General features: G+C 63.2%; 56 protein-coding genes and 1 riboswitch (1 of these 57 only partly in view). Of the genes, 28 read left to right on the forward strand and 28 right to left on the reverse strand.

Annotation, left to right across the window (positions count from 1 at the left end):
- Positions 1-245, forward strand: a 245-nt coding sequence (locus tag AAHB08_RS10705; RefSeq protein WP_342058912.1) for a hypothetical protein, incomplete at its 5' end; no start/stop codon positions are given.
- 62 nt (positions 246-307) lie between these two features.
- Complete coding sequence (locus AAHB08_RS10710; RefSeq protein WP_342058913.1) at positions 308-1501, forward strand: NnrS family protein; 1194 nt, start codon at positions 308-310, stop codon at positions 1499-1501.
- Between the two features lie 3 nt (positions 1502-1504).
- Here the strand turns inward: AAHB08_RS10710 and AAHB08_RS10715 are convergent, their stop codons facing one another.
- Positions 1505-2074 carry a helix-turn-helix domain-containing protein gene (locus AAHB08_RS10715; protein ID WP_342058914.1) on the reverse strand — a complete coding sequence of 190 codons (570 nt, stop codon included), beginning with the start codon at positions 2072-2074 and terminating at the stop codon, positions 1505-1507.
- 116 nt (positions 2075-2190) lie between these two features.
- Between AAHB08_RS10715 and AAHB08_RS10720 the strand changes: the two genes are divergently transcribed.
- Both AAHB08_RS10720 and AAHB08_RS10725 read left to right on the forward strand, forming a co-directional pair.
- Positions 2191-3342, forward strand: coding sequence for a benzoate/H(+) symporter BenE family transporter (locus tag AAHB08_RS10720; RefSeq protein ID WP_342058915.1), 1152 nt, complete (start codon positions 2191-2193; stop codon positions 3340-3342).
- A gap of 147 nt (positions 3343-3489) precedes the next feature.
- The gene (locus tag AAHB08_RS10725) at positions 3490-4554 is read left to right on the forward strand and encodes a DUF3103 family protein (RefSeq protein WP_342058916.1); all 1065 of its coding nucleotides are present in this window, start codon (positions 3490-3492) and stop codon (positions 4552-4554) included.
- Positions 4555-4672: 118 nt separating this feature from the next.
- Here AAHB08_RS10725 and AAHB08_RS10730 read toward each other — a convergent pair whose 3' ends face one another.
- Positions 4673-5143: an Lrp/AsnC family transcriptional regulator gene (locus AAHB08_RS10730; protein WP_025325515.1), complete on the reverse strand. Its 471-nt coding sequence runs from the start codon at positions 5141-5143 to the stop codon at positions 4673-4675.
- A gap of 160 nt (positions 5144-5303) precedes the next feature.
- On the opposite strand from AAHB08_RS10730, the gene AAHB08_RS10735 reads away from it, so the two are divergent.
- On the forward strand, positions 5304-5822 hold the full coding sequence (locus AAHB08_RS10735; RefSeq protein ID WP_342058917.1) for a phosphatase domain-containing protein: 519 nt from the start codon (positions 5304-5306) through the stop codon (positions 5820-5822).
- Between the two features lie 76 nt (positions 5823-5898).
- Here the strand turns inward: AAHB08_RS10735 and metA are convergent, their stop codons facing one another.
- Entirely contained in the window at positions 5899-6852 is a 954-nt protein-coding gene (gene metA / locus AAHB08_RS10740) for a homoserine O-acetyltransferase MetA (protein ID WP_202047714.1), read from the reverse strand.
- Between the two features lie 144 nt (positions 6853-6996).
- Between metA and AAHB08_RS10745 the strand changes: the two genes are divergently transcribed.
- Positions 6997-8235 carry an HD-GYP domain-containing protein gene (locus AAHB08_RS10745; RefSeq protein ID WP_202047715.1) on the forward strand — a complete coding sequence of 413 codons (1239 nt, stop codon included), beginning with the start codon at positions 6997-6999 and terminating at the stop codon, positions 8233-8235.
- A gap of 27 nt (positions 8236-8262) precedes the next feature.
- On the forward strand, positions 8263-9426 hold the full coding sequence (locus tag AAHB08_RS10750; protein WP_342058918.1) for a molybdopterin-binding protein: 1164 nt from the start codon (positions 8263-8265) through the stop codon (positions 9424-9426).
- Between the two features lie 7 nt (positions 9427-9433).
- Here AAHB08_RS10750 and AAHB08_RS10755 read toward each other — a convergent pair whose 3' ends face one another.
- The gene (locus tag AAHB08_RS10755; protein ID WP_342058919.1) at positions 9434-9949 is read right to left on the reverse strand and encodes a metal-dependent hydrolase; all 516 of its coding nucleotides are present in this window, start codon (positions 9947-9949) and stop codon (positions 9434-9436) included.
- A 419-nt stretch (positions 9950-10368) separates the two neighbouring features.
- Between AAHB08_RS10755 and AAHB08_RS10760 the strand changes: the two genes are divergently transcribed.
- The 3 genes from AAHB08_RS10760 to AAHB08_RS10770 all read left to right on the forward strand — a co-directional run bounded on the left by AAHB08_RS10760 (position 10369) and on the right by AAHB08_RS10770 (position 14094).
- Positions 10369-12033, forward strand: coding sequence for a DUF342 domain-containing protein (locus tag AAHB08_RS10760; RefSeq protein WP_342058920.1), 1665 nt, complete (start codon positions 10369-10371; stop codon positions 12031-12033).
- 115 nt (positions 12034-12148) lie between these two features.
- A complete protein-coding gene (gene yidA, locus AAHB08_RS10765; RefSeq protein ID WP_202047718.1) occupies positions 12149-12958 on the forward strand; it encodes a sugar-phosphatase in 810 nt (269 codons plus the stop codon).
- A 365-nt stretch (positions 12959-13323) separates the two neighbouring features.
- The gene (locus tag AAHB08_RS10770) at positions 13324-14094 is read left to right on the forward strand and encodes a gamma-glutamyl-gamma-aminobutyrate hydrolase family protein (RefSeq protein WP_342058921.1); all 771 of its coding nucleotides are present in this window, start codon (positions 13324-13326) and stop codon (positions 14092-14094) included.
- Here AAHB08_RS10770 and AAHB08_RS10775 read toward each other — a convergent pair.
- The 7 genes from AAHB08_RS10775 to lptM form a co-directional block, all read right to left on the reverse strand.
- Complete coding sequence (locus AAHB08_RS10775) at positions 14091-14495, reverse strand: hypothetical protein (protein ID WP_025325506.1); 405 nt, start codon at positions 14493-14495, stop codon at positions 14091-14093. The genes AAHB08_RS10770 and AAHB08_RS10775 overlap by 4 nt on opposite strands.
- A 92-nt stretch (positions 14496-14587) precedes the next feature.
- On the reverse strand, positions 14588-15298 hold the full coding sequence (locus AAHB08_RS10780) for an HAD-IA family hydrolase (RefSeq protein WP_342058922.1): 711 nt from the start codon (positions 15296-15298) through the stop codon (positions 14588-14590).
- Between the two features lie 145 nt (positions 15299-15443).
- The gene (xerC, locus tag AAHB08_RS10785) at positions 15444-16400 is read right to left on the reverse strand and encodes a tyrosine recombinase XerC (RefSeq protein ID WP_342058923.1); all 957 of its coding nucleotides are present in this window, start codon (positions 16398-16400) and stop codon (positions 15444-15446) included.
- Entirely contained in the window at positions 16393-17073 is a 681-nt protein-coding gene (locus tag AAHB08_RS10790; protein ID WP_202047721.1) for a DUF484 family protein, read from the reverse strand. Before AAHB08_RS10790 ends, xerC begins: the two co-directional genes overlap by 8 nt.
- Positions 17074-17154: 81 nt before the next feature.
- A complete protein-coding gene (dapF, locus tag AAHB08_RS10795; protein WP_025325502.1) occupies positions 17155-17985 on the reverse strand; it encodes a diaminopimelate epimerase in 831 nt (276 codons plus the stop codon).
- Between the two features lie 62 nt (positions 17986-18047).
- The gene (gene lysA, locus AAHB08_RS10800) at positions 18048-19298 is read right to left on the reverse strand and encodes a diaminopimelate decarboxylase (protein WP_342058924.1); all 1251 of its coding nucleotides are present in this window, start codon (positions 19296-19298) and stop codon (positions 18048-18050) included.
- 20 nt (positions 19299-19318) lie between these two features.
- A complete protein-coding gene (gene lptM, locus AAHB08_RS10805) occupies positions 19319-19525 on the reverse strand; it encodes an LPS translocon maturation chaperone LptM (protein ID WP_265437424.1) in 207 nt (68 codons plus the stop codon).
- A 73-nt stretch (positions 19526-19598) separates the two neighbouring features.
- Between lptM and cyaY the strand changes: the two genes are divergently transcribed.
- Both cyaY and AAHB08_RS10815 read left to right on the forward strand, forming a co-directional pair.
- Positions 19599-19913: an iron donor protein CyaY gene (gene cyaY / locus AAHB08_RS10810; RefSeq protein WP_005330957.1), complete on the forward strand. Its 315-nt coding sequence runs from the start codon at positions 19599-19601 to the stop codon at positions 19911-19913.
- 14 nt (positions 19914-19927) lie between these two features.
- Positions 19928-20581, forward strand: coding sequence for an alpha/beta hydrolase (locus AAHB08_RS10815; RefSeq protein ID WP_342058925.1), 654 nt, complete (start codon positions 19928-19930; stop codon positions 20579-20581).
- A 92-nt stretch (positions 20582-20673) separates the two neighbouring features.
- Here the strand turns inward: AAHB08_RS10815 and AAHB08_RS10820 are convergent, their stop codons facing one another.
- Entirely contained in the window at positions 20674-23193 is a 2520-nt protein-coding gene (locus tag AAHB08_RS10820; RefSeq protein ID WP_139435501.1) for a class I adenylate cyclase, read from the reverse strand.
- Between the two features lie 322 nt (positions 23194-23515).
- Here AAHB08_RS10820 and hemC point away from each other — a divergent pair, with 322 nt between their 5' ends.
- The 4 genes from hemC to AAHB08_RS10840 are packed head-to-tail and all read left to right on the forward strand — an operon-like array spanning position 23516 to position 27473.
- Complete coding sequence (gene hemC, locus AAHB08_RS10825; protein WP_319912287.1) at positions 23516-24445, forward strand: hydroxymethylbilane synthase; 930 nt, start codon at positions 23516-23518, stop codon at positions 24443-24445.
- Positions 24446-24491: 46 nt separating this feature from the next.
- Positions 24492-25226, forward strand: a complete 735-nt coding sequence (locus AAHB08_RS10830) for a uroporphyrinogen-III synthase (RefSeq protein WP_342058974.1) — start codon at positions 24492-24494, stop codon at positions 25224-25226.
- Positions 25223-26299: a uroporphyrinogen-III C-methyltransferase gene (locus AAHB08_RS10835; RefSeq protein WP_342058926.1), complete on the forward strand. Its 1077-nt coding sequence runs from the start codon at positions 25223-25225 to the stop codon at positions 26297-26299. The genes AAHB08_RS10830 and AAHB08_RS10835 overlap by 4 nt, the downstream gene beginning before the upstream one ends.
- Before the next feature lie 10 nt (positions 26300-26309).
- Positions 26310-27473 carry a heme biosynthesis HemY N-terminal domain-containing protein gene (locus tag AAHB08_RS10840; protein WP_139435507.1) on the forward strand — a complete coding sequence of 388 codons (1164 nt, stop codon included), beginning with the start codon at positions 26310-26312 and terminating at the stop codon, positions 27471-27473.
- Positions 27474-27705: 232 nt separating this feature from the next.
- On the opposite strand, the gene AAHB08_RS10845 is transcribed toward AAHB08_RS10840, so the two are convergent.
- A complete protein-coding gene (locus AAHB08_RS10845; RefSeq protein WP_025325492.1) occupies positions 27706-27957 on the reverse strand; it encodes a YkgJ family cysteine cluster protein in 252 nt (83 codons plus the stop codon).
- A gap of 169 nt (positions 27958-28126) precedes the next feature.
- A complete protein-coding gene (gene glpX / locus AAHB08_RS10850) occupies positions 28127-29137 on the reverse strand; it encodes a class II fructose-bisphosphatase (RefSeq protein ID WP_041206766.1) in 1011 nt (336 codons plus the stop codon).
- Between the two features lie 218 nt (positions 29138-29355).
- On the opposite strand from glpX, the gene AAHB08_RS10855 reads away from it, so the two are divergent.
- Complete coding sequence (locus AAHB08_RS10855; RefSeq protein ID WP_139435509.1) at positions 29356-30414, forward strand: porin; 1059 nt, start codon at positions 29356-29358, stop codon at positions 30412-30414.
- Positions 30415-30500: 86 nt separating this feature from the next.
- On the opposite strand, the gene AAHB08_RS10860 is transcribed toward AAHB08_RS10855, so the two are convergent.
- Positions 30501-30980 carry a GNAT family N-acetyltransferase gene (locus AAHB08_RS10860; protein WP_202047726.1) on the reverse strand — a complete coding sequence of 160 codons (480 nt, stop codon included), beginning with the start codon at positions 30978-30980 and terminating at the stop codon, positions 30501-30503.
- Between the two features lie 279 nt (positions 30981-31259).
- Here AAHB08_RS10860 and AAHB08_RS10865 point away from each other — a divergent pair, with 279 nt between their 5' ends.
- The 3 genes from AAHB08_RS10865 (at position 31260) to AAHB08_RS10875 (ending at position 35196) form a co-directional block, all read left to right on the forward strand.
- Positions 31260-33302: a TonB-dependent receptor gene (locus AAHB08_RS10865; protein WP_342058927.1), complete on the forward strand. Its 2043-nt coding sequence runs from the start codon at positions 31260-31262 to the stop codon at positions 33300-33302.
- Between the two features lie 65 nt (positions 33303-33367).
- Positions 33368-33988: a PepSY-associated TM helix domain-containing protein gene (locus AAHB08_RS10870; RefSeq protein WP_342058975.1), complete on the forward strand. Its 621-nt coding sequence runs from the start codon at positions 33368-33370 to the stop codon at positions 33986-33988.
- 173 nt (positions 33989-34161) lie between these two features.
- Entirely contained in the window at positions 34162-35196 is a 1035-nt protein-coding gene (locus tag AAHB08_RS10875; protein WP_139439195.1) for an acyltransferase family protein, read from the forward strand.
- Between the two features lie 159 nt (positions 35197-35355).
- Here the strand turns inward: AAHB08_RS10875 and AAHB08_RS10880 are convergent, their stop codons facing one another.
- Positions 35356-35952 (reverse strand): outer membrane beta-barrel protein, encoded by a 597-nt coding sequence (locus AAHB08_RS10880; protein ID WP_406569503.1) that lies wholly within the window; start codon positions 35950-35952, stop codon positions 35356-35358.
- A 239-nt stretch (positions 35953-36191) separates the two neighbouring features.
- Here AAHB08_RS10880 and AAHB08_RS10885 point away from each other — a divergent pair, with 239 nt between their 5' ends.
- On the forward strand, positions 36192-36830 hold the full coding sequence (locus tag AAHB08_RS10885; RefSeq protein WP_202047730.1) for an exopolysaccharide biosynthesis protein: 639 nt from the start codon (positions 36192-36194) through the stop codon (positions 36828-36830).
- Between the two features lie 74 nt (positions 36831-36904).
- On the opposite strand, the gene AAHB08_RS10890 is transcribed toward AAHB08_RS10885, so the two are convergent.
- A complete protein-coding gene (locus AAHB08_RS10890) occupies positions 36905-37795 on the reverse strand; it encodes a sensor domain-containing diguanylate cyclase (protein WP_202047731.1) in 891 nt (296 codons plus the stop codon).
- Positions 37796-38060: 265 nt separating this feature from the next.
- Positions 38061-38648: a penicillin-binding protein activator LpoB gene (locus AAHB08_RS10895; RefSeq protein ID WP_202047732.1), complete on the reverse strand. Its 588-nt coding sequence runs from the start codon at positions 38646-38648 to the stop codon at positions 38061-38063.
- Between the two features lie 223 nt (positions 38649-38871).
- Between AAHB08_RS10895 and AAHB08_RS10900 the strand changes: the two genes are divergently transcribed.
- From AAHB08_RS10900 to AAHB08_RS10920, 5 genes are all read left to right on the forward strand, one after another.
- Positions 38872-39507 (forward strand): Vat family streptogramin A O-acetyltransferase, encoded by a 636-nt coding sequence (locus tag AAHB08_RS10900; protein WP_342058928.1) that lies wholly within the window; start codon positions 38872-38874, stop codon positions 39505-39507.
- A 123-nt stretch (positions 39508-39630) separates the two neighbouring features.
- Positions 39631-40062, forward strand: coding sequence for a GNAT family N-acetyltransferase (locus AAHB08_RS10905; RefSeq protein ID WP_342058929.1), 432 nt, complete (start codon positions 39631-39633; stop codon positions 40060-40062).
- A gap of 167 nt (positions 40063-40229) precedes the next feature.
- On the forward strand, positions 40230-40646 hold the full coding sequence (locus tag AAHB08_RS10910; RefSeq protein WP_342058930.1) for a GNAT family N-acetyltransferase: 417 nt from the start codon (positions 40230-40232) through the stop codon (positions 40644-40646).
- Complete coding sequence (locus tag AAHB08_RS10915; protein WP_342058931.1) at positions 40646-41188, forward strand: GNAT family N-acetyltransferase; 543 nt, start codon at positions 40646-40648, stop codon at positions 41186-41188. Before AAHB08_RS10910 ends, AAHB08_RS10915 begins: the two co-directional genes overlap by 1 nt.
- Positions 41189-41424: 236 nt before the next feature.
- A complete protein-coding gene (locus AAHB08_RS10920; protein WP_342058932.1) occupies positions 41425-43098 on the forward strand; it encodes a hypothetical protein in 1674 nt (557 codons plus the stop codon).
- A gap of 617 nt (positions 43099-43715) precedes the next feature.
- Here the strand turns inward: AAHB08_RS10920 and thiH are convergent.
- The 9 genes from thiH to AAHB08_RS10965 form a co-directional block, all read right to left on the reverse strand.
- Complete coding sequence (gene thiH / locus AAHB08_RS10925) at positions 43716-44855, reverse strand: 2-iminoacetate synthase ThiH (protein ID WP_342058933.1); 1140 nt, start codon at positions 44853-44855, stop codon at positions 43716-43718.
- Positions 44856-44935: 80 nt separating this feature from the next.
- Positions 44936-45703 (reverse strand): thiazole synthase, encoded by a 768-nt coding sequence (locus AAHB08_RS10930; protein ID WP_342058934.1) that lies wholly within the window; start codon positions 45701-45703, stop codon positions 44936-44938.
- Between the two features lies 1 nt (position 45704).
- Positions 45705-45905, reverse strand: a complete 201-nt coding sequence (gene thiS, locus AAHB08_RS10935) for a sulfur carrier protein ThiS (protein WP_005331003.1) — start codon at positions 45903-45905, stop codon at positions 45705-45707.
- A gap of 2 nt (positions 45906-45907) precedes the next feature.
- On the reverse strand, positions 45908-46687 hold the full coding sequence (locus AAHB08_RS10940; RefSeq protein WP_342058935.1) for a HesA/MoeB/ThiF family protein: 780 nt from the start codon (positions 46685-46687) through the stop codon (positions 45908-45910).
- Positions 46677-48236: a thiamine phosphate synthase gene (thiE, locus tag AAHB08_RS10945; protein ID WP_342058936.1), complete on the reverse strand. Its 1560-nt coding sequence runs from the start codon at positions 48234-48236 to the stop codon at positions 46677-46679. Before thiE ends, AAHB08_RS10940 begins: the two co-directional genes overlap by 11 nt.
- The gene (thiC, locus tag AAHB08_RS10950; protein WP_342058937.1) at positions 48233-50227 is read right to left on the reverse strand and encodes a phosphomethylpyrimidine synthase ThiC; all 1995 of its coding nucleotides are present in this window, start codon (positions 50225-50227) and stop codon (positions 48233-48235) included. Before thiC ends, thiE begins: the two co-directional genes overlap by 4 nt.
- Positions 50228-50495: 268 nt before the next feature.
- A riboswitch (TPP riboswitch) is annotated at positions 50496-50609 on the reverse strand.
- Between the two features lie 275 nt (positions 50610-50884).
- Positions 50885-52366 carry an aerolysin family beta-barrel pore-forming toxin gene (locus AAHB08_RS10955; protein WP_342058938.1) on the reverse strand — a complete coding sequence of 494 codons (1482 nt, stop codon included), beginning with the start codon at positions 52364-52366 and terminating at the stop codon, positions 50885-50887.
- Between the two features lie 303 nt (positions 52367-52669).
- A complete protein-coding gene (locus AAHB08_RS10960; RefSeq protein WP_342058939.1) occupies positions 52670-53146 on the reverse strand; it encodes a hypothetical protein in 477 nt (158 codons plus the stop codon).
- 85 nt (positions 53147-53231) lie between these two features.
- Positions 53232-53648, reverse strand: coding sequence for a hypothetical protein (locus tag AAHB08_RS10965; protein ID WP_342058940.1), 417 nt, complete (start codon positions 53646-53648; stop codon positions 53232-53234).
- 90 nt (positions 53649-53738) lie between these two features.
- Between AAHB08_RS10965 and AAHB08_RS10970 the strand changes: the two genes are divergently transcribed.
- Entirely contained in the window at positions 53739-54407 is a 669-nt protein-coding gene (locus AAHB08_RS10970; protein WP_043130682.1) for a response regulator transcription factor, read from the forward strand.
- Between the two features lie 29 nt (positions 54408-54436).
- Complete coding sequence (locus tag AAHB08_RS10975) at positions 54437-55663, forward strand: sensor histidine kinase (protein WP_342058976.1); 1227 nt, start codon at positions 54437-54439, stop codon at positions 55661-55663.
- 141 nt (positions 55664-55804) lie between these two features.
- Here AAHB08_RS10975 and rimK read toward each other — a convergent pair whose 3' ends face one another.
- Positions 55805-56028: the end of a 30S ribosomal protein S6--L-glutamate ligase gene (rimK, locus tag AAHB08_RS10980; protein ID WP_025325466.1), read on the reverse strand. 673 nt of this gene lie beyond the right edge of the window; the window shows 224 of its 897 coding nt (coding positions 674-897); its start codon lies beyond the right edge, outside the window; the stop codon is at positions 55805-55807.

Below are 56028 nucleotides of genomic sequence, written 5' to 3' on the forward strand. Positions count from 1 at the left end.
ACGCATCTTACGCCCCTCACTTCGAAAGTCAAGCGATTGTTTTCGCTTTTCTTTCGGCGCCCACTTCGCAAGGAAGCTGGCTCATCAGTTCGGCGTGTTCCGCCGTGCTGGTAGGGGCGCATTATAGGGAGCCGCGCCGGGATGACAAGGGCTTTTTCACCTTCATCGCTCGTTCGCTCAGTTCTGCAGCAAGACGTTCCTTTTTTGCTCACCACCCCACCCAAATCAGCATTCCCTGGATTTAAATTGAACATTTTAAAAGCCACTTTATAATTGGCTTTTCAAATGTTCAATTAAGGTCGCTGTCATGCACCAGATCCTCGATAGCCATAAGGAGGAGCAGATAGTTCCCCTGTTCCGCCTGGGGTTTCGCCCCTTCTTCCTGCTCGGAGCCCTGTTTTCTTGCCTGGCCATGCTGGGTTGGCTGGGACAGCTCAATGGCTGGTTCAGCCTGCCCGGTATTGGCAATCCCATCTGGTGGCACGCTCATGAGATGTTGTTCGGCTTTGGCGCCGCCATAGTTGCGGGGTTTCTACTGACCGCCGTCCAGAACTGGACGGCTCATCCCGGCGTTCGCAGCTGGCCATTGGCGCTGATCGTGGGATTGTGGGTGCTGCCAAGGAGCCTGCTACCCTGGCTTGGAGAAGATAATCTCATTCTGATGGTACTGGACCTGGCCTGGTTGCCGCTCTGTGCCTGGTTCCTCGCCAAGCCCGTCATCATGACGCGCCAATGGCGCAACCTCTTCTTTGTCCCCCTGCTCCTCATATTGACTCTGCTCAATGGCGCCAGCTGGTTATGGCGAGATGACTGGAGCACAGTGGAGCATCTGCTCATCACGACGGTATTGCTGTTCACCACCCTGATCGCAGTGATGGGCGGACGTGTGATTCCCTTCTTTACCGCCAGGGGTACGGGTCAGGAGAAGGCGCCGCCCAGCCCTTGGCTGGAGCGCGGGGCACTGGCCTCTCTCTGGCTGATCCTGCTGCTCTGGCTGCTGCCTGGCTCATGGATCAACTCTCTATATATGGTGCCTCTATATATAGTGGCGGCCGGCTTGCATCTGGGCAGGCAACTGCGCTGGCGACCCGGCACCACCCTGGCACAGCCCCTGCTATGGTCGCTGCACCTGGCTTACCTGTTTATTCCCCTTGGCCTGCTCGCCCTCGCGGCCCAGGCTGCGGGACTGCCTCTCAGCTTGTCCCTCGCCAGTCACCTGCTCAGTGCTGGCTGCATGGGGACCATGATCCTCGGGATGATTGCCAGGGTGTCACTCGGTCACAGCGGCAGAGCCCTGCACGTCGGGCGTAGGATCACCCTGGCATTCGCGCTGGTGATCCTCTCTGCCTTCATGCGGGTCTTGCTCCCTCTGCATTGGCCTACCTTGACACTGACGGGATGGAACCTGAGCGGCTGGAGCTGGATAGCGGCCTATGGTCTGTTTGTCTGGGTCTATACCCCCATCCTGACCCGCCCCAGAGCGGACGGTCGTCCGGGTTAACCATCAGAGGCGAGTGGCAGGGTAGTGGATCAGATTGTGGAAAACGGCCGGGGCTATTCCCAGATTGCGGTAACCATGGGGACGATCGGCGGAGAAGCGTACGGCTTCTCCCTGATCCAGCGAGCGCCACTGCCCATCGACCAGCACCTCCATCACACCGCTGATGACGATCACATGCTCGGTCACCCCGGGCTCATGGGGTTCAGATTCCCGCTGATAGCCGGGTAGCAGGGTCAACTCGAACAGCTCGAAACCGAACCGGCCTTCATAGGGAAACAGGGGCGCCACCTGCATGCCTTCGCCCGCCGGTTGCTGGCGAATGTCATCGGCGATGCGATAGAGTGTCTCCCCCGCCACCGCCGGGGTCGGCTCGATAAAGCTGGAGAAGGAGACCCGAAACCCGGTGGCGATCTTCCACAGGGTCGCCACCGTCGGGCTGGATTCCCCCCGCTCTATCTGCCCCAGCATGGCCTTGCTCACCCCGGTCTCGCGGGCAGCCACATCCAGACTCCACCCCAGTTCGGCGCGCAGCCCTTTCAATCGCTGAGCCAGATGCCGATTCATCTCCTGCATACGTCCTCTCCCGAATGCTGCATCTTCGCCTTGTGCGCTATAGCGCACGCCGCTATAGTCAAAGCCACATTGTACGTAATAACGCACAAGCTATCAGCATACACAAGGATGTCGCCATGCCCTTTGCTCTCCCTCATCTGGTCGCAGGCCTAATCGCCGTCCTGGTTGGCTATACCAGTTCGGTCGTACTGATCATTCAGGCGGCTACCGCCGCCGGCGCCGATGCAGCCCAGGTATCTTCCTGGCTATGGACGCTGGGTATCGGCATGGGCGTGAGCTGCATCGGCCTCTCCCTCTATTACCGCACCCCCGTGCTGACCGCCTGGTCAACGCCGGGGGCCGCCCTGCTCATCACCAGCCTGGGCAATTTCAGCCTGGCGGAGGCCATAGGCGCCTTCATCATCTCCTCCTTGCTGATCACCCTGTGCGGCATCAGCGGCTGGTTCGACAGGCTGATGCGCCACATCCCGGCTCCTCTGGCCGCCGCCATGCTGGCCGGGGTGCTGCTCAGATTCGGGCTGGATCTGTTCAAGGTGGCCCCCCAGGATCCCCTGTTGCTTGGCGCCTTGCTGCTGGCTTTCCTGCTCGGCCGCCACCTCTGGCCCCGCTATACCATGGTGCTGGTCCTGGCCACCGGCATGCTGCTCTGCATCCTGAGGGGCGAGCTGCAACTGGCTGAAGTCCACTGGCAGCTCTCCAGCCCGGTGTGGATATCGCCAGCCTTTTCCATCAACGCCGTGCTGGGGATAGCGCTGCCGCTGTTCCTCGTCACCATGACGTCGCAAAACATGCCCGGCATCGCGATCCTCCGTGCCCATGGCTATCAACCTGCCACCTCTTCCCTGATCGGCTGGACCGGCCTGACCGGTCTGCTGCTGGCCCCGTTCGGTGGTTACGCCTTCAACCTGGCCGCCATCACGGCCGCCATCTGCATGGGCAAGGAGGTGGATCCCGACGCCGCTCGCCGCTGGCCCGCCGCCGTATGGGCGGGTTGCTTCTACCTGCTGACCGGTTGCTTCGGGGCGACTGTGGTCGCCTTGTTCAGCGCCTTCCCCACCGCCCTGGTGACCTGCGTGGCCGGACTGGCACTGCTCGGTACCATAGGCAGCAGCCTGCACGGCGCGCTGCAGCAGGATGAAGAGCGGGAAGCCGCGCTGCTCACCTTCCTCATCACGGCCTCGGGGATCAGCCTGCTCGGGGTCGGTTCAGCCTGCTGGGGATTGCTGGTCGGTGTGGCGCTGCATCAAGTCAACCGGCTCCGCGCCTGACCTGACCATCTGGGGAGACCCCAGTGAGACACAACACATAATTCGGCAAGGATGCTTCACAGCCGAACCCAACTCCAGTCTAGTGAAGAAGAGGCGCAGATTATTCCCGATGCGCGCCTCTGTCAGACTCAATACTGGAGAAGAAGAATGAGGAATCAGGCTGTCATTTTATTGCTGACCCTGCTGGGCGCCACCAGTGCCCATGCCGCCGACACGGACAGGGAGCTGGCACGCCAGCTCGCACTGCAGCAGAAGAATCTGCTGCCCCTGCTCGCCAATCAGGAGTACCAGAGTCCGCTGCCCAACCTGCTGCAAAAGGCGAGCCCACGCCTCAAACGGCAGGCCAGCGATGCCAACCAGGCCGCCATCAACCGCCAAGGGCTGGAGGGGGAAGTCAAACAGCTGATGCAGTTGCGACTGGCCAACCCCGAGCAGGCCAATGCGCTCAAACAGGGAACAGAGCCACTGATTGCCTACGTGCCGAGCGGCGATGAGAAGAGCTGGAGCGCCATCGAAGCGTTCGATGGCGCTGGCAATCCGGTCTACCTCGACGTGAACCAGCCACCAGCGCGACCCGTGCTGGTAGTAGAGGCCGACCCCGTCAAGGCCAAGAATGCCGGCCTGAAGGTGATGCGAAAGGCGCTGGCTGCCGCCGACATCCAGGCGGCCCCCCGCGCCGCCGACAACACGGTCCCCCTCAAGACCAGCATCCTCAAGAAGATCAGGCTCAGCGATGATCAGGAGCCCTGGCTGCTCGGCGCCGCCGAGGTCTATGCCGTCGTGGCCGGGGTCAATCCGAGCCGGGACGAACCCGTGGTGGACATAGTCGACATGCCCTACCTCGACCATGACAACACAGACTACAGCCCGAACCAGATCCTGGTGTACTGGGATCGCTATCGCTGGGGCGCGGTCGACCTCGTCATGATGGAGCAGGATGACAACGTCAACTACAAGGAGCTGAGCGCCCTGCTGATCGAAGCGCTCAAGCTCGGCTTCACCGCGGGTGGCGTGCCCGAGGCTCTACCCTTCCTCGATCTCGGCGGTCGCATCGTCAAGGCACTGCCCGACTCCTGGATGACCAACAACGACGACTACCTGGATACCTTCTACACCCTGGAGCAGGACCAGAGCTACCACCAGTATCCCGGCGCCGCCGGCAATGCGGTCATCACGCTGGAGCCCAAGGAGATCCAGCCGACCAGACCCTGATCATCACCCACGGCAAAAAGCCAATGAGGCAACTCATTGGCTTTTCTCGTTTCTGTATCAAGGGCTCAAGGCCAGCTGACATCATGCAGATCTATTTCAGGGCTGGACGCCCTGGCGCTCAGGGGTGGGTGAAACAGGGCAGGGAACGGCTGAATCTGTGCTCGAACACCAGGGAGGTCTCGAGGTGTACTACCTCTTCCCGGGAGGTGAAGTGATCGAACACGAAGTTGCGCAGGTGCTCGGTGTCGGCGACGCAGAGGTGCACCAGGAAATCATCCTTGCCACCCATGTGAAACAGGCTGATCACCTCGGGCAACGCCAGGATGGCATCGCGAAACGCATCTATGATTTGCCGGCTGTGGCGCGCCAGCTGCAGGGAGACCATGGCCTGGATATGGCCGCCCAGGGCCTGATAATCCACCTCGCAGTGAGCGCCCTTCAGCACCCCGTCCTGTTGCAGCTTGCGCACCCGCTCCAGGCAGGTGGAGGGAGCCACCCCGACCAGGGCCGCCAAATCCTTGTTGGTCATGCCCGCATCGCGAAACAGATGGGCCAGGATGTCCAAGTCCAGTTGATCCAGGTTTCTCATCTCTACTCCTTCCATCGCTCTATTTTTTTAGACTCTGCCCGTAAACCGGGCCGAACACAACGCAGATTGACATCGCACCCGCGCCCTCTATGCTGTGCCGCACTCAATCAAGGGGCCAACAAGTTCGTTTGACACCCGATTAGCACCGACAAGGATCCTCATGCTCAGTGCCCACCCCTTCTGGAGCCTGGAGGTTCCGCGCCTCGACGGTCAGCTGTTGCTCACCCCCTGCCCAGGCAACCAGCAGGTTGCCATGCCGCTCGCCCTGGCCCAGTTGCAGCTGGCCGGTGCCGGCGGTGTGCTCACGCTGATGACGAAGGATGAGCTGGCCGCACGCGGCGCAGGCTCCCTCGGCTCACTGGTCAAGGCCAGGGGCATGGCCTGGTTCCACCTGCCCATAGCGGACGATGAGGCCCCCGATGAAGCCTTCGAGCAAGCCTGGCTCCCCGTGCTGCCGCAACTGATCGCCCTGCTGCGCGAGGGCAGGCACCTGGCCATTCACTGTCACGGAGGGAGCGGTCGCACCGGGCTGGTGGCGGCCCTGCTGCTGATGGCCCTTGGCCAGCCCCAGCCGGAGGCCATGGCCGCCATCCGGGCCAGGCGGCCCGGCGCCTTCACCCTGCCCTGCCACCGTCACTGGCTCGACACCCGGGGGCGACGGCTGGCCGGGGCCGACTGAAGGGTGCCCTGGCCCTTGAGCTGCGGACAATTGAACACCTTGCCGATCTCTTTCAGCCATAGCGGGTGCGCCGGCCCTACACCTGGCCCTTGGGCTGCTCGTAAGTGAACACCTTGCCGATGTCCTCCAGCCGATAGCTGGTGAGCTGATAGACGTAGTAGTTGAGCCAGTTGGAAAACAGCAGGTGGCCGTGGCTGCGCCAGCTGGCACGCGGGGTCTGATCGGGATTGTCGCCCGGGTAGTAGTTGACCGGGATGACGGGGGTGAGACCCGCCGCCAGATCCCGCCGATATTCGCCGTCCAGGGTCAGGGCATCGTATTCGGGATGGCCGGTGACAAACACCTGGCGGCAATCCTTGGTCGCCGCCAGATAGACGCCAGCCTCCTCGGACTCGGCGAAGATCTGCAGATCGGTCTGGGCGCGGATAAGATCCCCGTCGAAGGCCGCATAGCGGGAGTGGGGCGCGACGAACTCGTCATCGAAGCCACGCAGCAGCGGCTCGTGCTCGTCGAGGCGGTGGTGGCGATAGACCCCTGACAGCTTCTCGCCGTGGGTCTGCTTCTCCATGCCATACAGGGCTTTCAGCGCCGCCTGCACCGCCCAGCAGAGGAACAGGGTGGAGGTCACATGCTGATGGGACCACTCGATGATCTCGACGATACGCGGCCAGTAGACCACCTCCTCGAACTCCACCAGCCCGAGCGGCGCCCCCGTGATGATCATGCCGTCGTAGTTGTTGCCACGCACCTGCTCGAAGTCGTGATAGAAGTTCTCCAGGTGCGCCTGGGGCGTGTTCTTCGACTCCCGATCGTCGATGCGCAGCAGATCCACGTCCACCTGCAAGGGCGAGTTGGAGAGCATCCGCATCAGCTGGATCTCGGTCTCTATCTTCTTGGGCATCAGGTTGAGGATGAGCACCCGCAGCGGACGGATGTTCTGGGTGACGGCCCGGGATTCCGTCATCACGAAGATGTTCTCCTGCCCCAACACTTCGGCGGCGGGCAACTGGTCCGGGATCTTGATCGGCATGCTGACTCCCTGTACTGCATCGGTAAATATGTCTGGACATCTAGAAGCCTATAATAAAGCACTCATCCTGTCATCAGATACCTTTTGTATTCACCCCTGCCTTTGACTAGCATACGGCTCTGTGTGTCTCTCGTGCCCAACCCCATGACAGGAATCAAGATCTCGGTCGATCGGCTGCAAGTCGGCAATTACGTCTCCCTGCCACTGGGATGGCGTGAGCACCCCTTCCTGTTTTCCAGCTTCAAACTCAAGAGTGAAGAGGAGATAGAGCTGATCCGCCGGCTCGGTCTCAAGCTGGTGACCATCATCCCCGACAAGAGCGACGCCCCCCCCAAGCCCCTCGATCAAGTGCAGCCCGCACCGGATGGCGCTGACGATCTGGTCGGGCGCCAGCAGGAGATGCAGCAGGAGAAGACCAGGCGCATCGAGCAGTTGCAGCGCTATCGCCGGGATCTGCAGCAGTGCGAGAAGCATTTCCAGCAGTCCCTGGCCCAGGTGCGCAACCTGATGGGCAAGATCCAGTCCCGCCCCCTCAACGCCATCAATGAGGCCCAGGAGCTGATCAACGCCATGACGGAGCAGCTGCTGTCGGTGGACGAGATGGTGCTGCACCTGGTCTCCGACAGCGCGGATGGCAACAGCCTCCAGTTCCACTCCCTCAACGTCAGCGTGCTCAGCATGCTGCTGGCCAGGGAGTGCAAGCTGCCGGCGGAGGCTATTCGCCAGGTCGGCATGGGGGCCCTGTTCCACGATATCGGCAAGCTGAAGATCCCGAGCCAGATCCTGCGCAAGACAAGCCCACTGACCAAGCCGGAGCAGAATCTGATGGCCCAGCACCCGCGCTACGGCCTGGAGCTGCTGAGCCTGGCCAGTGACTTCCCCGAGCCGGCGAAGCGCATAGTGCAGTACCACCACGAATACCTGGATGGCAGCGGACCACAGGGGCTCAGGGGGGATCAGCTCGACCCCCTGACCCAGATCGTCTCCCTCATCAACGAGTACGACAACCTCTGCCACCTGCAGGCCAAGGTGCCCTACTCGGCCCTCGGCAACCTCTACAAGCAGCGCAAGGCCCAGTTCAACACCGACCACCTCGGCATGCTGATCCGCCTGATGGGCATCTACCCGCCCGGCAGCGTGGTGCAGCTCTCCAACGGCCAGGTCGGGCTGGTGATGTCGGTCAACGCCTCCCGCCTGCTCTACCCTGCGGTGCTGGTATACGATCCCCGCATCCCGCGCCAGGAGGCGGCCATCATAGATCTCGAGCAGGCCGAGCTCTCCATTGCCAAGGTGATCCACCCCAAGCGACTGCCGCCGGCGGTGTTCGAGTACCTCAACCCCCGCACCCGGATCAGCTACTACTTCGAGCACAACAAGCCCTGATCGGGGTCCACCACCCAAGGAGTCTGCATGCGTATCGAGATCATCAGCACGGGGGACGAGATAGTGACCGGCCTGGTGGTGGACACCAACGCCGCCTGGCTCAGCGCCCTGCTGCTGGAGCAAGGCTGGCAGGTGCGCCGTCGCCTGACTGTGGGGGACAACCTCGCGGATCTGAAGGCCGCCTTGCAGGAGAGTGCCGACCGCGCCGAGGTGGTGCTGGTGTGCGGGGGGCTCGGCCCCACCGCGGATGATCTCACCGCCCAGGCGGCGGCCGAAGCCTTTGAGCAGCCGCTCGCCCTGTTCCCCGACTGGCTCGCCACCATGGCCGAGCGCTATGCCAGCCGGGGCCGCATCATGGCCCAGAGCAACAGCAAGCAGGCCTGGCTGCCCCGGGACTGCGAGATCCTCGACAACCCGGTGGGCACCGCCTGCGGCTTCGTGGTCAGCCACCCGGCCAGCCACGGCCAGAGCCGGCTCTTCTTCACCCCGGGCGTGCCGTTCGAGTTCAAGCAGATGGTGCGCGAGCAGATCTTGCCGCGCCTCAAGACGCTGGCGGGGGAAGAGACGGACACCGAGCTGCGCCGCTTCTATACCTTCGGCATCTCGGAGTCCGCCCTCTCGGACAAGCTGGATGGGGCGCCCTGGCCTGCGGGCATCGAGCTCGGCTACCGCTCTTCCATGCCCCTCATCGAGCTGAAACTCATCGGCCATGGCGCCAGCGCCGCCGACATGGCGGCCGCCGAGGTGCGCCTGCTCGGAGAGATAGCCCCCTGGCTGGTGGGGCGGGGCAACGAGGAGCCGGCGCAGCAGATCCTGGCCCTGCTGGGGGAGCGGCAGCTATGCCTGCAGGAAGGGGAGAGCCGAGGCGCCCTGCTGGCCATGTGCCACCCCCATCCGGGGCTGGAGGCCAGCTTCAGCCACAGCCTCCCCTGCGAGCTCGACCATCTGACATGCAGCGGACGGGAACCCAGCCTGACCATAGGCAGTGCGGGCCCCGACGGCGTGCCGCTGCTGCTGTGCGCAGACGGGCAGCGAATCGGTCAGCGGGTGAAGCTAAGTCACCCGGATCCCGAGAGCGGCCGCCGGATCCTCGCCTTCGCCGCCCTCGACATGCTGCGCCGCCACCTGCAGGGGCTGCCGGTGCTCGCCGACTACCTCACCCTGACCAGAACCGCCAGCCGCATCGACTGATGCCAGGCTAGAAGGTGCCTAAGCCCGCGCTCCCATGCACCCAGTACCCGGCGAGCGCCAGGGTCAGCAGGCAGAAAGCCCTCTCGTAGCCCCCGCCGCTCTTGAGGGGCAGGCCGGGCAGCCGAAAGCGTCGGCGCCAGGGCCAGAGCAGGGGGATGCCCATGGGGGTGAGCCAGTCCCCGAGCAGGTGGCTGAGGTAGCCGACGATGAGGGCATCCTTCATCACCCCGGACAGAAGGCCGGGGGCCTGAAACTGCGCCAGCCCCCATATCCCCAGGCCGACCGCCAGCAGGCTGTGGGTGAAGCCGCGATGGCCGAACAGCCGGGAGAGGGGCCCCGAGATCCAGGGCAGTTGCCGCCCGAGCAGGGACTTGGGGTGATCGAGATCCGGCAGCAGGGCGCTGGCCAGGGCCATGGGCACTATGTGCCACAGGCTGCCTTCGGCCAGGGCCGGAGTGAGCTCGACCTTGTGGGCAAGCAGGGCGCAGGTGACGGAAAACAGCAGGTGGCCTTGGGCGGTCATGGGGCTCGTTCGGTTGGACAAGAGGGCAGTAGGGTCGGCAGCGACCCGCGTCAACGCCTCGGGGCGGCGGCAGATTAAAATCCCTTGAACCGCCTCTGGCAAGGTGAATCGTATCGCCACCCTGAACTTGATACCCATCGGGGGCCGCCGTCGGTGAAATAGTCAGCAGATACCGCCAAACACACCTCATTTGACACTCAGCAAGCGGTCGAGCCAGCGCCATCGGCCCAACTCCCCGTCACAGAGTATTTCCTCAACCCGGCTCACCCATTTGCACTCGGCTCGTTGACCCGGACGGCGAAATGCCAGAATACTGCGGTTCTTGGCCGCTCTCGCTCTGGCGGCATAGGTTCTTGGCAAGGATCCCGCCCCCGGCCACAGGGGGGCTAGCCGGATCGGGACAACGAAGGAGGATCCCGGTGTTAAGCAAAGCGTGGTTTCAGCTGTCGGCAGACATGACCTATGTCTGTCTGCGTATTACCCCGGGTCTCACCGAGCCCGTCCAGGAGCAGCATGTCCTGGCCCTGCTGCGGCTCTCCAACTGCCGACGCTATCAACCCCTCGACGAGGGGATCCGGCAGGCCGTCGCCCTGCTCAACACCCTGCTGACCCAGCCGGACGCCCCCTCCCACCCTCCCGTGCCCATAGCCCAGCGTCAGGATGCCCGGCTCCTCGTCCTGGTGGACAAGGATCAGATGAGCGCCAGCGCCCAGATCACCGCCGACTGGGGCGGCAGCCCCCTGACCCTGGCGCAGTTGCAGGAGGCGGTGGCGGCGAGCCCGATCAAGCAGGGGGTGAGCGAGCGGCTGCTCGCCGCCGCCATCAAGGCCGCCAGCGAGGCGGCTCCCGGCACTCGCCTCACCCCCGTCATCGCCCTGGGCAAGGCCGCCAGACACGGCCTGGATACCCGCCTGGAGCGGCTGGTGGAGACGGCGGCGGAGCGGATCCTGAGGCCTCAGGAGGTGGACCACGGCAAGGTGGACATGCGCGATCTCGGCACCCTGCTCACCGTCAAGGCGGGCGCCCCCCTGATGCGGCGCCACCCCGCCACCCAGGGCATAGACGGCTTCACAGTGACGGGCCAGACCCTGCCCGCCCGCCACGGCAAGGAGAGCGCCATGACGGCGGGAGAAGGCACCTGCTTCTCCCCCGAGGATCCGGATCTGCTGCTGGCGACCCGCGCCGGGCTGCCTTGCCAGGAGCGGGCCGGCATGAGGGTGGACGAGGTGCTGAGCGTCAAGCAGGTCGACATCCGCCACGGCCATGTCATGTTCGAGGGCTCCCTGCTGGTCACCGGGGACGTCATGCCCGGCATGCGGATCAAGACCAGCGGCGACGTGGTGATAGGGGGCTTCGTCGAGGGGGGCTATATCGAATCCGGCGGCACCATCACGGTGCGCAACGGCATCATAGGGCGCAAGCTGGAGGGGGACCAGTACCTCTGCCACCTCAACGCCGGGGGCGAGATCCACGCCAGCTATGCCCAGTACGCCAGGCTGGAGGCCGATGGCGACATTCATATCCAGAGCCAGCTCAGCCACAGCTATTGCCGCAGCGGCCAGGACCTCAGGGTCGGGGACAGCGCCATGCGCAAGGGCCACCTCATCGGCGGCATCAACATCGCCAACCGCCTCATCATGGCCCCCGTGCTCGGCACCTCGGCGGCGAACCGGACCCGGCTGCAGATCCTCGGCGGCTACTTCAGCCACAAGGAGCGGGAGCAGGCCCTGCGTCAACGCAAGCAGGCCTGCCGGGAGCAGCTCGACAAGCTGCAGGATCTCATCCTGCGGCTGCTGCAACAGCCCGGCGACAAGCGCAATCCCGAGACCCTGCAGAAGATCAAGGCGCTGCGCACCCGGCAGCTGGACGAGAGCAAGTCCCTCGACGAGCAGCTTGCCGAGGCACAGCGCGAGCTGCAGGCCCTGATGGCCAACATGGACATCATCGCCACCCAGCGCCTCTTCCCCGGCGTCGAGGTGGAGATGGCCCATCACCACAACAGGGTCGACATAGAGCACGGCCCCATCCACTTCGCCATCCGGGAAGATCAGCTGCAGCTGACCCCCTATCAGGGCCAGCGCTGAGAGGCGCCATGGCTCCTCTGCGACGATGGCGGCGTGATCCCGGCGGCGATTTTCGCTACACTCGGCCTCCCCTTGGCCCCATAGGGCGGGCCGGCCAGACTCAGGTAGTGAGAAGATGTACAAGCTGATCGCATTGGATATGGATGGCACCCTGCTGAACCCGCAAGGTCAAATAACCCCCCGCACCCATGCCGCCATCGCGGCCGCCCGCGACCAGGGCGTCACCGTGGTGCTGACCTCCGGCCGCCCGCTGGAAGGCATGACCCCCTATCTGGCCGAGCTCGGCCTCACCGGCCAGGATGACTACGTCATCTGCTACAACGGCGCCCTGGTGCAACAGGTCGCGGATCAACGCATACTGCGCAGCCAGCTGCTGACCGGCAGCGATGCCAGCGCCATCGCCCATCTGGCCTCCGAGCTGGGGGTCAACGTCCACGGCTTCTCCGTCCGCCAGGGCCTCATCAGCCCCAGGGTCAGCACCTACACGGAGCACGAGTCACGGCTGATCAAGATGCCGATCAACCTGGTGGACTTCGCCACCCTGCCCGCCGACGAGCAGATCATGAAGGTGATGATGATAGACCCAGAGCCCCAGCTCTCCCGCGCCATCGCCCAGCTGCCCGCCGAGCTCTATGAGCGCTACACAGTGGTGCGCAGCTCCCCCTACTTCCTCGAGTTCATGAACAAGCGAAGCAACAAGGGAACCGGCGTGGCCGCCCTGGCGGAGCACCTGGGTCTGGACGCCTCCCGGGTGATCGCGGTGGGTGACGCGGGCAACGACCGCCACATGATCGAATATGCCGGACTCGGGGTCGCCATGGGCAACGCCACCGACGAGATCAAGGCGCTGGCGCAGCACACCACGGCCCGCAACGACGAGGACGGCGTGGCCAGGGTGATAGAGCAGTTCATCCTCAATGCCTGAATCGACGAGGGGCCTGCGGGCCCCTTCTGCTATCCGGCCATCAGGACCAAATGTTTAATATATCCACCACGACTTTCCCCTAAACGCCCGCCAACTGCGGCTAAAGCCGCTGATGAAGGGACTCAAGCTGGCTCAGACATTATCGAAATTAACATTTTGGCATCATTTCGTTTGACATATTGAACGGCCTTGGCAGACTGGGATCGGGATCCAGGCTGTCATCGCCCAGGCTGACCGACGATTCTGGCACTGCGGCACGACCCTGATCCCATGACCATGCCTTGAGGCATGCCCTTGCGAGAGTGACGCGGCAAGGGCCTTCCCAAGGCGCAGGATGAGACCGCCAAGGATAGCCAAGGTGACCTATGCCCAACCCCAGTTCCCGTTCCAAACCCGTCGTGCTGATGACCATGGGGGCCCAGGCCCGCAGCGGCCACGCCTACCAGGTAATGACCCACAAATACATCACCCCCCTGGTGGAGATCAGCGGCTGCGTGCCCCTGCTGGTCCCCACCTGCTGCGGGACCGCTGATCTGGAGCAGTATCTGGATCTCGCCGATGGGGTCTACCTGAGCGGGGCGGGATCCAACATAGATCCCGCCCTCTACGGCCAGGAGAACCTGACCCCGGAGAAGGCACAGGACAGGGACAGGGATCTGTTCGACATAGCACTGGTGCGTGCCGCCCTCGATCGGGGACTGCCCCTGCTCGGCATCTGCCGCGGCATGCAGGAGATCAACGTGGCCCTGGGCGGGGACATTCATCAGAAGGTCTATTGCGAGCCCGGCTATGCGGATCACAGGGAGGATGCGGACGATCCCGTGGAGGAGCAGTATGGCCACAGCCACCAGGTGAGCCTGGTGCCCGGCAGCTGGTTTGCCGACCTGATGGGGGAGGTGCAGATCCCGGTCAACTCCCTGCATGGCCAGGGGATCAGGCGCCTTGGGGAGGGGCTGGCACCGCTTGCCCATGCCGAGGATGGCTTGATCGAGGCGATCCACGCCCCCACCCTCTCCCCCTTCCTGCTGGCTGTGCAGTGGCACCCGGAGTGGAAGGCGAAAGAGAACCCCCACTCCATCAAGCTGTTTCGCGCCTTCGGCGACGCCTGCCGCCAGTATCGTCAGCGGGAGGGCTAGTCGCCGAACCCCTTGCCCTTCAGCTTGGGCAGGGCCCCGCGATCGGGGCGCAGGGTACGGCAGACATCCAACCCCTTGAGGCCTCGCTGGACATGGTCAGGGGCCTGCCCCAGCACCATGCCGTTGCCGCGATAGAGCCGGGCCTCTTCCAGCTCGAACAGCTCGCCGCCGATCAGCAGCTGTTCGCGGCCATCGACCACCTTGCCCCGCTTCAGGGGCAGGGTCATGTCCACCAGTATCTCGCCGGTGGCGCACCCCTCGCGCCAGCGGGCCTGATCCGAGAAAGGCGAAATGGCGATATCCCGCCAGGATCCATCCCGAAACTCCATCCGGTAGTGGTCGCGAAACAGATCGCAACCCGCCAGCACCATGGGGATGGCCAACCAGATGACACTCTTCATTCCACTCACGCCCAGCACTCCCTTGTCAGTCCGCGCCAAGAATAAATAAATGGCCTCGCCTGTGCACCTTTTTCTCTGCCCCTCAAGAGGGCTCAGAGCAGCAGCCCGGCCAGCTCGTCGAGGGTGGCGAGCTCCACATCCGGCAGCAACCGCAGCGACTGCCAGGGCAGCTGGCGCTCGTTGAGCCAGGCGGCCCGAAAGCCGTGCAACCTGGCCCCAAGCACATCCGTCTCGGGATGATCCCCCACGTGGAGGATCTGGCCGGGGGCGAGCCCGAGGGCCTCTTGCACCTGCACGAACATGTCGGGCGCCGGCTTCATCCTGGCCCCGGCCCCCGCCTTGCAGACCAGGGTGAAGTAGCCAGCCAGACCCGCCTGCTCCAGATCCAGGTTGCCGTTGGTGATCACCGCCAGGGGGTAGCGCGCCGCCAGGCGAGCCAGCAGGGCGTGAGTCGCCTCGCTCACCTCTATCTTCGAGCGCTCGGCGAGAAAGGCGGCGAACACCCGCGCTGCCTCCTGCTCGGCCAGGGAGGCGGCCATGCCCCCCTGCATCATGGCCTCGCGGATGCCGTGCTGGCGCGCCAGGCTGACGTCCTGGCGCAGCTCGGGCCGGGCCAGCAGCAGGTTGCGCTTGAGCTCGAGCCAGCGCGGCTTGTCCAGCATGGCGGTGGCCAGGTATTCGCTGCGCAGGTGGCTCAGCATCCACTGCTCGGCCCGCGCTATGGCGGGGCCGTTGTCATAGAGGGTGTCGTCAAGGTCGAACGAGATGGCGGCCACCGGCTGCCAGCGACGGTAAAAATGCATGCATTCTCCTCTGCGTCATCAACAGGAGCCCCCGGGCTCCTTGCTGTCACTCATCTTCCGGGGTGGCAGGATCCCGCCTGGCTCTGGCGAGGGGAGCGCTGTCACTCCCCTGACCCCCTTGATTGCGGGCCACCATCAATCAAGTTCACTCATCTTCCGGGGTGTCGGGATCCCGCTTGGCCCTGGGGTGGGCGCTGTCATACACCTTGGCCAGATGCTGGAAGTCGAGGTGGGTATAGATCTGGGTGGTGGAGAGATCGGCGTGGCCCAGCAGCTCCTGCACCGCCCGCAGATCCCCGGAGGACTCCAGCATGTGGGTGGCGAAGCTGTGGCGCAGCTTGTGGGGATGGACGTGGGCATTGAGGGCCTGCTTGTTGCCCCAACCGTCGAGCCGCTCCTGTACCGAGCGGGCCGACAGCCGCTGCCGGCGTTTCGAGACGAACAATGCCTCCCCCTCGTCCCCCGCCAGCGCTGGCCGCACCTTGAGCCACTTGTGCAGCCACTCCACCGCCATCCTGCCCATGGGCAGCACCCGCTCCCGCGACCCCTTGCCGGTGACCCTGAGCTGGCGCTCGTCGAGCTTCACGTCCGCGAGGTTGAGCCCCACCAGCTCGGCGAGGCGCAGCCCGGAGGAATACATCAGCTCCATGATGGCGCGATCCCGCACCGCCAGCGGATCCTGCTCGTCGGTGATGTTGAGCAGCTGGTACATCTCGTCCACATCGAGATTCTTGGGCAGCGGCCGCCCCTGCTTGGGGGTGACGATGCCGCGGGCCGGGTTGGCAGGGAGCCGCCCCTGGCGCACCTGCCAGTCGCAGAAGCTGCGCAGGGCAGAGACCTTGGTGGCGAGGGTTCGGGGGGCCAGGCCTGCCTTGTGCATCCGGGTCACCAGACTGCGCACCTGGCTCGCCTCGAGCCGGGCCCAGTCATCCACCCCCAGCCTGACCAGCTCGGCGGCCATGGCCTCCAGATGGGCCTGATAGTTGCTGCGGGTATGAGGGCTGAGCTGGCGCTCGACCCTCAGGTATTCGATAAAGGCGGTGAGTTCCCCCGCCAGGGCGGGAGGCAGGGGGTCGGTGGCGGGAAGGGGTGCCTTAGCCACGAACCAGCTCGGGTAGACGCAGTTGCAGCAGACGCCCCAGCTGACCCAGCAGCAGGGTGTCGTTGTGGGGGGTGAAGTGGCTGGGATCCGAGCTCGCGAAGGCCAGCACGCCGAGATCCCCGAGCCGCATCAGGGCCACGGAGTTGACCAGCACGTCGCTGCCAAACAGCGCCTGCTTCTCGCTCTGGTTGAGCCGCCCGAAGTAGTAATCCGTCCCGGGCAGTCGCTGGCCCAGCAACTGATCGAGCTGCTTGCCGTCCGCCAGGAAACGCTGCTCCGGGCCGCTCAGCTGGAATTTCTTCGGGCTGAGCCAGAGGCGCAGGCCGGTCAGCCGCAGCCGCTGCACGAAGGCCTTGCCCATCACGGCGCTCAGCTCGAACAGGGTCTGGCAGCCATACAGCTCGCCATAGAGATCCGCATAGACCCGGAAGATCCGCTCGTTCTCGCTGGCGATCCCCATCAGTTCGGTGATCTCCTGCTCCAGCTGCTCGATGCGCTCGCGCTGCCTGTCGAGTTGGCGCTCCACCAGGGAGATGGTGCCCTTGTGCTCATGGGGGATGCGGATCCTGTCCAGCATGGCCCCGTGGCGCTGGAAAAACTCGGGGTAACGGGCCAGGTACTCCAGCACTGTGGCTTCGTCCATCAGTGATTCCTGCCGTTTGAGTTCGCTCATAACTTGGTTGATCCATCCGAAAAAGGGGCACAGGGCCCCGACATTAGCGCTTGGCAGAGCGGAGTCATCTCCGCCCCATGCCTACAACTCTATCTGGCCGTCGAACACATGCTCGGCCGGGCCTGTCATGTAGACCGGCTGACCCGGCCCCTTCCAGGCGATGGTCAGCTTGCCCCCCGGCAGGGTGACGGTGACCCGCTCCCTGAGCTTGCCCTGGCTGATGCCGATCACCACGGCGGCGCAGGCGCCGGTGCCACAGGCGAGCGTCTCCCCCACCCCGCGCTCGAACACCCGCAGCTTGATCTCGCTGGCGCTGACCATCTCCATGAAGCCGACGTTGACCCGCTCGGGGAAACGCTCGTGGCGCTCCATGATGGGGCCCAGGGTCTCCACCGGGGCATCGGCCACCGAGGGCACCTCGATGACGCAGTGGGGATTGCCCATGGAGACGGCGCCGCACATCACGGTGTGATCCTGTGCCCGCAGCAGGTAGGTCTTCTCCGCCTTCTGGGCGCGAAACGGGATCTTGCCCGGCTCGAACTGGGGCACCCCCATGTTGACCGTGACCTGGTTCTCCCCCTCCAGTTGCAGGGTGATGCGGCCACGGGCCGTGCTGACCGCGATGCGATCCCGGTTGACCAGCCCCTTGAGGCGCACGAAGCGGGCAAAACAGCGGGCACCGTTGCCGCACTGCTCCACCTCGCTGCCATCGGCATTGAAGATACGGTAATGGAAGTCGAGCTCGGGATCATAGGGCGGCTCCACCAGCAGCAGCTGATCGAAGCCGATGCCGAAGTGGCGATCCGCCAGCTTCTTGATGACGTCGTTGCTGAAGAACACCTTCTGGGTGACGCCGTCCACCACCATGAAGTCGTTCCCGAGGCCGTGCATCTTGGAAAATTCAATCAACATCGCGCGTTCCTGTCTCACCGTTAATCACGCTCTCACATGGAGGAACGCTGAAAATCCATCCATCACGGCAGCAGATGCTCGCCACGCCAGAGGTCGGCCAGTTGCTCCCGCTCACGGATGAGATGGGCCTGGTCACCGTCCACCAGCACCTCGGCCGCACGGGGACGGGTGTTGTAGTTGGACGACATGGTGAAGCCGTAGGCCCCGGCGGAACGCACCGCCAGCAATGAGCCCTCGGCAATCGCCAGGGTACGCTCCTTGCCGAGGAAGTCGCCGGTCTCGCACACCGGGCCGACCACGTCGTACAGCGCCTTCTCGTGGGTCGTGCGGCTGTCCACCTCTATGATGTTCATCCAGGCGCCATAGAGGGAGGGACGCAGCAGATCGTTCATGCCGGCGTCGATCAGCGCGAAGTTGCGGGTCTCGCCGGGCTTCAGGAACTCGACCCGGGTCAGCAGCACCCCGGCATTGGCGACGATGGCACGGCCCGGCTCGAACAGCAGGGTCAGATCCCGGCCCGCCAGCTTCTGCTTGAGCGCCTCGGCGTACTCGGTCGGATGCGGCGGCTGCTCGGCGCCATAGTTGACCCCGAGACCCCCGCCCACGTCCAGGTGATGGATATGGATGCCTTCCACCGCCAGATCGTCGATCAGCTTCAGCAGCTTGTCCGCCGCCTCCATAAAGGGATTGAGCTCGGTGAGCTGGGAGCCGATATGGCAATCCACCCCCTTGATCTCGATATGGGCCATGGCCGCCGCCTTGCGGTAGATGGCGGGCGCCTGCTCGATGGGGATGCCGAACTTGTTCTGCTTGAGGCCGGTGGAGATATAGGGGTGGGTGCCGGCGTCTATGTCCGGGTTGACCCGCACCGAGACCCGCGCCTTCTTGCCCATGCTGCCAGCGACCCGGTTCAGGCGCTCCAGCTCGGCTTCCGACTCCAGGTTGAAGCAGAGGATCTCTTTCTCCAGCGCGAGGCGCATCTCGGCTTCGCTCTTGGCGACGCCGGAGAAGACCACCTTGGCCGGATCACCGCCCGCCGCCAGCACCCGGGACAGCTCGCCGCCGGAGACGATGTCAAAGCCCGAACCAAGGCGTGCCAGCAGATTGAGCAGCGCCAGGTTGGAGTTCGCCTTGACCGCGTAGCAGATCAGATGGGGAATGTCGCCCGCCGCCTGATCGAAGGCGTGCCAGTGGCGCTCCAGGGTGGCGCGAGAGTAGACATACAGCGGGGTACCGTACTGGTCGGCGAGCTGTTGCAGGGGAAGCTGCTCGGCCTGAAGCTGGCCGTCGGCGTCGTAGTTAAAGTGATCCAAGGGGGCGGTTCCTTCCTAGATTATTGCGGCGCGGCCTCGGAGGCCGGTTTGGCGGTCGCAGGCGAGGCGGCTTGCGGTGTACTCTCTGTCTTGGGCTGTGCCGGTGCTTGCTCAGTGGAGACGGGTTGCTCGGCCGGTGGCATGTAGAGCGGCCCCGTCAGGCCGCAGGCGGCCAACCCGAACGACAGCGACGCGGCAAACAGGCACTTGGTGAACTGGGTAATCATAATGGTTCGCTGCGAAAAAATTTTTGGCCCTCTATAATCGCACTCACATTGTTAAAAGCAACAGGATAAACCGATGAAGGATCACGAGTATCACGCCCTGACCGACGCCTTTTTCCAGTATGTGGAAGACGTTATCGACGAGGGGTATCCGGATATCGACTGCGAGCGGGCCGGCGGTGTGCTGACCTTGAGCTTCGAGAACAAGACCAAGGTCATCATCAACAAGCAGGAGCCCCTGCACCAGATCTGGGTCGCCACCCGGGAGAACGGCTTCCACTTCGAGCTGCGCGGTGACAGCTGGATCGACAACCGCTTCGGCGACGAGCTCAAGGCCCTGCTGACCCGGGCCTGCACCACCCAGGCGGGCGAGCCCGTCCGGTTCCCATGATGGCTGAGCCCTCCATGATGGATCTGCATCCCCAGGGCGCCCGTCACGCGGTGATCTGGCTGCACGGGCTGGGGGATTCCGGCGCCGGGCTCGCGCCCCTGGTGGATGCCCTGGCGCTGCCCGCCACCCTGCCGGTCCGCCACCTGCTGCCCGATGCGCCCGAGCGGCCCATCACCATCAACATGGGCTACAAGATGCGCGGCTGGTACGACATCAAGAGCTTCGAGGATCCGGCGGATCGCGCCGTGGAGTCCCATGTGCGCGAGTCCGCCGATCGTATCGCCGCCCTGCTGGATCGGCTGGTAGCCGAGGGCTTCGCCCCGGGCAACATAGTGCTGGCCGGCTTCTCCCAGGGGGGCGTCATCGCCTCCTTCACCGCCCTGCGCCATCCGGTGCCACTGGCGGGCCTGCTCTGCATGTCCACCTATCTGGCGGCCCCCGAGCAACTGGTCGAGGAGATGAGCGAGGCCGCCCGCGCCCTGCCCATCTGCTACATGCACGGCATCTATGATGACGTGGTGAGCCTCTCCATGGGCTGGGACGCCAAGAACCGGCTGGAGGCGGCAGGCCTCAGCCTCGAGTGGCACGAATACCCCATGCGCCACGAGATCTGCCGGCCCCAGCTCGCCGACATCCGTCGCTGGTTGCTGGCCCGCCTCGACCCCTGATGCAGCACCACAGATAGGACAACGGCCTGCATCATGCAGGCCGTTTGTTTTCATCCCTTCCGGCGCTAGACCGGCACATCATCCCGCTTCCCTCACCCGACTTCCCGGGCCGCCCCCGGATTGTCCCGCTGCGGGCTCTGGCTGCGGTAGGGGATCACCTCCAGCTTGTCGCCCATCTGCACGATCTCGTAATACTGGGGCAGGTTGAAGTTGCTGAACTGGCCCGCATTGCTGAATCGCTCGTGGCCCGAGGTGTAGAAGCGGTTCACCCCCTGCACCAGCTCGTCCTTGTTGCCGGCGAAGTGCTGGTAGATCTCCACCCGGTTCGCCTCGTCCAGGATATAGATGTTGGTGCCCGCATCCCGGGTATCGAAGAAGAACTGCACCAGCCCTTCGCTGGCGTAGGCGTCGACTATGCCGGGCAGGTGCTGGCTGTGGGTCTTGTCGAGCCGCAGCGGCAGGTGATCCAGCTTGTTGTGGGAGATGTGGCGATAGAAGTCGATGGCGTTTTCCAGCTTCTTCACCGAGACCCCGCGCCGCTCGAAGAAGATGCCGTACTTCTCTTTCCCCAGCGCCAGCGTCTTGACCAGCTGCTGCTTGTCCCGGGCCAGACGCAGCTCGATGCACTCGGCCACCAGCTGCTGAAAGCGGGCGCGCACCAGGGAGCGGAAGTGCTGGCTGTAGCAGAACACCTCTATCTTCTCGGGGGCGGCGGCATCCTGGTGCATCTTGCCGAGTATGGTGGTGAGGGCATCCACCACCGCCTCCTCCCCCTGGAAGTGCAGGGTGCGGATCTCGCTCCAGGAGTTGCGATAGACGAGGTCCACGGATCCCACCAGACACTCCTGGTTGCGGCCGAAGGAGAAGACATCCGCGGCATTGGCGTCGAACTCGATCACCTGGCCCACCCAGTGGCTGGACGGATCCGTCTCCAGGTTCAGGAAGATGGAGAGCTGGTGGATCTCGCAGGGGCGGCTCAGGGCCAGGTTGGTGGCGCGGGGGTACTTGACCGGGAAGGTCCCAGAGAGATCGCGGCAGAACTGGTGCAGGTTGTCGATGTGCAGATCCGAGCCCTGATTGAACAGGTGCACCCTGGACTGGGGCGTCAGCAGGCCGTTGAAGTAGGCCCAGGCCACCAGCTTGCTGATGTAGCCGTTATATTCGAGCGGCGCCCGACCTATGATGTCGGCGGGCTCGAGGGAATGCTTGTAGAGATACCAGCCGGCGCGATTCAGGCGGCCGTGGGGCACCTGTACCAGGCTGAGATCCGGTTCGCCGAGATCCGGCGCTATCTTGAGGTTGATGCGCTGCACCTTGCCCGGCAGGCTCTCGAAGGCGGCATAGAGCTTGCGCGACAGTATGCCGATGTCTTCCGGGTTGATGGACTCGCTGATGTTGTTGCGCCGGGCGAACTGGATGAGGTTGCGGTAGCTCTGCATCAGGGCCTCCAGCAACTCGGCGTAGGCCACCTTGACGTCCTCGACCTTCCACTCCTGGCGATGATCCAGGTGATGCAGCCGCTCCGGACTCCAGCCCCAGTAGGCCACCAGCTGGGCCATCTGCTCCCGGCGCCAGTCCGGGGAGTGATCCTCCTTCGGATGGCTCAGACCGTCGCACACCTTGAGATAGAAGCAGCGGCGCACCAGATCCAGGCGCTGCATGTCGCCGATGGATTTCAGGTAGTTGGTCACCTTGTCCAGCATCAGGCAGTAGTTGTCGAGCCGGTAGTGCATCCCCTCGTTGTGCTGGAACCAGTCGCGGCTGGTCACCGACAGCAGCCGGGTGTTGGGATACTCGTGGGAGTAAGCCTCCATCAGCACCGACTTGAGCACCGCCTTGTAGGGGGAATCTATGCCCTTGTAGAGCTGCCACAGGGCTGAGCCGAAGTACTCCTCGGCGGGGATACGGTCGAAGCCCCCGAGGTCGAGCCAGTCATCCTGGCTCAACTTGCCGTGGGCGAACAGGCCGTTGACGTAGTCGTCGTAGTGATCGTCGTATTCAGCCGGCACCAGATACCAGAGCAGCCGCTTGCCCGCGATGTGCATGGCACTGCGATAGAACTCGTCGAGCAGCAGCAGGTGCTGGGCGCTGCCGCAGCTCTCCCCCTGCATCTGGGCATCGTTGCGCTGGCGGAACTTGTCTTCGGGGATCAGGAAGAAGTTGAGATCGACCCCGCGCTGCTCGGCCCACAGGGAGAGGTGCTGGCACTTCTGCTCCAGCAGGGCGAGGCGTTCCTGGGACAAGCCGGCCACGTGACAGACCCAGATGTCGAGATCCGAGTGGCAGCACTGACCGATGGAGGAGGTGCTGCCCATGGAGTAGAGGCCCTGGATCGACTTATCGTGGGTGCTGAGGCCGCCCTGACAGTTGGCGTTCTGGCACAGATCCTGGATGAAGGCCTGCTGGGCCTCGTTGGCGACGAAACTCCAGATACCATGAGGCACGTCCCCTGCCACATAACCGGGCAGAAGGGGATGATTGAAGTGCAGCATGACAGGCAGCAGTTGGAAGACCTGCTGCCCATAGCGACTCATGAGATCCAACGCTCGTTGCGTCTTGAGACGATTCAGCTCGTCGTAGCGCGCCACCAGCGTGTCGAGTTTTACCAGCAATGCCCTACCTATGGGGAAGAGAAATGACGCACCAAAACGGGGAGACGTCAAAAAAGTGTGATCATGTTAACAATGCAAACAGCAGTGGTAAACAAGCCCGCACACAATCACCGGATTATTTCTGGCACGCCCCGTAACGGTATCAATGGAAAGCAATAAAAAATAATATTTTCAATTAGTTGCCATCATATAATGAGCGAATGAAAATTAATTTCAGCGACCCTTTTTGAGCTTGGCCCCGCTTTTGCCGGCTGCGCCATGAAAGCCCATGCAAAGGGTGGTAAGATCGTTTTCCTCACTAAAGATGAAACAACTGATTGATATGGCAGCCCGAACCCTGAGAATTGCCACTCGCAAGAGCCCACTGGCCCTGTGGCAGGCCAACTTTGTAAAAGATCGGCTGGAAGCCCTCTATCCCGATCTGCGAGTCGAACTGGTCCCCATGAGCACCCAGGGTGACAAGATCCTGGATACGCCGCTGGCCAAGGTCGGCGGCAAGGGGCTCTTCGTCAAGGAGCTGGAGACTGCCATGCTGGAAGGGCGGGCCGACATCGCCGTCCACTCCATGAAGGACGTGCCGGTGGAGTTCCCCGAGGGGCTCGGCCTGCACACCATCTGCGAGCGCGAAGACCCGCGCGATGCCTTCGTCTCCAACCGTTTCAAGCAGATAGACGAGCTGCCCCAGGGGGCCGTGGTCGGTACCTCCAGCCTGCGCCGCCAGTGCCAGCTGCGGGCCGCCCGCCCGGATCTGGTGATCCGCGACCTGCGCGGCAACGTCAACACCCGCCTCGCCAAGCTGGATGCCGGTGAGTACGACGCCATCATACTCGCCGCCGCCGGCCTGAAACGGCTGGAGATGGCCCACCGCATCACCGCCTTCCTCGAGCCGGAGCAGAGCCTGCCCGCCAACGGCCAGGGAGCCGTCGGCATCGAATGCCGCCAGGACGATGTTGAGCTGCACGCCCTGCTGGCGCCGCTGGAACACGCCGAAACCCGAATCCGGGTGCTGACCGAGCGCGCCATGAACCGCGCCCTGCAAGGGGGCTGTCAGGTGCCTATCGGTGCCTATGCCCTGGTGCAGGGGGACGAGGTCTGGCTGCGCGGCCTGGTGGGCAGCCCGGATGGCACCCGGGTGATCCGGGACGAGATCCGCGGTCCGCTGGCGGACGGCGAGGCACTGGGCCACGCCCTGGCCCAGCGTCTGCTGGCCGCCGGCGCCGACGCCATTCTGGCCGAGGTCTACCGGGCATGAGTGCAGCGCGGACCGGTTCATGGTCATGTGCCCGGAGCGCCGCCTGATGGTCCCGCTGGTGGTGCGCCCGGCCGCCCAGGCCACCCTGCTGGTGCAGTTGCTGCGCCAGCAGGGCCATGCACCACTGTGCTGCCCGCTGCTGGAAACCCGGCCGGGCAGTGAACTCCCCCGCCTGCCCGAACAGCTGCCCCAAACGGACATCATCATCGCCGTCAGCGCCCATGCCGTTAAATTTGCTCATCATTTTCTGTTGCAAACTGGTCTGACCTGGCCACATATTGACTACTTTGCGGTCGGTCAGGCGAGCGCGGATGCCTTCAGCGAGGTGGGTGTCCAGGCCCTCTGCCCGACCGATCCCCGCAGTGAAGGCCTGCTGGCCCTGCCGCCCCTGCAAGGGGTGAGCGGCAAGCGGGTGCTGATCCTGCGCGGCAACGACGGGCGGGATCTCATCGCCCGGACACTGGCCTCACGCGGCGCACTGGTGCACTATTGTGCCACCTACGAGCGCCACTACCCCGAGCTCGACGGGGACGCATTGACCCGCCACTGGCAGGCAGCCGGCCTCGACAGCCTGCTCATCACCAGTGGTGAACTCTTGCAGCGGTTGCTGGCCCTGGTGCCCGGCCCGCAGCGACCCTGGCTTTATGACCGCCTGCTGGTGGTGCCCAGTCCCCGGGTGGCCGAGATGGCCGAGGGAGCTGGTTTTACCCGTATCGTGATTGCCCAAGGTGCATCCAACCAGGCTCTGGTGGCCGCCCTGGAACTGAGGAAGATGGAATGACTGAACAGCAAGAAGTCCAGCCGAGTGCTGCGGCCCCCGGGGCCGACAACAACAAGCCCGAGCACAAGGCCGTCGGCAACAAGAAGGGCGGCGCCGGCGTCGTCCTCGGTGGCGTTGCCATCCTGCTGGCCCTGGGGCTGACCGGCGGCCTCTATCTGCACGGCCACCAGAATGCCGTCGCCCAGCAGGCCGAACTCGGCGCCCTCAAGCTGCAGCTGGCCGAGGCCATGGGCAAGCTGGAGCAGAACAACAGCAAGGATGCCGAACAGTTCAGCGCCCTCGGCAAGAACCAGCAACAGCAGCAGGAGGCGCTGGACGCCCTGCAGCACAAGGTGCTGGATCTCGACGACAAGCGCCCCAACGACTGGATGCTGGCCGAATCCGAATACCTGGTACGCATGGCGGGCCGCAAGCTGTGGCTGGAACACGACATCGTCTCCGCCATCACATTGCTCGGCAACGCCGACGAGCGGATCAAGGCGCTCAACGACCCCAGCCTGATGCCCATTCGCAAGGCGCTGGCGGAAGACATAACCAAGCTCAAGGGGATGCCGCGGGTCGATCGCGAAGGCTTGACCCTGAAGCTGGCCGCGCTGTCGGACCAGATAGAGCTGCTGCCCCTCTCCACCGTGAGCATGCCACAAGCCAAGGCCGAGCCGGATCAGGCGGTCAGCACCAATCCGGACGAGTGGGAGAGCAATCTCAAGAAGAACTGGGTCAAGTTCACCGAGAACTTCATCACCATACGTCGCCGCGACGGGGCCGTGGAGGCCCTGCTCTCACCGCAGCAGGAGATCTTCCTGCGGGAGAACCTCAAGACCAAGCTGTTGCAGGCCCAGCTCGCCGTCTATCGCGAGCAGCAGGCGCTCTATACCGACAGCCTGGAGAAGGCCCAGCGCTGGCTGACCCAGTACTTCGATACCGACAACAGCGCGACCCAGTACATGCAGTCCGAGCTCGACAAGCTCAAAGACGAGCAGATCCAGTTTGACTACCCGGATCAGTTCAAGACCCAGGCCATGCTGGAACAGGTGCTGACCGAGCGCCTGCAACGCATCCTGGCCGGCAACTGAGGAGGAGACCATGATTCGTCTGATCGTCGTGGTGGCCGTGATGGTCGCGGGCCTGATCTTCGGCCCCGAAGCGTCCGGCAACAAGGGCTATGTGCTCATCTCGCTCGGCAACTACACGGTGGAGTCTTCGGTCACCAGCGCCGTGATCCTGGCGGTGCTCTTCTACGGTGCCCTGCTCATCGTCGAGTGGGTGCTGGGCCGGGTCTTCGGCCTGCGCCGCAAGACCCAGGGCTGGTTCGGCTCGCGCCGTCGCCGCAAGGCGAACCTGCAAACGGTGAATGCCACCCTGGCCATGGCCGAGGGGCACTACAACCAGGCCGAGAAGCTGCTGATCAAGGGGGCCGACAACAGCGACACCCCGCTGCTCAACTATCTGAGTGCCGCCAAGGTGGCCCAGGCCAGAGGCGATGACGTGCGCCGGGATCACTACCTGCAAAAGGCGCAGGAGGAGAACCCCAAGGCCGAGCTGGCATTGACCCTGATCCAGACCCAGCTGCAGATAGAGCAGGGCCAGTACGACAGTGCCCTCGGTCGGCTCGAGTCCGTCTACGCCCTGCACCCGCGCCATCCCATGGTGCTGGATCAGCTGCGCCAGGTCTATCTGGCCCGGGAAGACTGGGCGGCCCTCATCGATCTCGCCCCGGCCCTGCGCAAGGTGGGCAAGTTGACCGCCCAGCAGGAAGAGGCGCTGCTGCACCAGGCCTGGATTGGCCGTCTCGAGGCCGCCAGCGGCGCCCTCGAGACCCTGCGCCCGGTGTGGCAGGCGCTGCCCCGCAAGCTGCGTCAGGACCCCGCACTGCTGGCCAGCTACGGGGATCGTCTGCGCCGGCTCGGTGCCGACAGCGAGGCGGCCGACCTCTGGCTGGAGGCCCTGCGCAAGGATCCCTCCCCCGAGCTGTTCGCCCGCCTGCCCAAGCTCAGGCTGGATGACTATCAGCCCATGCTGACCCTGCTCAAGAAGATCCAGGATCAGCCGGGCGCCGAGGCGGCACTGGCGCGAGTCTACCTGCTGGCCGGCCAGCTGGACGAGGCCCAGCACCTGCTGGAGCAGGAAGTGGCGAAGCGGCCGGATGCCGCCCTCTACCATGCCCTCGGGCAGGTGATGGACAAGCGCCGTCTCACCAACAAGGCCAACGAGTACTATCGTCAGGCCCTGCAACTGGCCGACGTCTGACCTTCCCCGTCACGGGAGACAAAAAAAGGCCGCAATTGCGGCCTTTTTCTATTCCGGGTTTCTCCACGTTTCGCGATCGTTCGAATACGCTTCGCTATTCGAACCTACGAGAACGGCTGGATGTGGAGGCTTGATTGGCCATGTAGGTTCGATTAGCCGCGCAGCGGCGTAATCGGACAAGGTGATGTCGTTGCGGACATCGCCACATCATCGGACGAGCCACCACCTCGCCTCAGGCAGTCAGCCGCTCCATCTCGCCGATAAGCCAGACGGCCTCCTGGCGGTGTGAGCCGCACACGTCCTGCATGGGCCGAAAGCTGCTGCACACCGCAGGACGCTCGGGCTGGCCGAAGATCTTGCAGCCCAGCCACTGGTCGAGCTGAACACAGGGAACGCCGGCCGGCTTGCCCTCCGGCATGCCGGGGATGGCACTGCTGATACTGGGGGCTGTGCAGCAGGCACCGCAACCTTGACGACATTCCATATGATGCATTCCTGTGCATGGCGAAGCAGTCTATCAAAGGGCCCCGATTCCCCTTAGCCTTATCCGCCCTGTCCCGCTAAATAGTCCAGACCCGGACGCAGGGCAACAAAAAGCCCGACGGCAGCAGCGGTCGGGCTTTTCATCTTGCAGCAGGTTCAACCCACTCTCATCAGAGAATGATGTCGCGCACCACGCTGTCCTTGCGATCCAGGAAGTGAATCGACTTGATGCGGCGGATGGTGCGTGACTTGCCGCGGATCAGCAGGGTCTCCGTGGTCGCCATGACGCCATTGCTGGTGATGCCTTCCAGCAGATCACCCTTGGTGATGCCGGTGGCCGAGAAGATGACGTTGTCATTCTTGGCCAGATCTTCCAGCTTGAGCACCTTGCTCACGTCGATGCCGAGCTCCTGGCAACGGGCAATCTCCTGCTCGCCCAGGGCACGCACCTCGGGGCTGTCCCCCTTGACCTGGTGACGGGGCACCAGGCGCGCCTGCATGTCGCCGTCCAGGGCGCGGATCACCGCCGCCGAGATCACCCCTTCCGGAGCGCCGCCGATGCCATAGAGCATGTCCACTTCGCTGTCAGGCAGACAGGTGAGGATGGAGGCGGCCACGTCCCCGTCGGGGATGGCGAACACCCGCACGCCCAGCCCCTGCATCTCCTTGATCGCCTTGTCATGACGCGGCTTGGCCAGGGTGATGACGGTCAGGCGGGAGAGGGGCTTGCCGAGCGCCTTGGCGACGGCCTTGAGGTTCAGCTCCAGGGCCTGATCGAGATCGATGGCGCCCTTGGCACCCGGGCCCACGATCAGCTTCTCCATGTACATGTCGGGGGCCTTGAGGAAGGAGCCCTTGTCGCCGACGGCCAGCACGGCCAGGGCATTGGACTGCCCCATGGCGGTCATGCGGGTGCCCTCTATGGGGTCGACCGCGATGTCCACGGCGTCGCCCTGACCCGTGCCCACCTTCTCGCCGATGTAGAGCATGGGGGCTTCGTCGATCTCCCCCTCGCCTATCACAATCTCGCCATCGATCTGGATCTGATTGAGGATGTGACGCATGGCCGCAACGGCCGCGCCATCGGCGATATTCTTGTCACCACGTCCGAGCCACTTGTAGCCAGCCAGTGCAGCCGCTTCCGTCACTCGGGAAAATTCGATTGCCAGTTCACGTCTCATCGCATATCCAACCTTAGGAGCTCGAAAACGGGCGGCATTCTACCACAAGGGCAAACCTTTGCGCGCAAAAGTGGCGACCAGCCACATAAATCCCGGTTTTCATCCCGCTGACATGAAACCGCCACGGCTTGTTCACACCCCGGTCACCCCGCTGTCATCTGTCACTTCTAGCATGGCCCCGTCTTTTAAAACAGAAGCTTGCAACACAAGGGATCATGATGAAAAAGCTGACAGTAGTAGCATTGGCTCTCACCGCCGCCTTCCAGGCTCAAGCCGTCGAAGTCTATAAAAATGACTCCACTCTGCTCGATCTCTATGGCCGCATCTACGCCGGCCAGTTCTTCGGCGAGAAGAAGGAGCTGGATGCCAATGGCGACATCAAGAACGAATACAGCGACAAGCAGGGTGCCAACCAGTTCGTCCGCCTGGGCGCCAAGGTAGAGAGCGAGATCAACCCGGGTCTCAAGGCCCTGGCCCAGTACGAATTGCAGATCTACGTCAATGACAGCGAGAAGACCGTCAGCGAGAACTCCGACAACATGCGTACCCGCCTGGCCTTCGCCGGGGTGGGTGCCGACTGGGGCAATGTCACCTTCGGTCGCCAGAAGGGCGCCCCCGGCCTGCTGGCCGACTGGACCGACGTCTCCCTCTCCGACGGCTACGGCAACGACGCCCTGGGCGCCAAGACCGACACCTTCGCCACCAACCGTGCCGGCTCTGTGCTGAAATACTCCGGCCTGTTCAACGGCTTCCAGGTCGATACCAGCTACAAGTTCGACGGCGGTGACACCGAAGAGACCACCAGCAAGGACAGCGATGCCGCCTACGGTGCCGCCCTGGCCTACACCTTCCCGTTCAACCTGGCCCTGGGTACCGCCTACAACGTGGGTATCCGCGACAAGAGCGGTGAAGAGGATGCCAAGCTGTGGCTGCTCTCCGCCAAGTACGACAACAAGGCCGTCTATGCCGCCCTGAGCTACGCAGACGGCAGCGACTTCCTGGCCACCGGCAAGGATCACACCGGCTGGGAAGGGGCCCTGGGTTACAACTTCGAGAGCGGCTTCGGCCTGATGGCCCTGTGGAACAAGCAGAAGGTGGAGCAGAGCGGCAAGAGCGACTACGACTCCATCGACTACTACACCCTGGGTGCCCAGTACAAGTTCAACAAAAACCTGAGGGTCATCGGCGAGTACCGCATCAACAACCTGGACAGCAATGACAGCGGCAAGCTGAACACCAAGGATGACTTCCAGCTGGCGGCCCGTTACGACTTCTAACACCGGCCCCAGACAAAACGGCGCGCAGATCCCTCTGCGCGCCGTTTTTCATTCTCCCCTCCCGCTGGGGGGCTGAGCCACAGAGGCTAGAGTTTCTTCTGCCAGAACAGGGCCCGACCCACCTGCGAGTTCAGCTCATAACCCTCGAAACCGCTGGCCAGGTAGGCGGCCTGGGCCACCCTGTTGCCCTCCAGCACCTCCAGGGTCAGCTTGCAGCAGTCGAGCTCCCGGGCGAGCCGCTCCACCTGTGCCAGCAGCCGTTTGCCGAGGCCGCGCCCGCGATGATCCGGGTGCACCGCAAGGTCGTGGAGGTTGAGCAGGGGCCGGCAGGCGAAGGTCGAGAAGCCCTCGAAGCAGGTGGCCACCCCGGCCGGCTGCCCATCGACCCAGGCCAGCAACACATGGGCACCGCTTCTCGCCGCCAGGGCCTGCGCCAGATTGGCCTTCACCTCATCGGCGAGGGGGCTGCCCCCGCCCATCTCGTCTTTCGCGTATTCGTTGAGCAGATAGACCAGCGCCTCGCCGTGCTGCCGGTTATGAAGGTCTGCCCTGATGATCTCTTCCATGTTCCGTTTCCTGTTTCCCTGGGGCGGCATCGGTGCCACCGAACCCGGATGGTAAACCAGCCCTTTGCCACAACCAAGACTCATCCGATGCGTTGCATCAGAGCAATGAGCCTCAACTGACCGCAAAACTGGTCGTAGGTGTGGGCTTTTTGCATCTTTGCCTTGCCAGCCAAATGAAAATAAATATCATTAGCGCCCTCCCGCATCGGGAGCATTTTAATAATTACTAATAAATCAATAAGTTCAGGCCAACAGGTCGATTAGAAGAGTCACACGCAGATGCATAACCCCAACCCCCCGCGCGCCCTGCTGGGCGTCGCCTTGCTGTCCCTTTGCGCCAGCGCCCAGGCCGAAGACGAGACCCTCACTGTGGTCGGCAAACGCAGCCAGCACGAAGAGGTGGCCACCGCCACCCGCACCAGCACCCCGGCCAAGCTGGTGCCCCAGACCATAGAGAGCGTCTCCGCCAGCGAGCTGACCGCCTACGGCCAACCGACCCTGAGCGAGGCCCTGAGCGGCATCCCCGGGGTCAACGCCAGCGGCGACACCCGCTTCGACGGCGTCAACATCCGCGGCTTCAATGCCAGCAACGACTTCTACCTCGACGGTCTGCGGGACGACATGCAGTACACCCGCGACCTTGGCAACATAGAGCGGGTCGAGGTGCTCAAGGGGCCGGCCGCCGTGCTCTACGGCCGTGGCAGCACCGGGGGCATAGTCAACCGGGTCAGCAAGAAGCCGCAACGGGGCCAGGCCTCCAGCGTCACCGCCCGGGTCGGCAGCTTCGACAGCCAGCGCCTCGCCGCGGATCTCAATGCCGAGGCAGGCGAGCGGGTGCAGCTGCGCCTCAACCTGGCCCAGGAGGACAAGGAGAGTTTTCGCGACGGCGTGACCAGCAAGCGCACCCTGCTGGCCCCGTCCGCCAACTGGGAGATCACCGACAAGCTGAACTGGCTGGTGCAGTACGAGCGCAACGGCAGCGATCGCACCCCGGATCGCGGCATCCCCGGGGTCAACGGTCGCCCGGCCGATGTCCCCATCGAGATCGTCTACAGCGACACCAGCCGCGACTTCATCGATGACGTGGCCCAGTCCACCCGCTCCCAGCTCACCTGGGATCTGAACGAGCAGTGGCAACTGCGCCAGCAGCTCGGCTACACCAGCCTCGACAGCCAGTTCGACAACACCTATGTCACCAGCGTCAAGGGCGACCAGGTGACCCGCGCCCGCTGGCAGCAGGATCTCAAGGCCAACAACCTGACCAGCAACACGGAAGCGGAAGGCCAGTTGCAGACCGGTCCCGTCGAGCATCGCCTGCTGGTGGGCCTGGAGCAGAGCTGGCAGGAGCGCACCCCCAAGCTCTATCAGAACGCTACCGCTATCCCCCCGGGCAACCTGTACGATCCGGGTTCACTGCCCAGCTACAACGGTGCCATGAAGCTCTCCAGCGACGCCAGACACAGGGTGCGTGGCTACGGCCTCTATGTGCAGGATCAGCTCAGCCTGGGGGACTGGCACCTGCTCGGCGGCCTGCGCCGGGACGCGTTCATCGTCACCAGCCGCCGCAACGACCTCGACAAGGAGGAGACCCTCTCGGTCACCAGCCTGAGCCCCCGTCTGGGCCTGGTGTGGAACCCCATCGAGGAGCACGCCTTCTACACCTCCTACAGCAAGACCTTCACCCCGGTCGGCGGTGAGCTGATCGGCATCACTCCGGGGGACAAGAACAACAACCTGGATCCCCAGCACACCCGGCTCTACGAGGGGGGCGTGAAGAGCGACTGGCTGAACGGCCGCCTGGCCACCACCCTCTCCCTCTACCGGCTGGAGATGTACAACAAGCGCAGCAAGGATCCGCTGGCTCCCACCAAGGTGCTCCTCACCGGCCTGCAGCGCACCGACGGCATAGAGCTGAGCGCCCGCGCCCAGCTCACCGACGCCTTCTACCTGCACGGCGGCATCGCCATCCAGGATGCGGAGCAGGTCAAGGCGGATGCGGATCTGCAGGGCAAGCGGCCGATGAACGTCTCCCGCGAGAACGGCCAGCTGTTCGCCGGCTACCAGAGCGGCAAGCAGGGCTGGTATGGGGAAACCGGGGTGACGGCGGTGGGGGATCGCTTCGCCGACAACGCCAACACCACAGTGCTGCCGGGCTACGCCCGCTATGACGCCCGCGCCGGCTACCGCTGGCAGCACTGGGATGCCCAGCTCAGCGTGGAGAACCTGACCGACCACGACTACTTCGTCAGCGCCACCAGCGCGGCCCAGATCATGCCGGGCAGCCCCCGTCAGCTGAATCTCACCGCCGCCTACCGCTTCTGATCCTCCTGCCCACAGCCAAACTGGCCAGCCTCTGCTGGCCAGTTTTTTTATGACGCGCCACCATGATGAAACCCAAAAGACTCCCCCTTCACAACAACAAGTGGGTGCGCCGCATCCACGCCTGGGCGGGCTTTGCCACCCTCACCCTGATGCTGCTCTACGGCCTGACCGGCCTCTGGCTCCAGCACAGGGCCGTGCTGCCCCTGCCCGGCCCCCACACCGAAAAGTCGAGCGAGGAGATAGCGCTGACCACGCCGCTGGCGAGCCCTGACGCACTGAAAGCCCTGCTGCAACAGCGTTACCCCGAGGGCTTGGAGGAGGGGCGGATCAGCATCACCCCGGCCCGGACCCTGCCCACCCCCACAGGCCCCCTCACCCTGCCGGCTCGCTGGGAGCTGCGCGGCGTCACCCTCCGCCAGAGCCTGGCCGCCAGTTATGTGGAGGGTACCCTGCTGGTGCAGACCGAGCTGCAGCGGGCCAACGTCGCCGCCAGCCTCAACCGGCTGCATCGCGGCATGGGCACTGGCCTCTCCTGGCAACTGGTCGGCGATCTCGCGGCCCTCTCCATGCTGCTGCTGGCCCTCACCAGTTTGCTGATGTGGAACAAGCTGCACGGCCCGGCTGGCCGCGGCATCGCCCTGCTGCTGACGGGCGCCGTCGCGACAGTGCTGGTCGCCCTGCTCTAGGGCTTTTACCGACACCAAAACGGGATCCGCCTCCCACCCGGGGTAACCCTGCCCATCCCCCGGGTAACAAAGGGTAACCGGCCACCGATGGGGGTCACAGTTGACGACCCCCCGGCTGGAAGAGGCATGTGCCCGGCTGCTAGGGTGCCGGGTTTCAGCCGTCGGAAACCATCATGCGCATCTCCAGCATCGAGTGCGGGCGAGTCCTGGCCATCCTGGCCGTGATGACCATTCACCTCTCCCCCTTCAGCAATCCGTTCGATCCCACTCTCTGGGACGGCACCCCCTACCTCTGGCTCGGGGCCATCATCAACCAGCTGTGCCGCTTCGCGGTGCCGCTCTTCTTCCTCTGCGCCGGCTACTTCCTGCAACCCGCCCTCGCCGCAGGCAAGCCGATGGCGGTGGCGCTGCGCTACTGCCGCCCCCTGCTAGGGCTCTGGCTGGCCTGGAGCCTGCTCTATCTACTGGTGCCCTTCAACCCGGTCGCGGCCATGACGGAAGGCTATCTGACCAGCATGGCGGGCCAGTGGCAGATGCAGCTGGGGGATCCTCTCAACGCCTGGTGGGTGGGTGGCATGATCCACCTCTGGTTCCTGCCCGCCCTGATGCTGGCCGTCCTGCTGCTGGCCCTCTGCTGGCGAGTCAGGCTGCCCCGACTGGCTCTGGTGGCGGGCGCCCTGCTCTACGGGCTGGCCCTGATCGGCGGCTCCTATGGCCCGCTGCTAGGGGGCGAGTGGGCCCTGCTGACCCGCAACGGCCCCTTCTTCTCCCTGCTGTTCGTGGCCCTAGGCGCCGAGCTGCGCCTGCGTGGCTGGCAGCCGGATGCCAGGCGCAGCGCCCTGCTGATGGTGGCGGGGATGGGGCTCTATGCCCTGGAGGCCGCGGGCCTGCTGCGTTTCGCCGCCGTGCCCCTCAACCGTCACGACTTTCTGCTGGGCTCCCTGCCCTGGGCGCTCGGCCTGTTCGGCCTGCTGCTGGCCAACCCAAACTGGGGCAGGGGCAGCTGGCTGGAGCGCCAGGCCCCCAAAGTGCTGGGTCTCTACTGCCTGCACATGATGCTGGTGGTCTGGCTGATGGTGTTCGGCCCGCAGGGCAAGCTGCTGTGGTGGGAGCTGGTGAAGGTGCCGGTGCTGCTGGTGCTCTCCCTGCTCGCCTGCCGACTGCTGGCGACAAACCGGATCAGCGGCTGGCTGCTGCGGGCCCGCTGAGGCCGCTCGTGCAGGCCTCTGCAGCCAGCGAGCCTGCATGAGCCAAGGGATGCGAGCAGCGGGTGGGTGCTAGCGCGGTGCACGACAGGGTATTTGACGTCAATGAGCCCCAGAGCCGTCTCACCTTCGGCATCCTATAAACCGGCCCAAAGCGCGGGCTCAGAACCTCAGGGTCAAGCCGATATTGGCCTGCCACTGGGTGAGCAGATCCCCCCGCACCCGGAAGGCGCAGACCTCGGGGTTGCAGAGAAACGCGCTGTCGTCGTTGAGCAGGGAGCCGTAGCCGCGCACCTCGGCCCGCAGCGCCAGATGTTGCCCCAGGCGCGGCTGCACCCCGAGCGCCAGGGACATGGAGGGGGCCGTCTCGCTGTCATAGGCATCGAAGCGGGTCACCCCGATCCCGGCGCCGAGATAGGGTGCCATCAGGTTGTCCGAGAGGGTCAGTGCCCCGGCGAAGTGCAGGGTATCCACCGTCAGCCTGTCCGGCTGATCCGGGGAGATGGGGGTGGACTGATGGCTGTAGAGCAGCTCCACCATGCCGGGATCATCCACCTCCCGGCTGATGAAGAGGCCCCAGTTGCCCGAGCTCTCCCCTTGCAGTGAGTCGATGCCGGTCGAGTGCGGCGTGGGAGCGGGTTCATCCATGGCCTCGAAGTCGATGGACGAGCTGTAACCCAGGAAAGGGGTCAGCTGCCAGCCCGAGGCGGCGGGCTCGGCCGCCCAGCCCGTCAGCGGCAAGCACAGTCCCAGCATCATCATCGCTCGCGTCACGCTCTTCTCCCGGTTGTATGGATTGCGTCAAAAGCATATCAGAGCCCGTTCCATCCGACCCTTGACGGGGGCTGTATCGTCCCGTTTTGGCGGCCCGCCCCCGTTCCCCGCCCTCTCTTTTCATCAAAGCTTGCGCCGGCTCACATTATTCATCTGGGATTAACCTCTGCCACGTAAGCTGTCGGCGCCACAGAGGTGGCGTTAACAGGACGAGGATCTCAGGAATGGTTGCCGCGCAACTCAACGACCCACAAAGCACGCTCTCCGATACCCTGAGGGCCACCGCCCACGCCATCGAGGAGAGCCACATCAGCCTGCGCCAGATGCTGGCTCTGGTGGGGGAGCAGGGCATGCTGCTGTTTTGTGTGCTGCTCACCGTTCCCTTCCTGCTGCCGGTCTCCATCCCCGGCGTCAGCACGCCGTTTGGGCTCCTGATCCTCTTCATCGGCGTCGGCATCACCCTCAACCGGGTGCCCTGGCTGCCCGCCGTCCTGATGGAGCGGCGCTTCGCCGCCGAGCACATCAAACCGGCCCTGCACAAGGGGGCGGATCTGCTGGCCCGCATCGACCGCCTCATCCGGCCGCGCCTGCTGATCCTGACCGGCAGTTACGCCATCAACCGCTGCAACGGCCTGCTGATCATGCTGGCGGCCCTGCTGCTGATGCTGCCGCTCGGCGCCATTCCCTTCACCAACGCCATGCCCGCCTGGGCCATCTTGCTGCTGGCCATCGGCATGTTGCAGCGGGACGGTCTCTTCGTCGCCCTCGGCTACGCCCTGGTGAGCGCCACCCTGGTCTGGTTCAGCGTGCTGGCCATAGGCCTGCTGATGGCGGGCCAGAACATCTCGACGCTGTTTGGCTAAGACGAGCGCAGATGCAGACAAACGAAGGAGGGCGACACAGGGTCGCCCTCCTTCGTTGCAAGCCCGGGTGCTTTTCAGGGATCCCCGTCGTGGGCCACCTGGTTGCGCCCGCCCCGCTTGGCCCGATAGAGCCACTCGTCCGCCCGGGCCAGCACGGCGCTGAGCTCCTCCCCCGGGCGGATCAAGGTGGTGCCCAGGCTCACGGTGACGGGGGCCGGATCTGGCGCCATGGCCGCCACAGCGGCGCGGATCCGCTCCGCCACCTTCAGCAATATCCCCTCGTCTATCTGCGGCAGCAGGATCAGAAACTCCTCGCCGCCGCTGCGCACGAACAGATCCTCCCCCCGCAGCTGGGCGGACACGCACTCGCAGACCCGGCACAGCACCCTGTCCCCGGCCTGGTGACCGTAACGGTCGTTGATCTGCTTGAAGTGATCGAGATCCAGCATGATGAGGCCGGTGAGCGGCTGGCCCTGCACCCTCTGGTGGTATTGATCGAAGAAGAAGTGGCGATTGTAGAGGCCGGTCAGCTGATCCGTCTCCCCGAGCCGCTTGAGCCGCAGTTGCAGCTCGTGCTGGCGGGTGATGTTGCGGGTCATCCAGGCCACGGCCCGCTTGCCGTCGTAGAGGGAGGGCAGCGGCGCTATCTTGCCCTCGAAGCGCTGCATCCCCTGGGGCCCCGCCTCGGCATCTATGCCCTCCACCTCGGCGGGAGAGAGATCGTACTCCACCACCTGCACCTGGCCGCCGGCCAGGGCTCGCGCCACCTGCTCCATCACCCAGAACGCCTTGTCTGCCGGCAGCACGTCGAACAACCGCTTGCCGATCAGGGGGTTGCCATCCTGATATGACTGCTGCTCCACCCCGCCTATGTACTCGATGTAATGACCATCTTCACTGAGGATGAAGACGGGGTCGGGCAACTGGGTCATCACTTCATAGAGTTGTGCCACTGAGAGAGCCATCTGTGCTCCTTTTAATCTGCGGGGAGGGCCCTGTGCTGTCTGTTATAGACGCCCCGTTCAGTATCGCATACGGCCAGAATGTCGTGGCTGCGCCACAGGTGTGGTAGTGAACGGCTATTTCCCCGGACCCGCCTTCGGTACCCGCAGAGGGGATATGGCGCCACTCGGCCCATGACAGGCGCTCGCAACGAGCACGCTGGCGCCTTGAAACGAAAACGCCATCGAGAGGGGCTCGATGGCGTTTTCGGTGGCCGGGATGAGGGGATCAGCGGCTGGCGGAGCGGCTCCCGCTCCAGAGCAGCTCGCCGCTCTTGAGATCCATCAGGCTCATGGCGAGGCGGTAGCGGCTCCCCTCGGAGAGAAGATCCCCGTAGAGCATGTAACCGGCCCCGGTCTGGCGACCCAGACGCACCAGGGAGGCGGGGTTCATGCCCCCCTGCTGGTACTCGAGCTGACCCGTGATGGCCGCCACCTGGCCGGGATCCGCGAAGCGAAAGCCGCTGTTTGCCTGAATGCGCTGGCTCATGGCCACCGCCATGGGCTGGGTACTGAAGGGCTCCCCTGTGCCGTTCTGGGGCGCCATCAGCAGCAGCACTGGGCTGCCATCCTGGCTCAGCGCCTGCACCTCGGGGGCCTTCAGGAAGGCATCCGCCATGGCGAGCGCCAAGCCGGTCGGGGCCACGGGTGCGGGTGCTGGCACCGGCTCTGCCTGGTCAGGCTCGGCCACAGGTTTCTCTGGCTGGCTCACCGGCTTGTCCGGCTCGCCGACCGGCGCGGGCGTCCCCCCATAGGGATTGACCGCACAGCCACCCAGCAAGAGGGCACCCACCATCAACAAGGAACGCAGCTTCATCTTTTCTCTCCACCGGAAGTGCGCAAGGCGCACTTCGTCAACCATCCATTTTGACGGAGCCCGGCTCCGCCTCCCCTTCATGCTAGAGACAAACCGGCCCCGGGTCGATGCGCATATGGAACGGGGACGACAAAGGCTGGCGAACCGGGGCGTACAAAAAGGTGGCAAGGGGCCGTCCGGTTCCGTTAGGGTATCCTGAGCCCAGATCCCAGAGGAGCACCCCATGCACGGACCCGATCCCGCCAATCCCCACCCCATGGAGGGCTTCCCCCAGGTGTGCTTTATCAAGAACACCATCAAGGGGCCCAATATCGAGGTGGGCGACTACAGCTACTACGACGACCCGGAGGATTCCGCAGGCTTTGAGCGCAACGTCCTCTATCACTTCCCCTTCATCGGCGACAAGCTGATCATCGGCAAGTTCTGCGCCATCGCTCGCGGGGTCAAGTTCATCATGAACGGCGCCAACCACCAGACCTCCGGTTTCTCCACCTACCCCTTCTTCATCTTCGGCAACGGCTGGGAGAGCGCCGCCCCCGCACCGGGCACCCTCCCCTACAAGGGAGATACCCTTATCGGCAACGACGTCTGGATTGGCTATGAGGCCCTGATCATGCCGGGCGTCAGGGTCGGCAACGGTGCCATCATCGCCGCCCGCTCCGTGGTCACCACCGACGTGCCCGACTACGCCGTGGTCGGCGGCAACCCCGCCAAGCTGATCCGCTACCGCTTCGACGACGACACCATAGCCCGTCTCAACGCCCTCGCCTGGTGGGACTGGCCGGTGGAGCGGATCAGCCGGAATTTGAACTTGATCAGCGGCGGGGACATTGGCGAGTTGGAGAGGGTGGGGTTATAGCTACCCACCTGGAGGCATCGAGGAGATGCCTCCCCATACAGCCCTGGAGAGCACGCATCCCTCTCCCGGATCAGTGCGTTACATGGGAATTTAAAACCATCAGGTCCCACTGGAGTTATCAACATGACCACACCCGCTTTCACTGTCGTCCACTCAACACCGCCCGTCGAAACCTATCGCTATCTTCGAACCGCAGCCGGACTTAGCTCGAAGACTCTTGAGGCCGCAGAGCGTGGTCTGCCCAATACGCTGTTTGCCGTCCAGGTGTTTTGTGGCCAGACCGCCATCGGCATGGGTCGCATCATCGGAGATGGCGGGACATTTTATCAAGTGGTTGATATTGCGGTGCTGCCTGAATATCAGGGTCAAGGGGTAGGCAAAAAGATCATGACGGAGATCGCCGACTATATCGCCCGCGAGGTACCGGAGTCAGGCTATGTCAGCTTGTTGGCAGATGGGGAGGCTCATCGACTCTATCAGCAATTCGGTTTCTCGCTCACGGCGCCTGCCAGTGTTGGTATGGGGCTTAAGCGAATGGCCGCCGAAAAGACCTGACCATTCATTCACATCCATACCCAGGACAGCCATGTTGGGATATCCCCCTTCTTGTCTGCCTGGTGAAACAGGTCAGCCCGCACAGGTGGCACTGAACAGCCGCGGGCAGATAGCCGAGCTGGAAGCGGCAACCCGATAGAGACAACCACCATCAAGCAGGAAGCACTATGCAATTGACCACACCCCAACCCCCTCAGGACGATGAGATCGAAGCGCTGCGAGTTGGCCTCTCAGGCTACAACCTGGATCACGCCGGCACCCACCTGCGCGAGCGGATCGCCAGCTTTATCAAGGATGAACAGGGCAAGGTCCACGGCGGCATCATCGCCGACATCAAGTGGGGCTGGCTGCACGTCGACTGGCTCTGGATCGACGAAAGCATCCGCAAGGATGGCTGGGGCAGCCGCCTGCTCGGCGCCATGGAGCAGTACGCGCAGAGCAAGGGCATCACCAACTACCATCTGGAAACCACCAGCTTCCAGGCCCTCCCCTTCTACCAGAAGCAGGGTTACGAAGTCTTTGGCCAGCTGCCCGATTTGCCGCCGGGGCATATCAGTTACTTCCTGAAAAAGCAGGATAAGTGATGCCATTCCAGCGCCTTGCCAACGCCAATCTCGTTATTCGCCCGTTCGAAGCGGGCGATGCCGACGAGTTTGTCCGCGCGGCCCACGAATCCATCGAGACGGTCGGCAAATGGATGAGCTGGTGCACTCCCTCGTTCAACCGGGAGCAGGCGCTGGCCTGGTTTGCCAACTGCGATCAGGACCGCGGGGCGGGACGAGCTTTTGACATGGGCCTCTTCTGCGTCGCCACCGGACAGCTACTGGGTGGCGCTGGCATCAACCAGCTGGCCGCCCATCATCGCTACGGCAATATCGGCTATTGGGTGCGGCAGTCCCGGCAAGGCCAAGGCATCGCCCGGCAGGCAGTCGCCCTGCTGCGTGACTTTGGTTTTCAACAGTTGGGTCTATTTCGGCTGGAGATCGTGATGGGGGTTGGCAACACCGCCAGCGATGCTGTCGCCATTGCCGCCGGGGCCACCTTTGAATGCCGGGCCAGAAATCGTATCTTCCTTCATGACCAGCCTCTTGATGCGCATATCTATTCGCTTGTTCCCACGGACTGAAACCTATAACAAGGCGTATCCTGCCAGCTTATTCGAGGTGACCGAGCGATAGTTACAACCACTACTTTCTCAGCACCCCCCTTATTTACTACGCTCTAACTTAAGTGGTAGTGCCTCAATTTTTCATCGAATAACTCAGTTTATCACGGGAATATAAAGTCGCTTCAAATAGATATAGCATTGCATAAAAGCACTGCTTACAATGAGAATCTCGATAACTTTACCAGAGGTGTTTCGTGAATTTAGATAGTTTAATCACAGTCGCAGGATTGTTTGTTGCCGTTTATGCAATCACTCCAAGAGTAAGACTACTTGAAATATCGCTTAGGTTTGGAACGACTGGTTGGATAATATTATCCACATCATTATCACTTATCTTATACTTGCAGTTCTATAAAACGTTTCTAGTTCTCGGCTTGACACCTGGATTAAACCTATCTCGATGGTCAATAAATACATCCAACGCTTCATTTCTCATTATGCTTGTTACCGCTATTGTTTTATACGTATACATTAGAATTAAACGCTTCTCTCGTGTGGATGTAATGAAGTTCAGAGACTATATTTTTGAACTATCACGCGAGAAAAGATATTCTGAGTTATTTTCTTTGATTGAAGGAAACCTTGCGCAAGTAACTAAAACATACCACGATAGATTTCTACTATCCAGACTTAGATTTTACCTAGAAAAACGCGCCGCCAGTTACCCATCAATAACTTCGTTAAGCGACTCAGAACTCCAAGCATTGATTGATAGATTAGCAAATTCTCCGTCCAAAATAAACAAGCGATTATGCTCAACAATTGATGGATATTGGCGAAAACTCCTAACTGAACTGTCCAGAAGACTTCCAAACTATGAAAATGAAAAAACTGCTGCCAAGGAAATAATACATGAGCTTTTAATAAATAAAAATACAGTCAAAGCCATCACAGAGATAAAACCATATTTCGCACTCGACATACTATCTATAAAATTCAATGAAAATCATTACTTTATAGATACATATCTAAGGTATCTAGCTGAAGATACAAAAAGTATTATGTACCACGAAGTGCGAAACAATCAGAACTTAACACACCAACATTGCTATTCACTACCGAGCAGCAATAAGTTGCTACATTTTTTATTTGCAAACTGTAATGTTGCTGAAAGCTATGCTGTATATAAGCCTATAGGAGAGTTTGTTATAGTCTACTTAGATCGCCTCTACAGTGGCTCAATGCCAGATCCGTATAATGATCCTATAGGTGACTTTATTCAAAGCGGTCGATGGGATTCTGAGCTTTTTGTTGGCATTTCATTCTTCGACATTATGGTTACTAGCGCATTGTATCAAAACATTCAGTGGCATATGTGGCTTTATTACTACACGCACTTTGTTGAGCGCATAGTTAGAAATATCGCGCCTAACGAGAAACTTGTTAACCCACATGATGAGTGGCCGACTAGATATCATCGGGCACTATATGAGATAACATCATCTCTTTGCAAATGGGTTACAGCTGTTAGCGACATTGATTTATCTCAAGATAATATTAAATTACAGACGACATCGGCAACTCATGAAAATGGAAACATTCCAAAGAGTAGCATGCTAGCTCTAGGGAGAATATTCCAACTGATAATGTTGAGCGACAATATATTGGACACATTTAAATTATATCTGGCGGACATGATGTATCGTGGATATTTTAATCTTAAAAGTCAATCTAAAACAAATTCATATGCAAACGCATTTATAAATGCTATACGATGCGGTGGCTTCAGTACAATAGCACCTAATTATAAATATGCCGAATACCTACTATATGCGTTCGAAAAGTTTGATAGTATTCCATATGACAAAGACCTAACTAATGAATTACATGAAATACTTTTAGATAATGTCGCTCAAGCTAAATTGTAATATACGCAGTACCATTGGATATAATTAATGAGGTGAATTCACATCAATATATTAAAGTGGAGAAATGCTCTCCGCTTATTGCACCCTACGATTCCCCTGAGGTTATGGCAGGCACGGTCTTGGTTCCCCCTCTTATTCGCTGAGGCGAGCCCGCTTGTCCAGGCCGCGAGACAGGATGTCGAGCGAGCGGCGCCGGGCCATGGATGGCCCGTCGGCACGTGCCGTCGGACAAGCGGGTGAGCCGAAGGAACCCGACGAAGTCGGGCGAATAAGCGGGGGAAAAGACCTTTGGTGACTTTGGGTCTTTCCAAAGTCACTCGCCCCAGCCCGAAGGGCGGGCGAAACCCCTTAGAGGCCAGCGGCCTCGCATCCTGCACGGCGAAGCCGTGCCACCACACAACAGCCACTACCGCCAACGCCATACCTCGGAGCGGACGATTACGCCTACCGGCTAATCGACCCTACAACGGTGCGGCATGGCCGCATCAAGACCCCTCCCCAGCCCTCCCCTTCCCAGGGGAGGGAGCCAACGCATCGCTGCCAGCAAGACGCGAGACCGAACAGCGCCCAACCGTTATGCCGGGCGGCTGCCAGGCCAAAGGGGTGCCTGGCCGCCCCTATCGGCCCAAGAACGCCTCCCAGTCCTTAAACACCGGCTGCAACCCGGCCTGGCGCACGGCGGCGGCCACCTCTCCTACCGGCCTGTCGTCGTGGATGGCGAACTGCTCCAGCTCTTCCTTGTCTCCCTCCGCATAGCCGCCGGGCTGGGTGCGCGACTCCGCCGACATCTGGGTGATGCCAAGGCGCAGGGCGCCGTTGCGAAACGCCGGGGACTCCCGGGTGGAGAGGGACAGCTCCAGGGTCGGCGAGAAGAGGCGCCAGGCGCAGATAAGCTGCACCAGCTGACGGTCCGACATGGTCACCTCGGGCTCCAGCCCCCCGGTACAGGGGCGCAGGCGCGGGAAGGAGAGGGAATAGCGGCTCTGCCAGTGGTGGCGCTCCAGCCAGGCCAGGTGCTCTGCCACGAAGTAGCTGTCGGCGCGCCAGTCCGGTGACAGGCCGATCAGCGCCCCCAGGCCAATCTTGTCGATGCCGGCGCGCCCCAGCCGGTCCGGGGTGGCGAGACGCCACGCGATATCCTGCTTGTTGCCGCGCAGGTGATGGCGGGCGTAGGCGGGGGCGTGATAGGTCTCCTGGTAGACCATGACGGCATCCAGCCCCAGGGTCTTGAGCTCGGCATATTCGGCTTGCGACAGGGGCTGCACCTCCATCGCCAGGGTGCTGAAGTGGCGGCGGATCCGCGGCAGATGCTCGCGAAAGTAGTCCATGCCCACCTTGGTCTCGTGCTCGCCGGTCACCAGCAGCACGCTGTCGAAGCCGCGCGCCTTGAGGGCCAGACACTCGCGCTCTATCTCCTCGCTGTTCAGGGTCTTGCGCTTGAGGCGGTTGCTCATGGAGAAGCCGCAGTAGGAGCAGTCGTTGGCGCACAGGTTCGACAGATAGAGGGGCACATAGAAGCCCACTGTGTTGCCGAAACGCTGGCGGGTGAGGCGCTCAGCCAGCTCCGCCATCCGGGGCAGGAAGGGCTCGGCGGCCGGGGAGATCAGCGCCATAAAATCGCTCAGGGTGCGGCGGGAGGTAGTCAGCGCCCGTTCTACATCGGCCGCTGTTTTGGCACGGATCTGCATGCCGATATCGTCCCACTCCAGCTCCTGCCAGCGATCGAGAAAGGAGGGCTCCTTAGCCCTCACCCCCATCCCCTCTCCCAGAGGGAGAGGGGGGAAAATAGCCTCCCCTGACAAAGGGATGGTCGGGGTGGGGTCAATGGCATGCTGGCTCATAACGCCCCCAGGAAATCGGTCAGGGGGCTGGAGGCCTGGGCCTGGCTGCCGCGCGCCACGAGGCCCGCCTCATAGGCGCTGCGACCGGCCTCGCAGGCGAGCGCAAAGGCGCGGCCCATGGCCACCGGATCCCCGCTCACGGCGATGGCCGTGTTCACCAGCACGGCGTCGGCCCCCAGCTCGAAGGCGGCGGCGGCGTGGCTCGGGGCACCTATGCCCGCATCCACCACCACGGGGATATTGGCCTGTTCGATGATGATGGAGAGGAACTCCCGGGTCACCAGCCCCTGATTGGAGCCGATGGGGGCGCCCAGCGGCATCACGGCGGCGCAGCCCACCTCTTCGAGCCGTTTGCAGAGCACGGGATCGGCGCCGCAATAGGGCAGCACAACGAAACCCTCTTTCACCAGTTGTTCGGCGGCCTTGAGGGTCTCTATGGGGTCGGGCAGCAGGTATTTGGGATCGGGGTGGATCTCGAGTTTGAGCCAGTTCGTCCCCAGCGCCTCCCGGGCCAGGTGGGCGGCAAACACCGCCTCGGCGGCCGTCTTGGCCCCCGAGGTGTTGGGCAGCAGCTTGACCCCGAGGGCCAGCAGCGGAGTGAGGATATCGTCGTGGCGCTTGCCGGGCTCGAGGCGCTTGATGGCCATGGTCACCAGCTGGGAGCCGCTCGCCGCTATGGCGGCCGCCATCAGGTCGGGGCGGGCAAACTTGCCGGTGCCGGTGAAGAGGCGCGATGAGAAGGTATGGTTCGCTATGGTCAGCATCTCAGCCTCCGGCGATGGCGGTGAAAAGGTGGATCTCGTCCCCGTCATTGAGGCGGGTGTCTGGCCAGCGGCTGCGGGGCAGCACGGCGCCGTTGAGGGCCACCGCCACCCCCTGGGGGGCAATCTCCTGCACCGCCAGCAGCTCAGTCAGGCGCTGGCCGGTGGGCAGCGTCAGCTCGATATCGTTCAATCGGATCTTCATGGTTAATCCTTCAGGGCCGGGTTGGTGCTGCCGCAGACCGGGCAGTCGGGGTCGGCGGGCAGTTGCAGGCACTGCCACTCATGGGTCAGGGCATCGAAACGGCGCAGGGTGCCTGCCACCGGGCTGGGGCGCCCGAGCAGCAGCTTGAGCGCTTCCAGCGCCTGCAGGGAACCCATCACCCCCACCAGGGGGCCGGTGACGCCGCTGCTCTGGCAACTCTCCCTTACTTCGGTATCCGCCGGGTAGAGGCAGGCGTAGCAGGCATGCTCAGGGGCGCTGCGCACCATCAGCTGACCCTGCCAGCCGACGGCAGCCGCCGAGATCCAGGGCTTGCCCTGCTCGACGCAGGCGGCGTTGATGGCGTGGCGGCTGGCGAGGTTGTCGCAGCAGTCGACAACCAGATCCACCTCGGCCACAAACTCCGGCAGGCTGGCCCCATCGAGGCGCTGGTTGATGGCTATCAGCTCCACATGGGGGTTGTGGGCCGCCAACCGCTCCCTGGCCAGCTCCGCCTTGGAGCGGCGCAGCCCCTCCCCGTCGAACAGGATCTGGCGCGGCAGGTTGCTGGAATCCAGGGTGTCGCCATCGGCGAGCCACAGCGTCCCCACCCCGGCCCCGGCCAGATAGAGGGCGAGCGGCGAGCCGAGGCCGCCGAGGCCGACGATCAGCACCGACTTGGCTTTCAGCCTCACCTGCCCCTCTTCCCCTATCTCGGCCAGCATCAGCTGCCTGCCGTATCTCAGGTACTCTTCGTCGCTCAGCGACGCCTCGTCAGAGAGCATGTGCCACCTCCTTTGCCGGGATGGCGGAGCACGCCGGATCTCCGGCCCCCACGGCAGCCAGCAGGCGGGCGGTCGCCCCCCGCCAGTCGTCGCTCCCTGTGATGGCCGAGACCAGGGCTATGCTGCCGACCCCGCTCTCCTTGACCACCGCCACGCGATCCTCGCCGATGCCGCCGATGGCGACCGTGGGCCACTGCGCCATCAGGGCTCGGTAGTGGTGCAGCCGCACCAGCCCCTGGGGGCGGGACGGCATCTGCTTGGTATTGGTGGGGAAGATATGGCCGAGCGCGATATAGGAGGGGGCGAGTTCGCGGGCCCGCATCAGCTCGAAGTAGCCGTGGGTGGATATGCCAAGGCGCAGGCCGGCGGCCTGAATGGCGGCGAGATCCGCCGTTTCCATGTCCTCCTGACCCAGATGCACGCCGTAAGCGCCCGCGGCTATGGCCTGCTGCCAGTAGTCGTTGATAAAGAGCCGGGCCCCGAAGCGGCGCCCCAGGGCCACCGCCTCGGCGATCGCCGGCGCCACCTGGGCGGCGGGCAGCGCCTTGATGCGCAGTTGCAGTGTCCTGACCCCGGCTTCCAGCAGCCGCTCCAGCCACGGCACCGAATCCACTACCGGGTAGAGGCCGAGACAGTGTTCGGTCGGGGCAAAGGGCCCCTCGGGCAGGCGTGCGCTGCTTGTCTCATAAAGTCCGAAGCGGCGATCCAGCGTTGATCCTGCCAGCACGGCCCGGGGGAACTGGCCGAGATCCCCGGGCCAGCCGAGGTGGGCGATGGGGCCGGGGCCCGCTCCCACCCCCTGCGCCCCTGCCAGCCCTTGCTGCAGATAGGCGCGCGCCAGGGTGATGGCATCCTCCACCGGATAATCCAGCGCCACCACAGCCGCGATGGCGCTGGCGTAACAGCAGCCGGTGCCGTGACCGTGGCGGGTATCGAGCCGTGGCGCCGCCAGCCAGAACTCGCGGTGCTCGTCCTGGTAGTAGTCCAGACAGAGATCCCCGCTCCACTCAAGGTGACCGCCCTTCACCAGCACGGCGCGGGCACCGAGTTCACGCAGCCGGGCCGCGCCCGCCCTTAACAGAGCGGGGCTGGTCGCCGGAATGCCGGTCAGGGCTTCCAGCTCGGGGCCGTTGGGGGTGATGAGCGACAAACGGGGCAGCAGGTGCTCGCGCACCGCCGCCAGCATGTTGGGCTCCGCCATGGGGGTGCCTGTGCTGGCGATGGCCACGGGGTCATAGACCACGAAGGGGGCGCTTATCGTATCGAGCCGCCGGGCCAGCACCTCCACATGGAGCCGGGTCGGCAGCAGACCGATCTTGATGGCGGCCGGGGGCAGATCGACGCCGAGGGCGTCGATCTGGGCGCAGAAGGTCTGCATCAGCACAGGATCCACCATCTTCACCGCCACCGAATTCTGGGCGGTGATGGCGGAGATGACCGAGCAGCCGTGCACCCCGAGGGCGTGCAGGCTGTGCAGATCGGCCTGAATGCCGGCACCGCCCCCCGAGTCTGAACCGGCTATGGTCCAGACGATGGGTTTGCTGCTCATGCTTCTTCCCGCTCCTCTTTGAGGGCGGCCGCCTGATGGTAGAGCTCGCCCCCCTTCTCCTTGAAGGTCTCCGCCATGCGGTGCATGCCGCTTTCCACCTCGGCCACCACCCGCTCCTGCTGGCCATCCATGCCTACCAGTTTCACCTCGACCGCTTCCAGCTTGGCGGCGTAGTCGCGCACGTCCTGGGTGATCTTCATGGAGCAGAACTTGGGGCCGCACATGGAGCAGAAGTGGGCCACCTTGCCGGACTCCTGGGGCAGGGTCTCGTCGTGGTAGGCACGGGCGGTCTCGGGATCCAGCGCCAGGTTGAACTGATCCTCCCAGCGGAACTCGAAGCGCGCCTTGGACATGGCGTTGTCGCGGATCTGGGCGCCCGGGTGCCCCTTGGCGAGATCCGCGGCGTGGGCGGCGATCTTGTAGGTGATGAGGCCCTGCTTCACGTCCTCCTTGTTCGGCAGCCCCAGGTGCTCCTTGGGGGTGACGTAGCAGAGCATGGCGCAGCCGTACCAGCCGATCATGGCGGCGCCTATGCCGGAGGTGAAGTGATCGTAGCCGGGGGCTATGTCGGTGGTGAGCGGGCCCAGGGTGTAGAAGGGCGCCTCGTGGCAGTGCTCCAGCTGCTCCGTCATGTTGCGCTCTATCATGTGCATGGGCACATGACCCGGCCCCTCTATCATCACCTGGACGTCGTACTCCCAGGCGATTTTGGTCAGCTCCCCCAGGGTGTGCAGCTCGGCGAACTGGGCCTCGTCGTTGGCGTCATAGACGGAACCCGGACGCAGGCCGTCGCCGAGGGACAAGGCCACGTCATAGGCGGCGCAGATCTCGCAGATCTCGCGGAAATGCTGATAGAGGAAGTTCTCCTTGTGGTGAGAGAGGCACCACTTGGCCATGATGCTGCCGCCACGGGAGACGATGCCGGTGAGGCGCTTGGCGGTCATGGGCACGTAGCGCAGCAGCACGCCGGCGTGGATAGTGAAGTAGTCCACCCCCTGCTCGGCCTGCTCCAGCAGGGTGTCGCGGAACAGCTCCCAGGTGAGATCCTCGGCGATGCCGTTGGTCTTCTCCAGCGCCTGGTAGATGGGCACGGTACCGATGGGCACAGGGCTGTTGCGCAGTATCCACTCCCGGGTCTCGTGGATGTAGCGGCCGGTGGAGAGATCCATGACGGTGTCGGCGCCCCAGCGGGTGGACCAGACCAGCTTCTCCACCTCCTCCTCGATGCTGGAGGTGACCGCCGAGTTGCCTATGTTGGCGTTGATCTTCACCAGGAAGTTGCGGCCGATGATCATGGGCTCCGCTTCCGGGTGGTTGATGTTGCTGGGGATGATGGCGCGGCCGGCGGCCACCTCGTCGCGCACGAATTCGGGGGTAATGTTCTCGGGCAGGCGGGCGCCGAAGCCCTGACCCGGATGCTGGCGCAGCAGCAGTTCTGAGCGCACCCGCTCGCGACCCATGTTCTCGCGAATGGCGATGAACTCCATCTCCGGAGTGACCATCCCCTGACGGGCATAGTGCAGTTGGGTCACCCATTTGCCCGCCTTGGCGCGGCGCGGTTTCGGCAGATGCTCGAAACGCAGGTGATCCAGCCCCTCGTCGGCGAGGCGCTCCTGGGTGAAGGCGGAGCTGAGACCATCCAGGGCTTCGGTGTCGCCCCGCTCCAGCACCCAGTTTTCACGCAGGCGCGGCAGACCGCGGCGCACGTCTATCTCGGCACGCTCGTCCCCATAGGCCCCCGAGGTGTCGTAGACGGGCACGGGAGCGTTCGGCTCGAACTGGGGGGCTTCCTTGCTGCCGCCGACCAGGGTGTCGGCCAGGACTATCTCCCGCAGCCCCACCCGGATGTCGGGACGGGAACCCTGGATGAAGATGCGTCTGGAGTTGGGATGGGCCATGCCCTTGAGGCTGTCGATAAAGGCCTGGGCACTGGAGCGCTGCTCCCGGCGGCTGGCGGGCACGGACTTGCTGTTTTCAGAAGAGGTAGACATAGCAAAACTCACATTAACTGGTTGAAGTTATGGGTGTTTGCTTGTCTGGAGTTCGAGGAGAAGTGATGAACTTGCAATCTGGGTGCGCTCTCAAGAGGGAGCGAGCGCGGGATGGATCATCCCTGCTCTGCCGTCCCGCCCCCCTTGCGGGGGACATTCGCCGCCCTGACGGGCAAGCGGTGGGACGACCTCCCTCCTGTGCGCCTGTTCTTGCCCTGGGCTTCCCCTCAAGGCAAGGGGGAAGTGGCTACTCCCCCGGCGCGGCAACTCGCAAGTTACCCTTGTTTCCCTTCGCAGGTCTTAACCTGATCAGGTTCCACGGATCCCGAATTAACGGTCTCAGCTTTGCGTCGTTCGACGGTCAGCACTCCGACAAGATGGCGCCAGTATAAGTGGGGAATTTGAAAGTACAAGGCATTAACACAGCCGACCAGTGGCGAAGCCAGACCAGGGTGGCGCCCTGACGGGCGAAGGAGCTGGTTGAATAGGCCAGTCCACTCTCATACCCACGAACGAGGCGGCTGACTCGCGGCCAGGACTGGTAACGCACTCAGACACGCCAAACCGAAGGCAGCGAAAAACGCTAAAAATGAGACTTTCCACAAATAAAAACCGGGCAAAAGCCCGGTTTTATAACACGTTGTCACTACCCTCGGATTACTGGTCGTTAGCGGGTTCCAGCTTGATCTGGACGTTGTCAAAGCCCAGCGCCGAGAGTTCGCTGGCATCCAGCGGCATCTCCAGACGCAACCCGCCGGTCTGGCCGTCGACGCTGCGAGCACGGCGCACCTTGCTATCACCCCCGATGGGCACGGCCGCACCTATCTCGATATTGCCGGCAAACTGGCTCTCGGCGTGGAAGTCACCCGTGATGCTGGCGCGCACCGGGCGCAGCACCCTGGCCAGGGCATTCTTCATGGTATCGGCACCGTTCTGTTGTATGGTCCAGTTCCAGTCCCACCACTTCACCTCACCCGGGATATAGCGCTTGTCCCACTGGTAACGGATGCTGCTCGCCTTGTCCTTGAACGGGCCTATGACGAAGCTGTGACTCTTGGTAGGCCGGTTATCCGGGTGAGTGTACCAGGCGTTGCCCCCCCAGCGCAGGAAGCCGTTCAAGGTGAGGTCATAGCTGACATCCGCCTTGAACTCGTAGGGGTAGGAGATGTTCGCCTTATAGAGCTCGATCTTGACCGGGATCTTGGCGTGGGCGGGCACGGTCGGGCGCGCCGACTGGGAGAGGGAGGCGGTGGTGGAGCCCCCGTCCTGCTGAGCCCAGGACTGGCTCGCGGCGATCTCGATGGAGAGTTCTGTCTCACCCACCAGGGGCCACTTGAACTTGTTCTTGGTGGAGACCTTCTCGCTCAGACCATAGGTGCTGGTCTTTGACCAGTTGGTGGCCGTGTCATAGCGCAGGGTCACGTCGTAACCGGACTGGGGGGTGTCGCTGTCGTTGATGGCCCAGCCCACTACCGTCTTGACCAGGGTACGATCGGACTGGGTCACCTCACCGTGGCTGAAGCTCTCGGGATCCAGGGTGTAGGCGAAGTTGCTGACCCGGATGCTGCTCTTCTCACCGCAGCGATAACCGTCGCAGCCACCGTCGTTGTTGCCGCGGATCAGCCAGCTGTCACCATCCTGGGTCACATCCATGTCCTCGCCCACATAGGGGCTGTGGTTACCACCGACCCAGGCGTAGCCGAGATAATGGGCGAGGTAGCTGGCAGGCTTGATGAGATTGGCGCTGTCATGCACCAGCCGCCATTGCACGTCCTTTTCATCGCCATCTGGAATATTCAGCGCAGGTAATACGGGTATTTCACTGGTGACCGGCTTGGTCGGATAACACCAGGTATCCGAGGCTGAACCGGGTTTTATTTCACCGTTATAACCCGATCCCATGATCACCCAGTTATTGGCCAATCCACTTATTTGCCACTGACCCATCATGCCCACAATATTATTGCGGACACTCTGTGCCTCTTCCCGATTGATCGGACGATAGTTGGCACCACAGACCTCTTTCCCGAGCGAGAAGAGACGCAGTTGATCAGGATAGATTGGCTCTGCCCCATGGGCCTGGCTCATCAACAGCGTCGAAATGGTCAACGCCAAACCCGTTATTTTTAGTTTATCCATAGCTCCCCCAATATTGTAGGTATAGGCATGCAAATGATATTTATCTCGCTGCATGCCAGGGGGACAATATCAGTCAAAAAAAGCAACGAATGCGATCGAATCCACATTTTAATTATTCTAAAAAGGCATCCACACAATTAATAGGCAGGGTATCAATTAATGACAAAACAAATATCAGAGTTATTACTTTATTATTTAATTTATAATTTACGTGGTGTTAAAGGTTTTAATTATTGAATGTAAACGTCAGCGGCATCGGCCAGATGAAATATCAGCCAGATGACTGCGTTATATCCTGGCTATTTATTCGGGATTCTCTTCCGGGTTGGGGATCAGGATCTCGGTCAGGCGGCCCTCATCATCCCGGCTCAGCACCAGTCTGCGACCCGGTTGCAGATCGGCGCGGCTGCCGTTCACCCAGCGGGTACCGGCATCAAACACCAGCACCCCCAGCTGCTGCAGCAGCAGGCTCTCTCCTGCGGTGGCGACCAGCCTGTCCTCCGCCCGCAGCCACTGGCTGCTCTGGGCCGGATCTGGCGCCGTGGCGAGTACCCGGATCTGCTCGGCCACGCCGTACCGGCTCTGGATGGCGAGGCGCATGCCGGGCCTGAGATCGTCAAACTGCGCCGCCCCGATCAGGGTGGCGCTGCCGAGCTCCAGCTCGGCCCCCTGGAACTGCAGGCGGATGCCGTCGTTGTGCTCCAGCTCCACCAGCCAGAGTTCGGACTCGTCGGCAAGGGCGTGAAAGGAGAGCAGCAGGAACAAGGCGGTTCTGGTCATAGCAAGCAGGCCCATAGTCAACCCGGCAAGGAGGTTTAACTATGGGCCTGGACGGGCAATTTTTCCGGTCGGGTGGTGCAGCGGCTCAGTCGTCCTCCCGGCAGCGGCTCAGACGCATGCCGTCGAAGCGGCACTCCAGCTCCAGCCAGCGCCCTTCGAAGGGGGCCAGGCTGTCGTCCGAGGTGACATAACCCCAGATCCGCCCCTGAGCCACAGGCCCTTCCAGCTCCATCTCGTGCTTTTCTTCCAGCGGCTCCACCTCGCGGACCAGCCGCCTTTCTCCCTCGATCACCCCTTCCAGATCGACCCAGGTGCCGCCGAGATCGTCTTCGTCCAGCCCATCCTTGAAGCGGGTCTGATCATCGATCACGAAGGGAATACCGTTGACCATCAACTGGCCCAGTTGCCAGCTGGTGCGGCCGGTCAGCTTGAACTCGGCCGCCTGCACCAGGCCAAAGGGCAATAAAATCAATAGCCAGAGGGCGCAGAGAGACTTCTTCATCGGGGATCCTCGGGGTTACACTGGCACACAGGATGTCTCATCCGGTGTGAAATGGCCGTGAAATCTCGGCCCAAACCAGGAGATCAGAGCATGAAAATACTGGTGGTGGAAGACAGTCCCCAGGTGGCTGAGACCGTCATGGATTATCTGGAGCTGGCCGGGCACAGGGTGGACTGCGCCTATCACGGCCAGGCCGCCCTGCAACTGCTGGCCGAGCAGCGTTTCGACGTCATCATCATGGACGTCATGATGCCGCGCCTCGACGGCCTGCGCACCGTCGAACGGTTGCGCTCGGACGGCATCGCCACCCCTGTGCTCTTTCTCACCGCCCGCGACAGCCTGGACGACAAGCTGGCAGGTTTCAAGGCGGGGGGCGACGACTACCTGGTCAAGCCGTTCGCCATGGAGGAGCTGGAGGTGCGGTTGCAGGCCCTGGCCCTGCGCGGCCCCCGCAGCGACATGGGGGCGCTGGCGTTCGGCGAGCTGGAGGTGGATCCCGCTGCGGGCCGCGCCACCCGCGCCGGGGTGGAGCTCAAGCTCGGCAAGATCCCGTTCCAGATCCTCACCCTGCTGGTGAAACGGGCCCCTCATCTGGTGACGCGCCAGGAGGTGCTCGACACCGTCTGGGGCGATGAGGAGCCCGACTCCGACGCCCTGCGCAGCCACATCTATGCCCTGCGCAATGCCCTGGACAAGCCCTTCCCCAGTCCCATGCTGGAGACATTGCACGGCCAGGGCTACCGGCTGGTCAAACCATGAGCTCCCCTGTCCCCCCAAACCAGCAAGCCTTGAGCCTGCCGAGCCTGCGCCAGCGCCTGATCCTGGCTCTGGGCGGGGCCGGCTTGCTGCTGCTGCTGATCCTGAGCCTGCTGATGGTGGTGGCCGAGAACAAGATGGAGGAGCTCAGCCTGCGCCACTGGCTGGAGGCCGAGGTCACCCGCTACAACGATGACTGGCTGCGGCTCGGCCAGGCGGCCCCCGCCCCCAGCCCGCGCCAGTTCTCCAGCTACTGGACGGAGGCGGGCCGCCTGCCGGCCTGGCTGAAACCCTACCGGACTCCCGGCTTCTTCGAGCACCAGCTGGGGGAGGAGGACAAACACTTCCTGGTACGCGCCCACCCCTCTGGCCAGGGCCTGCTCTATCTGGTGTTCAACGACGACGCCGACGACTATCTGGATCCTTACGAAGACAGGCTGCACCTGGTCACCCGGCTGATCGGGCTGGCCCTGCTGCTCGGCTGCATAGTGTTCGGCATCTGGCTGGTGCGCCACATCACCCGACCCCTGGACAGGCTGCGTCAGCGCGTCGCCCACCTCACCCCGGATCAGGTCGACTTCGTGCCGGACGCCCCCTGGCAGGAGCTGCGGGAGATCGAGCTGGCGCTGCTGGCGGGCAAGCATGAGGTGGCCGCCGTGTTCGCCCGGGAGCAGGAGTTCAGCCGTTTCGCCAGCCATGAGCTGCGCACCCCCAACATGGTGATCCAGGGCTCGGCCGCCCTGCTCGGCAAGGTGAGCGACCTGCCCGCCCCCGCCGCCCGGGCCGCCAGCCGCATTCGCGCCGCCAGCGACGAGATGGCCCTGCTCACCGAGACCTTCCTGCTGCTGGGGCGCAAGGACGCGGTCGAGCGCCCCCCGCAATGGGTGGCACCGCTGATCCAGCGGGAGCTGGCGCGCCTCGCCCCCTTGCTGCAGCGCGAGAGCCTGGACATCCGCCTCAATCTGGACGAGCAGAGCGAGGTGCAGGCCCCCCTCTCACTGCTCGCCATCGCGCTCGGCAACCTGCTGAAAAATGCCCTGAGCTACGCCGAGGGTCACATCGAGATCGCGCTTCAGGGGCAGGTGCTCACCATCAGCAACCCGACGGCGGCGGCGCCGGATCAGATCCTGGGCTACGGCTGCGGCCTCACCATCATCCAGCGCATCTGCGAGAAGCTGGGCTGGCAGATTGAGACCCGGCTGGAGGATGGTGTCTTCAGCGCCAGGCTGGCGATGATCACCGCCGAACCCAAGGCATAGCCCCTTATCCCCGGCCCTGCTCCCGCAAGGGGAGAAGGGAGACAACAGACACTCCCCGGCAAGCCCGCTGCCCACCCGACCAGATAGCAACAAGGCGCCCGAGGGCGCCCTGTTTTTACCTGTCTGACTCTCGTCCGGGACTCACTCCGCCGGCTTGTGCTTGCGACTCGCCTTGAGCTCCAGAAAATCGATGATCTTGCCCGCCACATCCTTGCCGGAGGCGGCTTCCACCCCTTGCAGGCCGGGGGAGGAGTTCACCTCCAGCACCAGGGGGCCGCGGGCACTGCGCAGGATGTCCACCCCGGCCACGTCCAGCCCCATGATCTTGGCGGCCTGTACCGCGGTCGCCCGCTCTTCCGGGGTGA

The sequence above is a fragment of the Aeromonas sp. OTU364 genome (assembly GCF_038440395.1).
In the GTDB taxonomy this organism is placed as follows: Bacteria; Pseudomonadota; Gammaproteobacteria; order Enterobacterales; family Aeromonadaceae; genus Aeromonas.

Bases quoted from the DNA above. Each gene is read 5' to 3' on its own strand.
- AAHB08_RS10710 (WP_342058913.1), top strand. From the start codon at position 308: ATGCACCAGATCCTCGATAGCCATAAGGAGGAGCAGATAGTTCCCCTG.
- AAHB08_RS10715 (WP_342058914.1), bottom strand. From the start codon at position 2,074: ATGCAGGAGATGAATCGGCATCTGGCTCAGCGATTGAAAGGGCTGCGC.
- AAHB08_RS10720 (WP_342058915.1), top strand. From the start codon at position 2,191: ATGCCCTTTGCTCTCCCTCATCTGGTCGCAGGCCTAATCGCCGTCCTG.
- AAHB08_RS10725 (WP_342058916.1), top strand. From the start codon at position 3,490: ATGAGGAATCAGGCTGTCATTTTATTGCTGACCCTGCTGGGCGCCACC.
- AAHB08_RS10730 (WP_025325515.1), bottom strand. From the start codon at position 5,143: ATGAGAAACCTGGATCAACTGGACTTGGACATCCTGGCCCATCTGTTT.
- AAHB08_RS10735 (WP_342058917.1), top strand. From the start codon at position 5,304: ATGCTCAGTGCCCACCCCTTCTGGAGCCTGGAGGTTCCGCGCCTCGAC.
- metA (WP_202047714.1), bottom strand. From the start codon at position 6,852: ATGCCGATCAAGATCCCGGACCAGTTGCCCGCCGCCGAAGTGTTGGGG.
- AAHB08_RS10745 (WP_202047715.1), top strand. From the start codon at position 6,997: ATGACAGGAATCAAGATCTCGGTCGATCGGCTGCAAGTCGGCAATTAC.
- AAHB08_RS10750 (WP_342058918.1), top strand. From the start codon at position 8,263: ATGCGTATCGAGATCATCAGCACGGGGGACGAGATAGTGACCGGCCTG.
- AAHB08_RS10755 (WP_342058919.1), bottom strand. From the start codon at position 9,949: ATGACCGCCCAAGGCCACCTGCTGTTTTCCGTCACCTGCGCCCTGCTT.
- yidA (WP_202047718.1), top strand. From the start codon at position 12,149: ATGTACAAGCTGATCGCATTGGATATGGATGGCACCCTGCTGAACCCG.
- AAHB08_RS10770 (WP_342058921.1), top strand. From the start codon at position 13,324: ATGCCCAACCCCAGTTCCCGTTCCAAACCCGTCGTGCTGATGACCATG.
- AAHB08_RS10775 (WP_025325506.1), bottom strand. From the start codon at position 14,495: ATGAAGAGTGTCATCTGGTTGGCCATCCCCATGGTGCTGGCGGGTTGC.
- AAHB08_RS10780 (WP_342058922.1), bottom strand. From the start codon at position 15,298: ATGCATTTTTACCGTCGCTGGCAGCCGGTGGCCGCCATCTCGTTCGAC.
- AAHB08_RS10790 (WP_202047721.1), bottom strand. From the start codon at position 17,073: ATGAGCGAACTCAAACGGCAGGAATCACTGATGGACGAAGCCACAGTG.
- dapF (WP_025325502.1), bottom strand. From the start codon at position 17,985: ATGTTGATTGAATTTTCCAAGATGCACGGCCTCGGGAACGACTTCATG.
- lptM (WP_265437424.1), bottom strand. From the start codon at position 19,525: ATGATTACCCAGTTCACCAAGTGCCTGTTTGCCGCGTCGCTGTCGTTC.
- cyaY (WP_005330957.1), top strand. From the start codon at position 19,599: ATGAAGGATCACGAGTATCACGCCCTGACCGACGCCTTTTTCCAGTAT.
- AAHB08_RS10815 (WP_342058925.1), top strand. From the start codon at position 19,928: ATGATGGATCTGCATCCCCAGGGCGCCCGTCACGCGGTGATCTGGCTG.
- hemC (WP_319912287.1), top strand. From the start codon at position 23,516: ATGGCAGCCCGAACCCTGAGAATTGCCACTCGCAAGAGCCCACTGGCC.
- AAHB08_RS10830 (WP_342058974.1), top strand. From the start codon at position 24,492: ATGGTCCCGCTGGTGGTGCGCCCGGCCGCCCAGGCCACCCTGCTGGTG.
- AAHB08_RS10835 (WP_342058926.1), top strand. From the start codon at position 25,223: ATGACTGAACAGCAAGAAGTCCAGCCGAGTGCTGCGGCCCCCGGGGCC.
- AAHB08_RS10840 (WP_139435507.1), top strand. From the start codon at position 26,310: ATGATTCGTCTGATCGTCGTGGTGGCCGTGATGGTCGCGGGCCTGATC.
- AAHB08_RS10845 (WP_025325492.1), bottom strand. From the start codon at position 27,957: ATGGAATGTCGTCAAGGTTGCGGTGCCTGCTGCACAGCCCCCAGTATC.
- glpX (WP_041206766.1), bottom strand. From the start codon at position 29,137: ATGAGACGTGAACTGGCAATCGAATTTTCCCGAGTGACGGAAGCGGCT.
- AAHB08_RS10855 (WP_139435509.1), top strand. From the start codon at position 29,356: ATGAAAAAGCTGACAGTAGTAGCATTGGCTCTCACCGCCGCCTTCCAG.
- AAHB08_RS10860 (WP_202047726.1), bottom strand. From the start codon at position 30,980: ATGGAAGAGATCATCAGGGCAGACCTTCATAACCGGCAGCACGGCGAG.
- AAHB08_RS10865 (WP_342058927.1), top strand. From the start codon at position 31,260: ATGCATAACCCCAACCCCCCGCGCGCCCTGCTGGGCGTCGCCTTGCTG.
- AAHB08_RS10870 (WP_342058975.1), top strand. From the start codon at position 33,368: ATGAAACCCAAAAGACTCCCCCTTCACAACAACAAGTGGGTGCGCCGC.
- AAHB08_RS10875 (WP_139439195.1), top strand. From the start codon at position 34,162: ATGCGCATCTCCAGCATCGAGTGCGGGCGAGTCCTGGCCATCCTGGCC.
- AAHB08_RS10880 (WP_406569503.1), bottom strand. From the start codon at position 35,952: ATGATGCTGGGACTGTGCTTGCCGCTGACGGGCTGGGCGGCCGAGCCC.
- AAHB08_RS10885 (WP_202047730.1), top strand. From the start codon at position 36,192: ATGGTTGCCGCGCAACTCAACGACCCACAAAGCACGCTCTCCGATACC.
- AAHB08_RS10890 (WP_202047731.1), bottom strand. From the start codon at position 37,795: ATGGCTCTCTCAGTGGCACAACTCTATGAAGTGATGACCCAGTTGCCC.
- AAHB08_RS10895 (WP_202047732.1), bottom strand. From the start codon at position 38,648: ATGAAGCTGCGTTCCTTGTTGATGGTGGGTGCCCTCTTGCTGGGTGGC.
- AAHB08_RS10900 (WP_342058928.1), top strand. From the start codon at position 38,872: ATGCACGGACCCGATCCCGCCAATCCCCACCCCATGGAGGGCTTCCCC.
- AAHB08_RS10905 (WP_342058929.1), top strand. From the start codon at position 39,631: ATGACCACACCCGCTTTCACTGTCGTCCACTCAACACCGCCCGTCGAA.
- AAHB08_RS10910 (WP_342058930.1), top strand. From the start codon at position 40,230: ATGCAATTGACCACACCCCAACCCCCTCAGGACGATGAGATCGAAGCG.
- AAHB08_RS10915 (WP_342058931.1), top strand. From the start codon at position 40,646: ATGCCATTCCAGCGCCTTGCCAACGCCAATCTCGTTATTCGCCCGTTC.
- thiH (WP_342058933.1), bottom strand. From the start codon at position 44,855: ATGGGGGTGAGGGCTAAGGAGCCCTCCTTTCTCGATCGCTGGCAGGAG.
- AAHB08_RS10930 (WP_342058934.1), bottom strand. From the start codon at position 45,703: ATGCTGACCATAGCGAACCATACCTTCTCATCGCGCCTCTTCACCGGC.
- thiS (WP_005331003.1), bottom strand. From the start codon at position 45,905: ATGAAGATCCGATTGAACGATATCGAGCTGACGCTGCCCACCGGCCAG.
- AAHB08_RS10940 (WP_342058935.1), bottom strand. From the start codon at position 46,687: ATGCTCTCTGACGAGGCGTCGCTGAGCGACGAAGAGTACCTGAGATAC.
- thiE (WP_342058936.1), bottom strand. From the start codon at position 48,236: ATGAGCAGCAAACCCATCGTCTGGACCATAGCCGGTTCAGACTCGGGG.
- thiC (WP_342058937.1), bottom strand. From the start codon at position 50,227: ATGTCTACCTCTTCTGAAAACAGCAAGTCCGTGCCCGCCAGCCGCCGG.
- AAHB08_RS10955 (WP_342058938.1), bottom strand. From the start codon at position 52,366: ATGGATAAACTAAAAATAACGGGTTTGGCGTTGACCATTTCGACGCTG.
- AAHB08_RS10960 (WP_342058939.1), bottom strand. From the start codon at position 53,146: ATGACCAGAACCGCCTTGTTCCTGCTGCTCTCCTTTCACGCCCTTGCC.
- AAHB08_RS10965 (WP_342058940.1), bottom strand. From the start codon at position 53,648: ATGAAGAAGTCTCTCTGCGCCCTCTGGCTATTGATTTTATTGCCCTTT.
- AAHB08_RS10970 (WP_043130682.1), top strand. From the start codon at position 53,739: ATGAAAATACTGGTGGTGGAAGACAGTCCCCAGGTGGCTGAGACCGTC.